This window comes from Streptomyces sp. PR69 (assembly GCF_026420845.1).
Taxonomy (GTDB): Bacteria; Actinomycetota; Actinomycetes; order Streptomycetales; family Streptomycetaceae; genus Streptomyces.
Genome location: NZ_JAOWCB010000040.1, coordinates 1 through 43430 on the forward strand (window position 1 = coordinate 1; position 43430 = coordinate 43430).

A 43430-nucleotide genomic window follows, 5' to 3' on the forward strand; every position below is an offset into this window, starting at 1 on the left:
GACCGACACCGACGGCACCAGCCACCTCCACAAGCGAGACGAACAGACGAACCACGCCCATCTCTCCCGCCGCCAGCCGGAGTTCATGCCCACCCAGCCCGAACCAAACGATCACGTTCGGAAAGCGGATGGCGTCTTAGCCCAGCCGGCCAGACGCCGCCCCACCGTGCGCAGGACCGCGCCCCCTGCCGCATGGCCCAAGGTGTCGTTGACCTGCTTGAAGCCATCCAGGTCAACCACACACACCAGATGCGCACGCGACCGGGCGAGCAGAGCGCAGGCCCGTTCGGCAAAGGCGTCGCGGGTCCACAGACCCGTCAGCGGATCACGGCGCGCCGCCTCGATCCGGCGACGCAGCCGCACACTGTGCACCGACCACCCCGCCACCACCGGCAAAGCAGCCGACACAGCCGTCAGAGTGTGACTCATGCCGCCGCCCCCCTCCGGGAGCGGTGACGGCGCTCCACCGGACGCGGCAGGGGTACGACGTTGAACAACTCCGGCGCCTGCGCCTCAATCACCTCCGCGGCGATCCTGCTGACCTCGTCCGGCAGCCAAGGATGGTCGGCGAGGATGTCACGGGCCGCGTCCAAACGCGCCGCCCGCTCCTGATCGCTCTCGCCCTCCACCCCAAGCCACAACTCCACCGGGGTCCCCAGGGCCAGCTCTACGAAGTCTGTGGCCGTAACGGCCACATGACCAGCAACGATGTGCTTCATGGGTCGTGCTCCCTTCACATCTTCAACGGCCCGGCAAAGCGCCCCCGGAGCGGCTACTCCGGGGGCGCGTGCCGTTCACCAGCAGTCGTCAGAGATCCGGCTGGGCAGTGTGCGCGGCGGCGTTCGCCGACGCGTCCCTGTACGCCGCCTGGTAATGCGGCAGACTCCCCCGCGACGGATGGCCCGCAGCCGACGCGATCTCGTCGCACCGGCGGGCCAGACCATCCGCCCGGTTCTGCTCCTCAGCGGCGAACGCCTCAGCAGGCCCCGACCCGCCGCGGCTCCACCGCCCGGCGCTCACCGCCCACCCCGCGCACGCACATCGTTCGCACTGCGCTTGTTCACCTCAGCGGTCTTCCGGGCCAACTCGGCCCGCTCCGCATCTGACAGACTCACCACCACAGGAACCTCCAACCAGGTACCTGACAGCGCCGTCCGGAGTTCCCGCTCCGGACGGCGCACCCAATGTGGAACCAGCGGATTCCGGCTCCCCGCACCCCGCCCCGAACGACCTGCATCGCTCGGGACGGAGAGGCAACCGACCGCAGCGCTCCGGCTGCGCGGATGACCTGAGCCGCAGAACGCACCGGCTATCCCGGTGCGCTGTGCGGCGACTCAGGCAATGACGCCAGGGGCGTAGCCGCCGCGCCGGTCCAGCACGGCCAGCGCCCAGGTACTTCGCTGACCCATCACGGCTCCTTCCTGTCGCCGGTCGAACGGGGATGTCGCACTGCAAGGGGGACCTGTGTCCCCACCCTCCGGCCGTTGCTCGCGGTCACCGGGCCACCTCGCCAGTACGGGCCGAAGCCCTGTTCTGCCTGGCCTTTAGCGGGATTGCAGCGTCCCCGCCCTGTGCGTGTGAGAAGCCCGAAGAGCCTCCCTGTCGGCCCACTCACTTCCTGGGCCCATGAAGTCGCGCCTTCGACGTGACCTCCGTTAGCCGCGCGTTAGTGCAGGTCAAGCAGCCTTTACTAGCCACTCGCCCACCTTCAGCGCGACAGCTTTGCTAGCTCTGCCTCAGAGTGCACTGTGAGGCAGAGTCCGTCAAGCCCTCTTGAGGAACAAGCAGCCAGTGCTGCTGGTTCTCCCTCTGCCGCTTAGGCACTATGAGGCAGAGGCTGCGAAGAGACTTGGGGTTCAGATGGTTGAGTGGACTGGCAAACCCGCCTACCAGCAGGTGGCGGATGACCTGCGGCGACGGATCGCTGAGGGAGAGTTCAGCGAGACTGGCCGGCTGCCGTCGCTGGCGGAGCTTCAGAAGGAGTACGGCATCACAGTCACCGTGGCCCGTGACGCGATCCGAAAGCTCAGAGCGGACGGACTCGCGGTGAGCCACCAGGGGAAGGGGGCGTTCCTGACTCCCACGTCTGTGGACGCGGCCAAGCAAGCCGACCCCGCAACCGCCATTGCCGAACTCCGCGGCGAGCTGGGGCAGCTCCGAAGCGAAGTCAGCGAGCTGCGCGAGCGCGTGGCGCAGCTGGAAGGAAACTAAGCCTTGGTCCGGGGCGGACCGAGACTGCCGGCCAGCTGTCTCCTCGGGCGTCCCTGCCGTGACCTGACGCATGAGCACCTCCCTCAGTGGGCGAGCTCAATTCCACCGCTGCTGCTGGCAATTCGGTATCACGCGCGTCTACCTGACATAGTCTCAGCGGTTTTACACGTTCGCTTATACGCGCACTATCACGAAGTTCCATCGAGCTAGTCGGACCGCTACACTCGCGGCTCCAAGCAGCTATCCACGGAGGGGCAGATGGCTCGCAAGGAAAGGTCCAACCTGTTGCGCCAGCACAGGGAGGAGTTCGAACTCACCCTGGAAGAAGTCGGGGAGAAACTTCGCGATATCGCGGAGCGGCACAGGTTGAATGTCGCCGCTAACTTCCAAACGATCTGGAGCCACGAGAATGGAACCCACCCCAACCCGCACTACCGGCGCGCCTACTGCATTCTCTATCGGAGAAACGAGGCTGAACTTGGCCTCCGTCCCGCACTGCCTGGAGAGGAGCCCGCGGTGAATGAGGTTGCAACCATGGAGCGGGAGCCTTCTCTGCCGGAGCCCTCACAGGCCATTCTGCGTGCGCTCGGCAGCATCGACGCGGGAACGAATGACGTGAACGCAGAAGCACTGCGGGAGCGGATCGTGAATGCGTGGCGCTTCCGCACATCGGGAGGAAGCGCAGGCGACCCCACAGTGGTACTCGTCGGGGGATTCGCGGGCTCAGGGAAGTCGGAGTTCGCCAAGTTCCTGGGGAACCTGACCGGCTGGACCATCCTCGACAAGGACACGCTCACCCGGCAACTCGTAGACCAACTCCTCATTGCCCTTGGCGGCGAGGCACATGACCGCAGCTCCACACTCTACCGCGAGAAGGTCCGCCCCCTCGAATACCGCTGCCTCATTGAAGTCGCACGGGAGAACATCAACTCCGGCATCTCTGTAATCCTGGACGCTCCCTTCATCTCAGAGTTTTCCCAAGCTGACTGGATGCAGCGACTGAACAACTTCTGCCGCGCAAAGCGGGCTTCGCTTGCGACCATATGGGTCGACTGCGACCCGGAGTCCATGCGGGAGTACATTGAGTTCCGGGGTGCCGCTCGCGACATGTGGAAGATGGAAGCGTGGGACGAGTACCTTTCGACACTCGACCTGAAAATGCGTCCCCAAGGCCCGCATTTCGTGGTGAACAACCGCCTCGGTGCCGCCGTGACTCTCGTAGACGAGGCGCGGGACGTCCTGAGTGGCGGTGGACTGTGAAACCCTCCGGAATCATCCTGTACGGTCCGCCAGGGTCCGGAAAGGATACCGTTACGGCAGAACTGTCCAGCATCCGACCGGAGTTCACTCTCTTCCAGCGACTCAAAGCCGGTCCTGGCCGAACAACCGGCTACCGGCTCACCACGGCTGAGCGCATCGAAGAACTGTCGCATGCAGGTGAGCTCCTCTATCGCAACGCCCGGTACAACGCGCAGTACGCGATCGACCGCCCCGAGGTCTCCGCCCTCGTTGCGGCTGGCCGCATCCCCGTGCTGCACATGGGGCAGGTGGCTGGAGCCAGTGCCGTCAGTACCTTCCCGCTCCATTGGGTGCGAGTCCTTCTCTGGTGTCCATTGGAAGTCACCGAGCAGCGATGCAAGGGCCGCGGAGACAAGGACGTAGAAGCGCGCCTCAAGGTTTGGCACGAGACCCGCCAGGATCTCTTGGACCATGCGTCCGAACCATGGTCGCTCGTAGTTCGGACCGATCAGCTCACGCCAGCGAAGACGGCTCAAGCGATTAACGCGGCAAGGGCCACCGCCACGCCTGCCAAGGTCTACGACATTCGGGGGCTGGTCGGATGACGGTGCTCGGCATTCTGCACCCGGGGAGCATGGGTGCCGCCGTTGCCAGTCAGGCGCGGCACCGAGGTGAGGTTCTCTGGTGCTCCACAGGGCGAAGCACTGCGAGCAAGGAACGAGCCCAGCGATACGGGCTCACTCCAGTGCACGACGTCGGCGAGATGACGGAGCGGGCCGACATCATCATGAGTGTCTGTCCGCCGGCCAACGCCCTGGAGGTCGCAGCGACCGTCGCGGCCCATTCCTTCTCAGGAATCTATGTCGACGCAAACGCTGTGGCGCCAGCGACCATGGCCAGCATCAGCGCCACCATGCTGCCAGCAGGTGCAACCATCGTGGATGGCTCGATCATCGGGTCACCACCTTCAGACGTGAAGACCACGCGTCTCTACCTGTCCGGCCCTCCAGAGGCGCTCACGACAGTGGCCCGGCTCTTCACGGACTCGGCGGTGAAGGTCCACCTGCTGAGCAGCGACATCGGCCGGGCCTCAGCTCTGAAGCTGTCGTACAGCAGCTACCAGAAGGCGAGCCGAGTTCTTGCCGCAGTCGCCTACGCTCTTGCAGCTGACTGGGGTGTAGAGGAGGAGCTCCTCCACATCGCGGAGAGCCGTACGACCAGCTATCTCAGCGAGACCGCGTACGTGCCTAAGGTCGCGGCTCGTGCCTGGAGGTGGGCTCCAGAGATGCGCGAGGCAGCAAGCGCGCTCGCAGAGCTTTCCCTGCCGCCTGACCTCGTGGAGGCGACAGCCAGAGTCGTGGAACAGTGGTCGGAGGCCAAGGATCGACCGATGGAGCTTCACGAAGCCCTCGCGTTGCTCCACTCCCCTCAGGAGTAGACCGAGGGGCTGCGGTTGCCCTGCTCAAGTAGCAAGGCAACCGCCTCCGCAGCGTCCTCCGCTCGCAGGTCTGGTTCAGGCGCGCCTGACGGCCATGGACAACCGGTACCGACCCACGCCGTTCGCAGCCCGGCGGCACGGCCGCCCTCAATGTCACTTGCCGCGTTGTCGCCGACCATCCACCCGCCCTGGGCCAAAGTCGTGCCACACCGCTCGGCCGCGAGCTCGAAGGGCAGTCGCGACGGCTTCCTGACACCAACTTCGTCGGAGATGCACACCCCGTCGACCAAAGACGCGATCCCAGCTCGCTCCAGCTTGGCCATCTGAATGTCCACCGCGCCGTTCGTCACGATCCCAAGCGTCCAGCCAGCCTCTCGCATCTTGCGGAGGCCGCTGTGGATGCCGGGATGGCAGGTGGCCTTGCGCGCCATGCCCGTCACGTACTCGGACCAAAGATCCTTCACCGACGTTTGGAGTCCGAGGGTTGCTCGGAGCACCTCGAAATGCTCAGGGTAGGCGCGCGCCTTCAGCACATCGCAGATCTGACGCTCGGCACGCCGAGGCAAAGCCCACGACAGCCTGAACTCTCGCGCCCACTGCGCAAGGGCCCCATGCCTGTCTATGAGAGTGTTGTCAAGATCGAAGAGCGCGAGTAGCTGCACCGTCGCACCGTATCGTCAGTGGCGAGGGGGTGCGCCGACCACAGCCGCACATCACCACTGCATATGGTTACGACGGCCACGGCTCGGGCCGTCAGCGAGCTACTACCTCGCTCCGTTTCCGCGCCCGAACGAGCAATATCGGCCGCGAGGCTTGGTAATCCGTGTGATCGCCAGCATTGACTACACCATCATGGCCAGTTGGAATCTTTGCGGCCACATCGACCTACACTCCGCTAACAGTAACGGGAGAACCAGCAGAAGTTTGAATCGTACCCCTGATAGAATCGGCCAAAAATTGCAGGTGCCTGGGAGGTAGTTGGTTAGGTTCCTCGTCCAGGACATTCAGGAGGCCTCCCTCTAGAGCCCCCTTGCGCAACACAAGAATTAGATGCCCTTCCAGCGGGGCACCTGGCGCTACGATTCCTTGCACGCAGTCAATTCGCCAAACAATGTCCGCCAGATTCTGCGTCAACTCATAAGAGTTAGAACGCAGTTCTTCCCAATCCAGCCCCAGGCTGCTTAGCGTTCCAGAGTCTGCCAGATCAATTACTGGAAGATTACTGACTCTTACGCACCCGAACGACCAACTAGCGTCTTTCCATTGAGAGACCCTGACATCGGGAGAGCTGCGCATCAATTCAGCCCAGGATGCGATAGGGCACGATGACCCGTACCAACGCCCCTCCTCACCCCTGCGATGATAGCGGCCGTCACGATTCGCATTGGTGGGCGCACTCGCCACTGAGAATTGAGGGTCACAAAAGCGCCAGTAAATACCGCTGTGCAATCGGACATCCACGTTCACATCAATCGTCTCCCCCTGGCGGATTGTGCCTTTAATGGGAACAGACACGGCAATCACCCCAGCTACAGAGGGCTGAGCTAGGTGTAATCTCCCTGCAAGTAAGCCTCCGCAGCCTCCTTCACGGCTTCGACATCCTTATCGTGTCGCAGCACATCCCTGGGAGTTGCTCCATTTAGGCGCACGTTAGGCCCTGTCATCCACTGACGGACACCTTGGTCGTACAGCTTCCGCTGCAGAAGACAGATGATCTCCTTCACCTGCTGCTGCAGGGCATTGTCATCTGGAAGATCGGAGCTATTAAACCCGAAGTGCTCGAGGTTGATGCTTGCAACATGGGGATGGGTAGTCATGCACACTCCCTCTTTACGCAACCACAAAGACCGAGTGCGTCTCAGACCTTGCATTCCGCCGTGTGGCGACCTGCATCAGGTTCCTACCACGAGACTACCAGGCTGACCAGCGCGCACAATCACTCTAAGCGCGTGATCGCGCGCGGATTGTAAACGCGCGGACTTGAGGGCCAATGCCCTGGATCTCGGAGCCTTGCAGTCAGCAGTTCGCTCAGAATTACGCACCCCTGGTCGGGAGCCAAACGGGGAGCCATCCCAGACAACACGGGACGGCTCCCCATGGACGACTACGGACGGAGCTCGCCGGAACGCAGTGGTCAGGCGGGCGTCAGCAGCCGCCATCCTGAGGCCCCTCTTAGCCGCGCCTTAAGGCGATCATAAAGATCGTCATCCTCCCCCGACAGCGGGCGATTTCACGGTTCCGGGCGGCTAGTTTGCTGATCGCCAGGGCCGGGTTCGAGCGCACGGCGCCGTAGTCCACGGGGGGCCGCGCCGCCCGTGCGAACCCCGCCCCGGCCACCCCTCACGCTGTTCGAAGGAGAAGTTCGCCATGACCGCTCGCCGCAAGGCCGCCCCGGCCGCCGTCCTCGGCGTCATACCGCTCGCGCTGGCGGGGCTGTCCGCCGCCCCGGCCGTCGCGCACGGGTCGATGACGGACCCGGTCAGCCGGGTGTCCGCCTGTTACGCCGAAGGGCCGGAGAGCCCGCAGTCGGCGGCCTGCAAGGCGGCGATCGCAGCCAGTGGGACGCAGGCATTCTACGACTGGAACGAGGTCAACATCGGTGACGCCGCGGGCAGGCACCGCCAGCTCATCCCGGACGGCAAGCTGTGCAGCGCGGGCCGCGACAAGTACAAGGGTCTGGATCTGCCGCGCGCCGACTGGCCGGCGTCCAAGCTCACGTCCGGTGAGCACACCTTCCGCTACAAGGCGACGGCCCCGCACCGGGGCGGGTTCGAGCTGTACCTCACCAAGGACGGCTATGACCCGGCGAAGCCGCTGAAGTGGTCGGATCTGGAGGAGAAGCCGTTCGCCACGGTCACCGACCCCACGCTGGCAAACGGCGAGTATGTCTTCGAGGGCGTCGTGCCGAAGAAGTCCGGCCGGCATCTGATCTATTCGATCTGGCAGCGTTCGGACTCCCCCGAGGCCTTCTACACCTGCTCCGACGTCGTCTTCGGCGAGGACAGCGGCGGGGGCGCGCCCGCGCCGGCCCCATCCGCTCCGACCGAGGAGCAGATCGAGGCCGGCACGGACAAGTCGACGGTGTCGCACGGCGGGCACGGCGGAGACGAGCCTGGGGAGCACAGGGAGCACACGCCGCAAGAGCAGAGGCAGGAACAGGAGCAGAAGCAGGAGACGTCGGCTCCGGCGGAGAAACCTGCCGGGAAGCCCGTGGAGGGCAAGAGCGCCGAGGCGCTGTCGGCAGAGCCGCCCAACACCCCCGAGGCGAACGGCTCCGCGGGCAGCGAGAACCTCGCCGCGACCGGCGGCGACGGTGGCACCGCGTACCTCGCGGTCGGCGGGGCCGCGGTGCTGGCCCTCGGTTCGGCGCTGCTGTTCGCCACGGTGCGCCGCAAGGCCGTCGGCCGCTGACCCGGCGGCGTCGGGTCAGCGGCCCAGCGGGCTCAGGGCCGGTCAAAGACCGAGGCGCACGTCGTCCGCGTGGCATGCGCCGGGTCCAGGGCGTTGGTCACCTCGTGGAAGGCGATCCGGTCGAACAGCCCGATCGCCACATGCTCCGAGAAGTCCAGGAGACACAGATCCTGCACCACGACGTTGCGTACGTTCGGCCCGTCGAGGAACGAGGAGCGGTACGGGGTGACCACCTCGTCGTACTTGGTGGCGATGACGGTGTACTGGACTCCGGGCACGGTGTCCCCGCCCTCGTTGAGCTTGGTGAGGAAGGGCGAGCCGGCGATCTGGTCGGCGAGGGCTGGGGTCTTCTCGGAGATCAGGTCCGCGACGCCGGGGAAGTACGACAGCAGCCCGGTCAGTCCGTGCAGCGTGGAGCCGTGGTTGCTGGGGGCGAGGCCGACCAGGGCGTTCACCTTGTCCGCGCCGCCGAGGAACTTGAGGTAGTAGCGCGGCATCAGACCGCCCTGGGAGTGTCCCACCAGGTCTGCCTCTGCCGCTCCGGTCGCGTCGAGCACCTTGTCGACATAGGCGTCCAGCTGCTCGGCCGACTTGTCGATGGGGCCGATGCCGTGGAAGAAGGGCACGTTCGGGAGCTGCCCGTAGTCGAGGGAGAAGACGCAGTAGCCGCGCTTGACGAGATAGGGCGCGAGGCCCAGCCAGTTGTCGACGGAGTTGCCGAAGGTTCCGTGTACAAGGACGACGGGCCGGGGGTGGGCGGCGGACGGCTTGCAGGAGTAGTCGTTCCAGCCACTGCTGGGGGCGGAGCCGGCATGGGCGGCGGCTGCGGGGACGAGGGCGAAGACCATGGCCAGCAGCAGGGCGGCCAGAAGTCCGCTGGCGCGTTTCCAGGGCAGCATCGATCAGTCTCCTTGCGGCTCAAGAGAGAAGAGAGTGATGACGTGGGCATGACATCTACACAGGCGTGGGGGTGCACCTGACGGCTGGAACTGCTGCGCTCAGCTCAAGTTACGCATAAGTAGGAAGTGCTTGGGAAGTTACGCGTCGGTAAAAACTGAATGCGCATCAACTGCGGGGCCGCTGCCCGGAAGCCGCTATGCGGCAAGGGAACCCCGGATGACCGCCTTCGGGCCGAACCTGGCCCTGGCCCGGTCCGCGACCGCCTCGATCCGGCGCGCCCGCTCGTCATCCGGGTCGAACGACAGCTGCCGGGCGGCCCGTTCGGCCGGGGTGAGGTCCTCCGCGCGCAGCGTCAGGCCCCGCACCCTGGCCCGCTGCAGCCCTAGCGAGCCGAGCAGCCGGTATGCGGCGGCGGTGAGCGCGGCCGAGTGGGCGGTCGGCTCGCGCAGGGTACGGGAGCGGGTGGTGGTCGACCGGTCCGCGTACCGTACGACCAGGGTCAGCGACCGGCACACCTGCTCCTCGGCGCGCATCCTGGCGCCCAGCTCCTCCGTGATCGACAACAGTGCGCGCCGGTGCCGCTCCGGGTCCAGTTCATCGAGCGGGAAGGAGCGTTCGGCGGCGAGGGAGCGGGCGGCGGCGTTCGGGACGACCGCGGTGCGGTCGATGCCGTGCGACCGTTCCCACAGCTCGCGTCCGGCGCGCGCCCCGACGATCCGCTGGAGCACGGCGAGCGGTGCGGCGGCGACCCGGTCGACGGAGTCAAGGCCGTAGTCGCACAGCGTACGGGCCGTCGCGGGGCCGACGCCCTCCAGCGCGGCGACCGGTCTGCCGTGCAGGAAGCGGGCCGCGTCCCCCTCCGGCACCGTCAGGGTGGCGCCGGGCGCGGCGGCCCGCGCGGCCATCTTCGCGAGCATCGGGTTGGGGCCCGCGCCGATGATGCAGTCGACGCCGCAGTGCGCGAGCGCCCGCACCCGCAGCAGCGAGGCGAGTTCGGTCGCGTCCCGGCCGAAGTACCGCTGGGCGCCGCGGATGTCGACGAGCGCGGCATCGGGCGGCAGCGCCTGTACCGCCGGGCTGATGTCGCCGATCAGCGCGAGCAGTTCGGGCAGTGCCGCCTCGTACATCGGGGGCAGCCGGAAGCGTATGCAGAGGATCATCCTGCGCTCCCGGGGCTCTGGTGCCACAGTTTTCTGCTCACGGACCGTCCGGTGGCGGCCTTCTCGCCCGGAGGCTGGAGGTCCGCCCAGGGGTTGAGCTCATAGCCGGTCGACAGGGTGATGCGGCGGCCGCTGTCGGCCGGCGGCGACGACGGCTGCGGCTGCTGGGTGTCGCCGTCCCGCGAGGGCTGCTGGGCGTCGCCGTCCCGCGGCGGCTGCTGCCCGGCCAGCCGGGCCGCGACCGCGTCGAGCCCTCCCGTGCGCCGCAGTTCGATCAGCTCCGCCAGATTCCAGGCGGCCGCGCCGACCACGCTGAGGCTGCGCGGTCCGCGCCGCTGCACCGTGCCGCGCACCAGCAGCAGCCAGGAGTGGAAGACGGTGTGCGCGCACGCCTCGTGGCTGTCGTCGAAGAAGGCGAGGTCGACCAGGCCGGTGCCGTCGTCGAGGGTGGTGAACACGACCCGCTTGCCGGACCGGATCGGCGGAGTCTGGGTGGCCGCCTTCGCGCCCGCGACCAGCACGGTCTGACCGTGTGGAGCGGCGCGCAGCCGACGGGCGGACACCACGCCAAGCTCCTCCAGAAATGCCTGGTGATCCCCCATCAGATGGCGGGAGACATCCATGGAGAGCACGCCGAGTTCGGCGCTCAGCCGCTCGGCGTCGCTGAGGTCGGGCAGCCCGATGCGGGCGGTCCGCTGTCCGTCGGAGAGCGGGAGCTGACTGCCGTACGCCCCTCCGGCGCGGTGTCCGCGGTGGAGTTCGGCGAGATGCAGCAGCAGATCGCGCCGGTTCGCGCCGAAGGCGTCCAGCGCGCCGACCTGGGCGAGCCGTTCGGCGACCGGACGGCTGGGACGGGCCCGCTCCCAGAAGTCCCGCAGGGAGGTGTAGGGCTGCCCGGATTCCACGCGGGCGGCCTCGGCTTCGGTGATGCCATGGACGTCGGCGAGCCCGAGCCGCAGCCCCCACGCCCCGGAGACCCCGGCGGTCCCGTTTTCACCGTATTCACTCTTTCCATCAGACACCAGTTCGATACGGTGTGCGACTGCCGAGCGGTTCACATCCAGCGGCAGCACCGGCACCCCGCGCCGCCGGGCGTCCGCCAGCAGCAGCCGCTTGGGATACATGCCGGGGTCATGGGTGAGCAGCCCGGCGTAGAAGGCGGCCGGGTGGTGCGCCTTGAGCCAGGCCGACTGATAGGTGGGCACGGCGAAGGCGACGGCGTGCGCCTTGCAGAAGCCGTACGAGCCGAACGCCTCGACGATCTCCCAGGTGCGGTCCACGACCTCCGGCGCATAGCCCCTGGCCTTCGCCTGCTGGGCGAACCAGGCCCGGATCGCCCCCTGAGACTCGGGGTGGGAGAGTCCGCGCCGCACCCGGTCGGCCTCGTCCCGGCCGCAGCCGGTCATGATGTGCAGCATCTCGATGATCTGCTCATGGAAGACGACGACGCCGTAGGTCTCCTTCAGCGGCCCCTCCAGATCGGGGTGCGGATAGCGGACGGGCGCCCGGCCGTGCCGGGCCGCGATGAACGGCCGCACCATGTCAGCCGCGACGGGGCCCGGCCGGAACAGCGAGATGTCGACGACCAGATCGTGGAAGGCCGACGGCTGAAGCCTGCCGACCAGATCGCGCTGGCCGGGCGACTCGATCTGGAAGCAGCCCAGCGTCTCGGCCGATCTGATCAGCTCATAGGTGGCCGGGTCGCCCGGCCTGACCTGCTCCGGGTCGTCGAGGTCGAGCTCCCGGCCCGTCGTACGGCGCAGTTCGGCGACCGCGTGCGCCATCGCCGACTGCATCCGCACACCGAGGACGTCGAGTTTGAGCAGCCCGAGGTCCTCCACATCGTCCTTGTCGAACTGCGACATGGGCAGGGACTCGCCGCTGGTGGGCACCACCGGGGTACGGGTCAGCAGCGAGGCGTCGGAGAGCAGCACTCCGCACGGGTGCATGGCGACCCCGCGCGGCAGCGCGTCCAGCGCCTCGACCAGCTGCCACAGCCGGCCGTGTTGCTCCCGCCGCGCGGCGAGGGCGCGCAGTTCGGGCAGTTCGTCCAGGGCGGCGCGGGCGTCGCGGGCCCGGATGTGCGGGAAGGACTTGGCGATCTCGTCGATCTCGGCCGGGTCCATGGAGAGCGCGGCCCCCACGTCCCGTACCGCATGGCGCACCCGGTAGGTCTCGGGCATGGCGACGGTCGCGACCCGCTCCTCGCCGAAGCGTTCGATGATGGCGCGGTAGACCTCGATCCGGCGGGCGGACTCCACATCGATGTCGATGTCGGGCAGCACGGAGCGCCGCTTGGACAGAAAGCGCTCCATCAGCAGCCCCTGTTCGACGGGGTCGGCATGGGCGATGCCGAGGAGATGGTTGACCAGCGAGCCCGCGCCGGAGCCGCGTGCGGCGACGCGGATGCCCATCGCCCGGACGTCGTCGACGACCTGGGCGACGGTGAGGAAGTAGGAGGCGTAGTTCCAGTGGGCGATGATGTCCAGTTCGTGGTGCATCCGCTCCCAGTAGGCGCGGCGGCCGTCATAGCCGCGCAGCACCATGCCGGCGGCGGCGCGGGAGGCGAGCACCCGCTGCGGGGTGCGGCGGTCCGCGCCGACCAGATGCGGCTCCGGGAAGTGGACCGTGCCGAGCCCCAGGTCGCCCTCGGGGTCGACGAGGCATTCGGCGGCGCTCTCCTCAGTCATGGCGAGCAGCCGGTGCGCGGTGTCGCGGCGGAATCCGGCGGCCTCAGCGGTCTGCTCGGCGAGGCGGGCCATCGCCGCCGGGTCCTTGAGCCAGCGCTCCCCGCTGTCGAGGCCCTTGGAGGGGTCGATGGGGACCAGGCGGCGGGCGGCGTCCAGGACGTCGGCCACCGGGCCCTGGCCGGGGTCGGCGTACCGTACGGCGTTCGTCAGCACGGCCCGTACGCCCTGCTGGGCGGCGAAGCCGAGGGTGCGGGCCGCCTGGCGCAGCGAGCCGGGGGCGGTGCCGGTGCGGCCGTGGTGCACGACCTCCAGGCGCAGCCGGCCGCCGTACCGCTCCAGCCAGGGGGCGAGCAGCCGGGCCGCGCGGTCGGGGCGGCCTGCGGCCAGGGCGCGGCCGACGTCGGAGGCGGGGCCGAGCAGTACGGTCAGCTCGTCGCCGCTGTTGTCGCCCCAGGGCAGCAGCGGGCTGCCGGCGCCGGCGGCCGCGTGGGCGGCGCTGACCATCCGGCACAGCCGGGCCCAGCCCGCGCGGGAGCGGGCGAGGAAGACGGCGCGGGGCGCGGACTCGTCGACGAAGACGCCGCCGCGCACGGGGGTGCGCCGCCGCTCGGCCGGCCGGTCCTCGGCGGGGGCGCGGTCGCCGATCGCGAGGTCCACGCCGAACAGCGGCCGGATGCCCACGCCCTCCTTCGCACACGCCTTGGCGAAGCGGACCGCTCCGGCGAGGGTGTCGCGGTCGGTCAGCGCGAGGGCGTCCATGCCCCGCTCGGCCGCGCGCTCGGCCAGCCGCTCCGGATGGGAGGCCCCATAGCGCAGGGAGAACCCGGAAACGGTGTGCAGATGCGTAAAGCCGGGCACCCGCACCTCCTGAATCAGTCCGTCTCACCTCCCCCTCCTCCACCACCATAGACCAAGTTTCGAACATCCGTACGATACGCGACGGCACTGCCTCCCCACGCCGGCTCCTCAGCCATTCAGCCCCCTCCCACCTGCGGGAACGCCGGACTGCACGGAGCGTTGAGGCCATGAGGTTCGCCGATGAGCTGAGGAACGCCGTCACTCCCCGGGCCGCCGTGCTCGTCATCGGCGTACTCGCTCTCCAGCTGCTGTTCATCACCTCGTACATCGGCGCGCTGCACCATCCGGACCCCAAGGACGTCAAGGTCGCGGTGGTCGCGCCGCCGCAGGCGGCGGAGCAGGCGCTTGAGCGGCTGCGGGCGCTGCCGGGTGATCCGCTGGACCCCCGTGCGCTCTCCGACGAGCAGGAGGCGCGCGAGCAGATGCTCCAGCGGGACATCGACGCGGCACTGCTGATCGACCCCCGGTCGACCGAGGACACCCTGCTGACCGCCTCCGGTCAGGGCGCCGCCGAGACCCGCGCCCTGACCGGGATCTTCGAACAGCTGGAGCGGGCCCAGCAGCGCACCCTGGCCGTCGAGGACATCGCCCCCGCGTCCGCCGGGGACGCGGGCGGACTCTCCTCCTTCTATCTGGCAGTCGGCTGGTGCGTGGGCGGCTATCTCTGCGCCGCGGTCCTGGCGATCAGCGCGGGCGCCCGGCCCGCCAACAGCTCCCGCGCCCTGCTCCGGCTCACGGTGATGGCCCTGTACGCGGTCGTCTCCGGCCTCCTCGGCGCGGTGATCACGGGTCCGGTGCTGGACGCCCTGCCGGGCAGCGTCGCCGCGCTGTGGGGCCTCGGCGCCCTCGTCGTCTTCGCGGTCGGCGCGGCCACCCTGGCGCTTCAGGCGCTCTTCGGGATCGTCGGCATCGGCCTGGCCATCCTGCTGGTGGTGATCGCCGGCAACCCCAGTGCGGGCGGCGCGATCCCCGGCCCCCTGCTCCCCGACTTCTGGCGCACCATCGGCCCGGCCCTCCCCCCGGGCGCGGGCACCTGGACCGCCCGCTCCATCGCCTACTTCCGGGGCAACGCGGTCCTGGGCCCGCTGCTGGTCCTCTCCGCCTGGGCGGCGGTCGGCACCGCCATCACCCTGATCATGGCCTCCCTGCGCCGCAACGGCGAGGAGGACAGGGGGCCGGTGGGGGCGCGGACTTCCCGCTGAGGACGGCCGGCGCGCGCCCGGCTGACGCCCGCCTCGGGGGCCGCGTGGCCCCGGGGGCGGGCATCAGCCGCTGCCGGCTGGGAGCTCAGCCGATCTCGGCGCCGTACACCGCCAGTGCCTCGGTCACCGGCTGGAAAAACGTCTCGCCGCCGGAGGAGCAGTCGCCGCTGCCGCCTGAGGTCAGGCCGATCGCGGTGTCGCCCGCGAAGAGGGAGCCGCCGCTGTCGCCCGGCTCGGCGCAGACGTTCGTCTGGATGAGGCCGCGGACGATGTCGCCGTTGCCGTAGTTGACCGTGGCGTCAAGGCCGGTGACCTGGCCGCCGCGGACCTGGGTGGTGGAGCCGCTGCGCTGGACGCGCATGCCGACGGTGGCCTCGCCCGCGCCGGTTATCCGCCGGGCGGTTCCGTTGTAGAGGTTGACCTGGCTCGGCTGTGGGGCGTTGGCGTCGTACTTGACGAGCGCGAAGTCATTGCCGGGGAACTGCGAGTCGAGCATCGTGCCGATCGGCCGGCCGCCTCGGGAGTCGGACCAGCGGCTGCCGGACTGCCCGCAGTGGCCGGCGGTGAGGAAGTGCGGCTCGCCGTTCCGGAGGACGTTGAAGCCGAGGGAGCAGCGTCCGCCGCCCGAGAAGACGGCGTCGCCGCCGGAGGCGAACGGCTTGAACTCCCCGGCGGACTTTTTCAGTTCCGCCTTGTCGCCCAGCGTCTCGACGACCCGGCTGAGCCGGTCCCACTGTGCGCCCTCGACCGTGCGGTCCGCGGTGACGACCACCTTGTTGGAGACCGGGTCCACCGCCCATGAGGTGCCGGGGATGGTCGCCTCGTCGGTGAGGGTCTGCCGGGCCGACCTCAGTTCGGCCAGGGAGTTCTCCACGACCCTTGCCTTGCCGCCCGCCTTGCGCACGGTCTGTGCCGCGGACTCGTCGAGGACGTTCACCACGAGGGTCCGCGCCTCGGCGTCGTAGTACTCACCCGCTCCGTCTGCGCCCAGGTCCTGCTGCAGGGTCGAGGCGAGCTTTCCGGCCGCGGTCGCGGAGAGGGTCTTCGCCTTGAACTCCTGGGGCGAGTCCGTGGCATTCGCACTCTGGAAGGTGACGCCCGCCGCGACCACGGCGAGAATCGCCCCTCCGGCCATCGCGGCTTTCCTTCTGGGCATGCGTCGGTGCTTCAACACAACCTCCTGTGGGGGGCCGCGTCCGAGCCAGTGGGGTGGTCGAACGCGGAGGATCGGCCCCCACTATTCCGACGCCGATCGCACGTACACAAGGTCGACTTCAGGACGCCCACACGACAACTGAGCCGCGGTCACCGGTCCTTCACCGCGTCGATCGTCCCAGGTCGATTTCTTTTGCGAACACCACGGGCAATCGCGCCATGAGCTTTGCGTGAGGACTAGTCCTGTCCGGTTTTCAACCATGCGAAGGCCCCCGCCCGGCTGCCGGCTGCCGGACGGGGGCCTTCCTGCTGTGTGCGCGGTTCAGTTCACCGGATCAGATCACCGGATCAGATCACCGGGTCAGCACAGGGTCAGTACACGCTGACTCCGTACCGGCTCAGTGCTTCGGTGACCGGCTGGAAGAACGTGGTGCCGCCCCAGGTGCAGTTGCCGCTGCCGCCCGACGTCAGCCCGACGGCCCGGCTGCCGGAGTACAGCGGACCGCCGCTGTCGCCCGGCTCGGCGCACACATTGGTGCGGATCATGCCGTACACGACATCGCCGCCGCCGTAGTTGACGGTGGCGTTGAGGCCGGTGACCTGGCCGCAGTGGGTGCCTGTCGTCGAGCCGCGGCGACAGACGGACATGCCGACATAGGCGTCGGCGGCACCGGTGATGTCGATGTTTCCGACGGTGCCGGGGCGCGAGACCGAGCCGTTGGAGTACCGGACGATGCCGTAGTCATTGCCCGGGAAGCTGGATCCGGCCGTGGGCCCGATGAGCGTGGAGCGCGAGGAGTTGGTGTACCAGTTCGGATAGCCGTCGGTGCAGTGACCGGCGGTCAGGAAGTAGTACGTGCTGCCCCTGCGGACGTTGAAGCCCGCGGAGCAGCGCCAGCTCGGCGCGTAGATGGCGTCCCCGCCGGAGAGCAGCGTGGAGAAGACGCCGGGGGTGCGTTCGATGCGCAGCGCGCCGGCGTTGGCTCCGGCCTCGCGCTTGATCCTGGCTATCTCGGCCTGGGAGACGGTGCTGTCGGCGGTGACGACGACCGTTCCGGTCGACTTGTCGACATGCCAGGCGGTGCCCGCGACATCCGCGTCGAGGACGGCGTCGCCGGCGGCGGCGAGCTGGTTGGCGCTGAAGGCGCCGGTCTGTGCGGAGTCGGCGCTGGCGGTGGGTACGGCCAGGGCCGCGGCGGCGATCAGACCGGTGGCGACGGCGAGCAGGCGGCTGCGTCTCGCCGTGCGGGTGCGGGGGGTGGTGCGCTTGATCCTCACTTCTCATTCCTCCCGAGGGGAATCGGGGGCCCGTTGTGGGGTTCGGGGCCCGTGAGGCGCAGCCAGGGCGTATACCCGGTCGACGACCAGATGTCTGTCCGGTTTTCGGACGGGCAGTGTCCCTGACAAGCGCTGTCGGGAGTATTTCCGCCGTCAACTTCTCCCGCAAGGGGGCCTTTCGGCCGCGGAAGGCGGACGGACATGGCCGGTGAGAGCTTGCCGCGGCGGGGCCGGAACGGGGAAAGCTGCGGTTGGACTCAGGCGTCCCGGCCGTTCACCCGGATGCCCCCATGCCTCACCCGTCCGGCTCGACGTTCATATTTTTATGTCCTCAGGGCCCCTACACCGCAACAACCTTGACGAATCGCCATATCTTCTGCACCAGTACCGTCACGAATACCCTGCGCGGCGAGTATCCACTTGGCGCGCGATCCGCATCATGGACGACCATAGGGATGCGGATCGGACACAAGACCGCAGCGAAAGGAGGCGTCCATGGGATCGGTGCGCAAGGCGAGCGCCTGGCTGGGACTCGTCGAGGACAGCGACGAGCGGTACTACGACGACGAGTACGCCGAGGATGCTGAGACGAGCGACGCGTGGGTCACCGACCCCCGGGTGCGGGTGGCCTCCGACTCCGCCCAGGAGCAGGGCCGCCGGATCGCCACGGTCTCCCCGGACGGCTTCCGTGACGCGCGGGGCATCGGCGAGCTGTTCCGCGACGGCGTCCCCGTCATCGTCAATCTGACCTCGATGGAGCCCGCGGACGCCAAACGCGTGGTGGACTTCGCCGCGGGCCTGACCTTCGGACTGCGCGGCTCGATCGAGCGCGTCGCCAACCGGGTCTTCCTGCTCACCCCCGCCGATACGCAGATCGTCAGCGGGGAGCCGGCGGGGCGGCCGCAGGACGGATTCTTCAACCAGAGCTGAGGAGCTTCAGCCGAGGGGCAGGGCCTCGTCAGCGGAAGGCGTCGAGGCCGGTGAGCGCCTTGCCCAGCACCAGCTGGTGCATCTCGACGGTGCCCTCGTAAGTGAGCACCGACTCAAGGTTGGTCGCATGGCGCATCACGGGATATTCGAGCGAGATCCCATTGGCGCCGAGGATCGTCCGCGAGGTGCGGCAGATCTCGATCGCCTCCCGCACATTGTTGAGCTTCCCAAAGCTGACCTGCTCGGGACGGAGCGTCCCGGCGTCCATCCGCCTGCCGAGGTGCCAGGCGAGCAGAATCCCCTTGTGCAGCTCCACCGCCATGTCGGCGAGCTTGGCCTGGGTGAGCTGGAAGCCGCCGATCGGCCTGCCGAACTGCTCACGCGTCCCCGCGTACGACAGCGCCGCCTCGAAACAGGAGCGTGCCGCGCCCATCGCACCCCAGACGATGCCGTAGCGCGCATGCGACAGACAGCTCAAGGGCCCCTTGAGCCCCCGGACGCCGGGCAGCACGGCATCGGCCGGCAGCCGTACGTCGTCCATGACGAGTTCGCTGGTGACGCTGGCGCGCAGCGACCACTTGTGCTTGATCTCGGGGGCCGAGAGCCCCGGAGCGCCGGCCGGCACGGCGAAGCCCCGGATGCCCTCGTCCGTCTGCGCCCAGACGACGGCCACGCCCGCCACCGAGCCATTGGTGATCCACATCTTGCGCCCGTTGAGTACCCAGTCGGAGCCGTCCCGCTTGGCGTAGGTGCGCATGCCGGCCGGGTCGGAGCCATGGTCGGGCTCGGTCAGTCCGAAGCAGCCGATGGTCTCCCCCGCCGCCATGCCGGGCAGCCACCGCTGCCGCTGCTCCTCGGAGCCATAGCGGTGGATGGCGTACATGGCGAGGGAGCCCTGTACGGAGACGAGTGAGCGAATGCCGGAGTCCGCCGCCTCCAGCTCCAGACAGGCGAGCCCGTACTGGACGGCGCTCGCCCCGGCGCAGCCGTAGCCTTCGAGGGACATGCCGAGCGCGCCCATCGAGCCAAGTTCCCGCGTCAGTTCACGGATGCCGGGGAGCTCTCCGCGCTCGTACCACTCGGCGACATGCGGCAGGACGCGGTCGGCGGCCCAGGTGCGGACCGTGGTGCGGACGGCGAGGTCCTCGGGGGTGAGCAGCGCGTCGATGCCGAGGGGGTCGCTGGGGTCGAAGGGCGGCAGCTTCGAGGGGGCGGACATGAATGTGACCTCCGACGGCTCTCACGGCACTGGACTCAAGGCGCTGCTCATGACGCTTTCCGCACCTTCCGCACCACGAAAACTAGCAGTGGTAGTTGCAACGCTGCGGGCGACGTTACGGCTCAGCGTGCCACCCGTCCAGACCCGGCGGCCTCCACCGGCTCACGCCCGGACACATCGGCGGCGCGTGGCTCGGGAAGCTGCGGCAGATACTGCGGCATGCCCTTCGCGCCGCCCGCGGGCGCCTGCCGTCCGGGCTCCGCGACCGCGGATTCCGGCCGCACGGTCTCCTCGCCGCACCCCTTCTGCGCCGTGTCGCACACGTCCCTTCCGGCCTCCATCCGCCAGGGCAGCCGCAGGGCCGCCAGCGCGCCGAGCAGCAGCAGCCCCGCACTGACGGCGAGGGTGAGGTGCAGGCCGTGGACGAAGGAGTGGCGCGCCGTGGTGCGCAGCAGTTCGCCCGCCGCGCCGCCGAGCCGGTCCGCCACCTGGTAGGCCTCGCTTAGGGAGTTGGCCGCGGCGGCGCCCGCCGGGGCCGGGACTCCGGACAGCCCGGCGACCGAGGGCGCATAGGCGGCGTTCATCACGCTGCCGAGGAGCGCGATGCCCATGCCGGCGCCCAGTTGATACGAGGTCTCGCCGATCGCGGCCGCCGCGCCCGCCTGGTCGGCGGGGGCTTCGCTGAGCATCGACTCGTATGCCCCGAACAGCGTGGTCTGCAGCCCGAAGCCGAGCAGGACGAAACCGGCGGTGAGCAGCCAGGGCCGGTCGTGCTGCCCCATCAGCGTCAGCAGCAGCACCGCGCCCGCCGTGAGGGAGAAGCCCCAGCTGACCATCCGGCGGGGTCCCAGGCGGTGCAGTGTGTGCGATCCGGTCGCGCCCGCGGCCATCGCGGCGAAGGTCAGCGGGAGCAGCCGCAGCCCCGTCTCAAGCGGGCTGAGGCCGAGGACCAGCTGCAGATACTGGACGGCGATCAGCTCCAGGCCGACCAGGGCGAGCATGGCGAGCACGATGCAGCCGACGGAGGTGGAGAAGGCGGCGCGGGAGAACATCCGCATGTCGATCAGCGGATGCTCACGGCGCTTCTGCCGGCGTACGAACAGCGCGAGGAGGACCGCCCCGAGCAGCAGCGGCACGACCGCGGACGCGTCGTACAGATCCCGGCCCGCGCCGAGCCGTTTCACCCCGAGGGCCACGCCGAGCACTCCGGCCGCGGCCACCAGTGCGCCCAGGACGTCCCACGGGCCGTCGCCCGCGCCGCGGGATTCGGGCAGCAGCCAGCGTCCGACGGGCAGGACCAGCGCCATCAGCGGGATGTTGATCAGGAAGACCGAGCCCCACCAGAAGTGCTCGACGAGGAAGCCGCCGAGCACCGGCCCGGTGGCCGCCCCGACGGCCGCGACGGCCGTCCAGATGCCGATGGCCACCGCCCGCTCCCGGCGGTCGGGGAAGACGGCGCGGAGGATGGACAGCGTCGCCGGCATGATCATCGCGCCGCCGACGCCGAGCAGGGCACGCGCGACGATCAGCAGCTCGGGGGTGTGCGCGAAGGCGGCGACCGCGGAGGCGACGCCGAAGATGCCGTAGCCGAGCAGCAGGATGCGGCGGCGGCCCGCCCGGTCGCCGAGCGTGCCGAAGAGGATCAGCAGCGAGGCGCAGATCAGGGGGTAGGCGTCGACGATCCACAGCAGTTCGACGCCGCTGGGGCGCAGGTCCTCGGTGACGGCGGGGACGGCGACATGGAGCACGGTCGCGTCCAGGGCGACGAGCAGCAGGCTGGCGCAGAGTACGACAAGGACGACCCAGCGGTTCGCACCGCCTCCGGCGGCCCGCAGCCGTGCTCCGGCCGTGGTCGTCCCGGACATGTACGTACCTCCCAGCGAGTCCCCTCCCACTCGGCGGACGCTCGGCGGACAGACGGGGACGGCACGTCAGCGTACGCGAGTTCACGGCCGGGTCGCGTGGTGGATCTCTCACCGGACAGGGCGGGGGCGTGTGGCGTACGCCACGCCGGGGCGGCTCAGCAGCGCCCAGAAAGTGGATCTTGGGTCGTGCTGAACGGCCGGGAAATTCCGAGCGGGGCGGCGGTGAACGGCATTCGGGGGCGCGAAACAAGACCGCGGGAAGATCATCGGGAAAATACCGCTGAAGGCGGCCGGCATTTCCGGGCGGGCCATGGAATTGGCTGGAAGCCGAGACACACTCCACATCACATCGACATCACAAAGAGACCGGATCGGCCGGGTCACACACTCACTCGCTGTAACGTCGATTGGGTGCGTACCGACATCTTTGCCCGTCTGGACCGAGAGCCGGAACCGCCGAAGATAGAGATCCCGCGGATGAGCCGCACCCGTCTCGCCCTCTTCGGCGGGACGTCGGCGTTCTATCTCGCCATCGTCGTCGCCGTGTTGGCGTCGACCTGGCTGGTGGCGCTCGACTGGAAGGTCATGCTGTTCCGGCCCTATCAGCAGTGGCCGCAACTGCATGCCTTCCTTGACTACTTCGTGGTCCTCGGCCAGCGCGGGCCCACGGCCGTCATGGTCGCGGCCTGGCTGGGCTGGCGCTCCTGGCGTCAGCACACCCTGCGCCCGCTGCTCGTGCTGGGCGCGGCGCTGCTGCTGCTCAACTCCACGGTGGGGGCGGTCAAGCTGGGCCTCGGCCGGCTCGGCCCCCACTACGCGACCCAGATCGGATCGGCCGAACTGTTCGCCGGCGGCGATATATTTCCCTCCGGACACACCGCGAACGCCGTGGTGACCTGGGGAATCCTGGCCTATCTGGCCACCACGCCGCGGGCTCGGCGGCATCTGTCGGCGCTGTCGGCCGTGGTCTCCCTGGGAGTGGGCCTGACCACCGTGTATCTGGGCACGCACTGGCTGAGCGATGTGCTGCTCGGCTGGGCGGCAGGACTGCTGATCATGCTCGGGCTGCCCTGGTGCGAGCCGCTGATCGGCCGCACGGAGGCCCGGATCTTCGCGGTGCGCGAGCAGTGGCGGGCGCGCAGCCGGCGCGGCGTGCCGTCGCTGCCGGTCGCGGCGGGCGGCCCCGGGGCCGGTCCGGCCACCGCGCCGGGGATGTTCGCCCAGCCCGGCCCCGTACCGGCCGAGGAGCCGGTGCGCGAGCCGGAGCCGGTGGCTGCGGGCGGGGGGCGGCTTGCCCCCTCGGCCCCGTCGTCGGCCCCGTCGTCAGCAGGCAGGACGTCCACTCATATAGAGCGGCCGCGGCCGCATGCGGCCCGCTCGGAGCGGACGCCGGTCACTCCGTCCGGCAGTCGGCGGCCGCCGCACTCGCGGACCATGGCGGGCGGCTGACCCGCCGAGCCCGCTCCGTACGACGCCGCACGACGCCGCACGAAGGCCCCGGCACCAGGTGCCGGGGCCTTCGGTCAGCCGGGCCAGCAGCGGATCACCCTGCCGCCCTCGACCTCGAAGTTCAGCCGCCCGGCGAGATACTCCAGCGTGATGATCGAGCCGGGCGGCAGCGATCTGACGGTGCTCCAGCCGCGCACCCGGGCCCGTCGCTCGGCTTCGTCGGCGTCGAGGCCGACATACGACGCGGGGGTGTCGTCGGGCTGGGCGGGAGGAGTCGGTGTGGGTGCCATGCGATCCACGGTAGGCGGGTGCGGACGGTGACGGAAGCCGGGACGCAGGACCGCTTCAGTCGTCCCACGTACCTCACTGGTCACACTTTTGTCACAGCTTATCGACGCGCGTTCGCGTTGCGTACCGTCACACGAACGAACGCCTCCGACCCGTTTGTACGGTAATTCGGCAGGAGCTTGCAGAACGGCTCAATTATCCCGCTGAATTGCCCTCGACACAGCCGCCGGGGAAATTGCAGAGCCATCGATAATTCACGATTCCCTTACATCTGCGCCGCCGTTAGCCACATCACCCGGCCGGGCGACCCGTGCGGCGGTTGACCGCGCCGCCGTGGTCCTGTCTGGCACGGCTTGCGGACAGGGGCGGTACGCAAGCCGGCGCGGATATGGCGACGGAGACGTCAGCGGGCGCTGGACATCCGCTCTCTGCTGCTCCGCAGCCTGCGTACGGCGGTGCGGAGAAGCTCGTACCCGCCGTCGTACACGGCCCCCGTGGCCCGGTGCACGGCCTCCCGGACAGCGGCGGCCGGACGCGCTCCCCCGCCCCGTTCGCCCCGCTCGCCGCGTCCGGCCAGCTCGACCAGTTCGGTGAAGAGCGCCTCATGGCGCTCGGCGATCCGCACGGGGTCAAAGCGCGCCGCGGCGGCCAGCGCCGCCTGCCCGGCGCGCCGCCGCAGTGCGTCGTCCCCGATCAGCTCCAGCAGCGCGGCCGCGATGGCGTCCACGTCGCCGACCGGGACCAGCCGCCCGTCGACCCCGTCCTCGACGATCTCCCGCGGTCCGTGCGGGCAGTCGGTGGACACCACGGGGAGGCCGCAGCGCATCGCCTCGACGAGGGTCATGCCGAAGGACTCCCGGCTGGAGGTGACCGCGGCGATCGACCCCTTGACCCACTCCGGGTCCAGCGGGTCGGCCACGCCCATCAGAAAAACATGGTCCGCCAGCCCGCGCTCCTTGATCAGGGCGGCCAGGGCGGTTGTCTCGCTGCTGATGGCGTCCCCTCCGCCGTAGATCCGCAGCCGCCAGTCCGGGCGGGCCGCGACGACCTTGGCGAAGGCCTCGATGAGCAGGTCGTACCGCTTGACGCGGGTCAGCCGGCCGGCCGCCACGACCCACTTGGCCGAACCGTCGGCGGGGGACACGGACGGGGCGGGCACGCTGTTGGGCACGGCCTCGATCCGCACTCCGGGCAGCGCCAGCCGCCGGCGGTAGGCGCGGGCGTCGGCCTCGGTGACGGTGGTGACGGCGTCGAGGGCACGGTAGCGGTAGCCGATCTCCCGGCGCAGCCGGTGGCCGTGGCCGTCCAGGCTGAGGTGTTCCTGGCCGATCCGGATCTGGCCGCGCCGGGCCTGCCGGGCGATGTGGACATTCAGGCCGGGCCGGGTGCCGACCACCACATCGGCTTCCAGGGCGTCCAGATGGGCGGTGATACGGGCGTCGGTGAGACGGCTGTACTGCGGGTGGCGGCCGTCGCCGCGCGGGAAGATCCGCGCGGGACGCCGGTGGTCGGGGTGGTCGCCGTCGTAACCGGGGCTCTGCTTGCGCAGATCCACCAGATGCCTCAGGGTCACGCCCTCGGGCGCGCCCATCGCGGGCCGGTCGCGGGTGCGGAACACGGACACGATCTCGACGTCGTGCCGTTCGGCGAGGACACGGGCGAGGTTGAACGTCGAACGGATCGTTCCGCCTATGCCGTACGCGTTGTGGAGCAGAAACGAAATACGCATGCGAACGCCGTGTCCCCCGTGGTCAGTGTTGTACGGCTGTTCGACTCTACGTGATGGTTGACGGCCCTTCGGCATCAGGGACGGCGTTCAGGGGGCGTATGCAGGGGGCGTACAGGGGCCGGTTCAGGAGCCGGTTCAGGGGCGGTACGGCAGCTGGGGGACGGTGAAGCAGTTCTCGGTCATCTCGCCCTGGGAGACCCAGCCCTCGCCGTCCTGCCAGCGGGCGACCGACAGACAGGTGCGGGATGCCGTGGGAGGCTCCGGCAGCTCCTCGAAGACGACGGGGAGCAGCAGTCCGTTCGCGGTGTACGGCTCGGGGCGGTTGATGAACTCCTCGACGCAGGAGCGGGTCAGCTCCCCGTCGCAGGAGCGGGCCGCGTCGGCGAACCACATGGCGGCCGCCCAGCCTTCGAGCTGCCACTGGGACAGCTTCTCGTCCCTGCCCTGTTCCGCCATCGCGTCCCGGAACTCCTTGACGGCCTCGTGGCCGACGTCCTCGTAGTTGCGGCTGGAGCCGGTCACCCACAGGGTGTTGCGGCAGCCGGGAGCGTCCCGGTAGTCGGCGGGCACGGACGAGTTCCAGTTCTGGACATTGGTGACCTTGGCGGTGACCTCGACGCCGAGGTCCTCCATCGCCTCGCAGAGCCGTGCGTTGCCATGGGTGTCCATGGCGTCGAAGACGATATCGACGCCCTGGTTCCGCATATCGGCGGCGACCGCGCGGAAGTTGGGCAGGGTGAAGTCGACCTGCTCGGGGACGACCCGGTACCCCTCGGCCCGCAGCCCTTCGGCAACCAGCCGTGCGAAGGCGGCGGACGCGGCCTGGTTGTACGAGACGACGGCGGCGGTCCGCGCGCCCTGCTCGCGTTTGAAGTAGCGGTAGACCTCCGTGCCGCCGACCAGGACGCCGTCCCAGCCGGGCCGGCCGCCGTCGCGCGGGGCTGAGCTGCCGTAGATCTCGTACAGATGCGGATAGGTGTCGTAGGCGGGGCCGATGGGCTGACCGCCGATGTCGGGGACGCCCGCGGCGGAGACGCGGGGCGCGCCCGCGTAGTTGAGGACGGTGGTGGCGACGAGGGCGAAGACCTTCTCCTCGTCGATCAGACGGGTCACGCATTCGTTGTTGCCGACGCCGCTGCCGCCGTCGTCGCAGAAGACGGCCTCGACGGGCCGGCCGTCAAGGCCGCCCTCGGCGTTGAGCGCCTCGAAGTAGGCGGCGGCCCCTTCACCCGGACCGGTGAACACCCCGCCGCCGGCCGGGCTGGTGACGCTGGCGATCACGCCGATGCGTATGGGCGCGCCGTCCGCGGTCGCCCCGGGGCGTTCGAAGGCGCGCTCGGGCAGCCGGGTGCCGCAGCCGGCGACGGCCGTCGCCAAGGCCGTCAGCACGGCAGTGAGCAGCAGGACTTCAGCAGCCCGGCAGTGCCGTCGCACCGGCGGTGCTCTGCTCGGCGAGGCCGCAGAGGGTCTTCTTGGACACCTTCCAGGTGTCGTCCTGGAGGACGGCCGTGCCGGTGGAGTCGGGCAGCAGCACCGTGTCCCCTGACTTCAGGTCGTAGGTGACCGTGGCCTCGGCAGCCGAGGTGAAGGTCACGTCGGTGACGTCGGCGGAGGTGTTCCCGGCGTTCGGGTCCGCTGCCAGCACCGTCAGCACGGGGCGGAGGTCCTCGCCGTCCTCCAGTACCGCGACCCGTTCGTCTGTGGGGGTGTCGGGCGCGAAGAACAGCGTCCAGTTCTCCTCGACCTCCGCCCTGGCCGCCTCCGGGTCGGACGGCTGCTCGCCCGTGGGGCTGGCGGTCGGGGTGGCGGCCGTGGCCGTCGGCGTGGCCGTGGCCTCCGGCTCGTCGTCGCCGTTGTCTCCGCACCCGGCGGCGAGGGGTGTGAGCACAAGGACCGCGGCAGCCGCCCATGCCACGGTCCGGGGACGCCTGATGCGAACCATCTGGATCACCCTCCGTTGTCGTCGGCTTCCAGCGTGTGCCCGTTCAGGGCATAGTGCAAGAAATGAACGTACCGCTCCGTCGATTGCCGCCCGATCCGAAAGGCCCTGTCGATGCCGATGTCCCGACTGCTGTGGTGGGGCGGGCTGGCCACGGCCGCTGTGGGGGCGGTGCTGTGCGTCATCGGCTGGTACGGGGCGTCAGGCGAACGGTACGCCGAACAGCAGATCCCCTATTTGGCGTCCTCCACCATCCCCGGTGCGGCGCTGCTCGTGGCGGCCGCGGTGCTGACGGTCGGCGCGGCGCTGCTCGCACGAACCGGCGCCGGCGCCCCGGCCGCCGCCAAGGAGCCGGAGCAGCCCCTGGACGCGTCCGCCGCGAAGCCGTCGTCGGACGAGCCGCCGGTGTGCGTGCCCGGCGGCACACTGGCGCACCGGCCCGACTGCCCGCTGGTGGCGGGAAAACCCCAGGCGCTCCCGGTCGGCGACCGGAAGCTGGATCCCTGCCCGGTGTGCGAGCCGCGGATCTGACGGCCCGTGGCATCCCTGACCTATGACCTCACCCTGGCCGGGCTCGCCGTCGGCAGCGCGGCCGCGCTCACCGGGATCGGGCTGATCGTCACCTACCGGGCGACGGGCGTGCTCAACCTCGCCCACGGCGCGATCGCGATGGTGTGCGCCTATGTGCTGCGCCAGTTCGCGGTGGAGTGGGACTGGCCGCTGCCGCTGGCCGCCGCCGTGACCCTGGGAGTGGTCGCGCCGGGCATCGGGCTGCTGCTGGAGCGACTGGTGTTCCGCCCGCTGTCGGTGCTCGGCGTGGACCCGGCCCGGTCGCTGGTGGCCTCGATCGGGGTGTTCGTCCTGCTGGTGGGCGGCGCGGCGGCGATCTGGGGCGAAGGGGCGCGCGCGGACGCGCCGGAGCTGCTGCCGGACGACCCGTGGACACAGCTCTCGGCCGCGGTGCTGCTGGCCGTGCTGGTGGCGGCGGTGACCCGGTGGACCCGGTTCGGCCGGGAGCTGCGCGCCGTCGTCGACAACCGGCCGCTCGCGGTGCTCGGCGGCATCGACGCGGACCGGGTGGCCGCGGCCGGCTGGGCGTTCGGATCGTTCACGGCGGGGCTGACGGGGGTGCTGCTCGCGCCGTTCGTACGCCTCGACCCGTTCGGGCTGCCCCTGCTGGTCGTCGAGGTCATCGCGGTCGCCGTGATCGCGCGGATGCGGAGTCTGCCGGTCGCGGTGGGCGCGGCCCTGGCGATCGGCGTGGCACAGGCCCAGCTCACCCGGCTGCATCCGAGAGGCTGGGGCGAGCCGCTGCTCCAGGCGGTGGGCGCGAACCTGTTCGCGGTGGCGCTGCTGATCGCCGCGCTGGTGCTGCCCGGGGTGGGCGCGGGCGTCGGCCCTGCCCGTGCGGCGGCCCCCACGGTGCGGGTGCCGCCGGGGGTCTGGCTGGTCGCGGCCATCCTGTTTCTGCTGCCGCTCGGCTTCGCGGGCCGGGACCTGCACACCTCGGTGCAGGTCCCGGCGCTGGCCGTCATCCTCCTCTCGCTGACCGTGGTGACCGGGCGCGGCGGGCAGATCTCGCTCGGGCAGGCGGCGTACGCGGGACTCGGCGCGCTGTTCACGGCGCTGCTGGCGGCCGGGCGCTTCCCGGGGTTTCCCGCGCTGCCGGAGCTGCTCGCGCTGCTGACCGCGGTGCTGCTGACCGCCCCTTTGGGGCTGCTCACCGGCTGGCCGGCGATCGGTCGCCGCGGTCTTGCGCTGGCGCTGGCGACGCTGGCCGTCGGGGTGGCGATGAGCCGCTTTGTGTTCGTACAGCCGTATGCCACGGCGGGGCTGCGGCTGACCAGGCCCGAGGGGTTCGCCGACGACCGCCGCTACTACATGCTGGAACTGGCCGTGCTGGCATGCGCGCTGCTGGCCGTGGGCGCGCTGCGGCGAGGGCGCACCGGCCGGGCGCTCGCCGCCATGCGCGACCACGAGGCGGGGGCGGAGGGGGCCGGGGTGCCGGTGTCCGCGCTGAAGCTGTTCGCCTTTGTCACGGGTGCGGGGCTGGCGGCGCTGGGCGGGGGCCTGCTGGCGATGGGGCTGCGGGCGTTCGATCCGGCGGCGTTCGATCCGGTGCGCAGCCTGCTGTGGTTCGCGGCGGTCATGGTCCTGGGCGCGGACGGGCTGCTGGCGCCGCTGGCCGCGGCGGTGCTGCTGGTGGGGTTGGACGCGGGGCCGCGAGGGGGGCTGGCCGCGGCGGCGGTCGGCTTTCTGGCGGTCCTCATCGGCCGTCTGCCGGAGGGCCTTCCCGGCGCGCTCCGCCGGCTGCGGCCCTGGCCGCCGGGGCGGCCGCCCCCAGCGGCCGGTGCGCCTGCGGCGGTTGTCTCCCCTCCCCCGCCCCTTCCCGAAACTGGGGGCAAGCCCCCAGCCCCCCTCCGGGGGGAGGGGGGTGCGGGGCTGCCGCCCCGCACCCCGGGGGCGGCAGCTTCGCGCCGCCGGACGACGGGCCGACCCCAAACCCCGAACGCAGAAGCCCCACACCCCCGGACGACGAGCCAACCCCAAACCCCGAACGCAGAAGCCCCACACCCCCGGACGACGAGCCAACCCCAAACCCAGACCGGAAGCGAGTCAGCCGGAGACCGTCTGGCGACGGGGCGGTTCCTCGCCGGGAAGGGGGGCGAGCGGGCGGGGCGACGGTGGGGATCGGAGCAGCTGTTGCCGGGGCGCGAGGGCGAACAGGCCGCGGACCGGGCTCTGAGCGGAGGAGGCTCGGGATCGGATCCCGACAACCCGCGTGCGGCGGACTCGCAGGGGCGCGGCCCCCGAAGCTCCGGGGCGCCCTCACGGACGCGGCGCTTCGCTGCCGCCCTGGGCCGATCAGCGCACGCCGTTGCGGCGCGAAGCGGCCGCCTCCCGGGTGCGGGGCGGCAGCACCGCGTACCCCTCCCCCCGAAGGGGGGCCGGGGGCTTGCCCCCGGTTCCGGGAAAGGGAGGGGTGGGGGAAAGGCGCCTGACGAGGCCGCGGGTCCGCCGCCCGGAGCGCGGCGGCTCGTCGCACAGGGCGTACACGTGCGGTACGGGGACTTCACCGCTCTCGACGGCGTCGATCTCAGCGTCGCCTCCGGGCAGGTGACCGCTCTCGTCGGGGCCAACGGGGCCGGAAAGAGCACCCTGTTCCACTGTCTGTGCGGAACGCTGCGGCCCGACGCCGGACGCGTGGAGCTCGACGGCGTCGACGTCACGCGCCGCTCCGCGCACGCCCGTACGCGCCTGGGGATCGCCCGGACCTTCCAGCAGCTCGCCGTCTTCCCCTCCCTCACCGTCGAGGAGAACGTCCGCATCGGGGCCGAGCAGCAGCGCCGCCGACGGCGCGACCCGGCCGCCGTGGAGCCCGTGCTGCGGCTCCTCGGGCTGGACGGGCCCATCCGCGGCCGCGCCGCCGCCGGGCTGTCGACCGGCGCGCTGCGCCGCGTCGAGCTGGGCCGGGCGCTCGCCGGGCGGCCGCACACGCTGCTGCTGGACGAACCGACGGCCGGTCTCGACGCGGCGGAGGCCGAGACGCTCGCCCGCGTCCTCAGCGCGCTCGCCGCGGACGGCATGGCCGTGCTCGTCGTCGAGCACGATCTGGACCTCGTCGCCCGGGTCGCCGACACGGTGCATGTCATGGAGGCGGGGCGGATCGTACGATGACCATCGAGATCGAGCTGCGCCGCGCGCGCGTCGCCTACGGCCCCCTCGAAGCCCTGCACGGGGTGTCGCTGCCCGTCCCCGCCCGTGCCCTGACCGTGCTGCTTGGCCGCAACGGCGCCGGCCGCACGACCGCTCTGCGCGCACTCGCCGGAACGGCGCGGCTGTCCTCCGGGCAGGTGCTGTGGCGCGGCGGGGACGTCACCCGGCTGCACGCCCATCAGCGCGCCCGCCGGGGCCTGTGCTTCGTGCCGGACAGTCAGGCGGTATACGGGACGCTCACGGTCGCCGAGAATCTGCAGCTCGCCTCACCGGACGGCGGCTTCGCCCCGGCCCTGGACGCCTATCCCGCGCTGCGTCCGCTGCTGGCGCGGCGCGCGGGCACGCTCTCCGGGGGCGAGCAGCGGATGCTCGCGCTCTCCCGCGCGCTGCTCACGCCCGCGCGTGTCGTACTCGTCGATGAACCCGCTCAGGGCATGTCGCCGCCTGTCGCGGCCCGTACGTACGAGCTGCTGCGGGCGCTCGACGCGGCCGTGGTCATCGCCGAGCAGCGGCTCCCGCCCGGTCTCGGCACGCCGGGCGGCCGCCCGGTCCTGGTCCATGAACTGCGCCGTGGAGTCATCGCTTTCAGCGGTGAGGCGTCCGAGGCGCCGTCGGAAGGCTGAGCATGCTGAGCGTGCCGCCCGCCTCGACCGTGTGGACCGACCGCCGAGCCCGTAGCACCGGGCGCAGGCTGGCCATGCCTCCCGCCCCTGCGTGCGCAGCACCTGGTGGCGAGGTCGGCGCGCGGTGCATCCACGTGATGCCGGCCTGCCGCCAGCGGCCGGCTGGGCATTGCGCCCGGCCAGGCGGTGGCCGGACCTCTCATCAGCGGCTCCGGCGGCAGCCCTCGGGCCCGGTGACACCACCCCCAGGCCATCCGTTCGACAGGGGGCAACAGCCATGCCGGGCCCGGAGGCCAGCGGCCCCATTGCAGGACCGCGAAGAAGACAACGGGGCGGAACAGCAGTCCGCCGCAGCAGCCGTTGCCGGTGTCGGCGTCCCGAAGGCCGCCGCTCTCGCGGAGGGCCGGGCAATCCCACGGCCATTCGCCGCCCGCGCAGTCCTCGGGGCCCGGCCCGGCCGAGCCGCCGGACTGCCGGGCGCGGGCGGGGGGCGCGGGCGGCGGCAGCCCGCGCCCCCCGCCGCCGCACATCCGTGCCACCGACGCCTCACCCGGTCGGTCTATTGATTCCGTTCCGCTCCACGCGTGACTTGGGCACCAGCAGACCCGTTGAGCTGTTTACGAGCCGGGCCGTGCCCGGCGTTGCCATGACATCCGTCCAGTCCACCAAGTCCGAGGAGCAACCCGTGCCCCGCATGCTCGACGTCAGCGAGGACGTACGCGCCGAGATCGGCGATGAAGAAGCCGACCGGCTGCTCGCCGGCGACAACGCCCCGGGCAGCTATGACTGCACCTCCTGCCGCACGCCGGGCGACTCCGAGCGGGAACGCACCAGCACGGTGCTGTTCGTCGGCGAAGAGACCGCCGTCCTCGCCTTCGCCCACGCCAAGTGCATTCCCTCCCAGGTCGTCAAGGTCGCCGAGGACCAGCTCCAGGGTGCGGTCCGGTCCATCACGGGCAGCGACCCGAACGCAGCGGCGGCGGCTGCGGCCGCCGCCGCGGACGCCGCCCCCGACCAGGCCGTGCTCGGCATCACCAGCGGCCTCGTCCTGATCGGCGGTGAGGTCCACCCGGCCCTCGTCGTGGAGCCGACCGCGCCGATCGCCCGCCCCGGCTCACAGGGGGAGAACGGCGACGAGTTTCTGCCGCTCCTCATCGAGCAGGGCTTCCTCCCGGTCACCGACATGGACAAGATGCCGGACGAGCTGCCCGGCTGGTCGGTGCTGATCGCCATGGGGCAGCTGCACGCGGTGCTGCAGCCCGGCACGGGCGGCGGCAGCCCGGTCGCCTGGTGGCAGGCTCACCAGCCGCTCCAGGTCACCGACAGCTGGCGTACGGCGGTGAACAAGACGCAGAAGGTCCTGGTCTATGCCGCTCCGGTCGGCTCGATCGGCCAGCAGCCGCGCGAGGACCTGCTGCGCGACGCGCTGAACAAAGCCGCGGCGGGTGGCGTGCTGGTGGCCGCCGCGATGCCGCTGGCGGGCACCTCGTCCTGACGGGCCCGGGCGCGCCGGGCCGTGCACGCGCACACGCGGGCCCGGGCGCCGGGCCGTTCGCGATCGGCCGGACGGATTCAGCTCGGCTCAGCCCGCATCCGTCCGAACGGCCTGGTCGTTGCACAGGCGTGCACGCATACGAGTCCTCCCGCCAGCCGTACCCCAGCCCCATCCCGTCGATGCGTCCCGCGCGCGACTTCAGGGCGGGGCACTCCGCCACGCCGATCTACGACGCGCTCTGCTCCGAGTACCGCCGGGCGTTCCGGGCGCTGCCGGGCGACCGGAGCGGCGAGGAGGATCTCGGCTTCAAGGGCTTCGGCCCTCTGGGGATCGCGTCAGGCATCGCGTCGGGGACGGTGTCCGGGCTGGCGGCGGGGGCGGGCTGGCGGCCATACGCCGTCGGCAGCCAGCTGGCGGCCCTTCCGCCGGCCCCCCGCAGAGGCATGTGACGACAGGGCGCTGCCCCGGGCCGGCCGTTCGGCACGGATCCGGGGCAGCGCCCTGTCCCAGGCCCTCGGGGCCTACTTCTTGCGACCGCGCTTCTCGCGCACGCGCACCGAGATATGGATCGGCGTGCCTTCAAAGCCGAACTCCTCGCGCAGCCGCCGCTCCACGAAGCGCCGGTAGCCGTGCTCCAGGAAGCCTGACGCGAACAGCACGAACCGCGGAGGCTTGCTGCCTGCCTGGGTGCCGAAGAGGATACGGGGCTGCTTGCCGCCGCGGATGGGGTGCGGATGGGCGGACACCAGCTCGCCGAGGAAGGCGTTGAGCCGGCCGGTCGGGACGCGGGTCTCCCAGCCCGCGAGCGCCGTCTCGATGGCCGGGACGAGCTTCTCCATATGGCGGCCCGTGCGCGCCGACACATTGACCCGGGGGGCCCAGGAGATCTGGCCGAGCTCCGTCTCGATCTCCCGCTCCAGGTAGTAGCGGCGCTCCTCGTCGAGCGTGTCCCACTTGTTGTAGGCGATGACCATGGCGCGGCCCGCCTCGACCGCCATGGTGATGATCCGCTGGTCCTGGACGCTGATCGACTCGCTGGCGTCGATCAGGACGACGGCGACCTCCGCCTTCTCCACGGCGGCCGCGGTGCGCAGGGAGGCGTAGTAGTCCGCGCCCTCCTGCAGATGGACCCGGCGGCGGATGCCCGCGGTGTCCACGAACTTCCAGGTGACGCCGCCGAGTTCGATCAGCTCGTCGACCGGGTCGCGGGTGGTGCCGGCCAGTTCGTTGACGACGACCCGCTCCTCGCCCGCCACCTTGTTCAGGAGGGACGACTTGCCGACGTTCGGCCGGCCGATCAGCGCGATACGGCGCGGGCCGCCCGGCGCGGCGCCGAAGGTCTGCGCAGGGGCCTCGGGCAGCGCCTTGAGGACCTCGTCGAGGAGGTCGCCGGTGCCGCGGCCGTGCAGGGCGGAGACCGGGAACGGCTCGCCGAGGCCCAGGGACCACAGCATCGCCGCATCGGCCTCGCCGGACGGGCCGTCCACCTTGTTGGCGGCGAGGACGACCGGCTTGCCCGCGCGGCGCAGCAGTTTGACGACGGCCTCGTCGGTGTCGGTCGCGCCGACGGTGGCGTCGACGACGAAGACCACGGCGTCGGCGGCCTCGATGGCGTACTCCGCCTGCGCCGCGACGGAGGCGTCGATGCCGAGGACGTCCTGCTCCCAGCCGCCGGTGTCGACGACCTTGAAGCGGCGGCCCGACCACTCGGCCTCGTAGGTGACCCGGTCGCGGGTGACGCCCGGCTTGTCCTCGACCACGGCCTCACGCCGGCCGATGATCCGGTTGACCAGGGTCGACTTGCCGACATTGGGGCGGCCCACGACGGCCAGGACGGGAAGCGGACCGTGCCCGGCCGCCTCGATCGCGCCCTCGACGTCTTCGAGGTCGAAGCCCTCCTCGGCGGCGAGCTCCATGAACTCCGTGTACTCGGCGTCGCCGAGCGCCCCGTGGTCGTGCTGGTCGCTCTGCTCGTTCATGAAGTCCGTTCCTCGTTCTTACGTCGTCGACAGACCGTCCGGTCCATCGCTCAAGACTCAAGTCTCGCCTAGCGGCCGGTGAGCCGCCTGGCGTTTTTCAGGTGGTCGCTGAGCCGCTTCTGGATGCCCACGGTGGCGTCGTCCAGCGCCGTGCGCGTACGGCGGCCGCTGCCGTCGCCCGCGACGAAGGGGTCGCCGAAGACCACGTCGACACGGCTGCGCAGCGGGGGCAGCGCCCTTATCAGCCGTCCCCGCCGCTCGGTGCTGCCCAGCACCGCGACGGGCACGATCGGCGCACCGCTGCGCAGGGCGAAGTAGGCCAGCCCCGCGCGCAGCGAGGCGAAGTCTCCCTCGCCCCGGGTGCCCTCGGGGAAGATGCCGAGCGCCCCGCCGTTCTCCAGGACGTCAAGCGCGCGGGTGACGGCGGTGCGGTCGGTGCTCGTACGGTCCACCTCCAGCTGGCCGATTCCGCGCAGGAACGGGCCGAGGGGGCCGACGAACGCCTCCTTCTTGATCAGGAAGTGCACGGGCCGCGGCGCGGTGCCCATCAGCATCGGGCCGTCGATGTTGTGCGCGTGGTTGACCGCCAGGATCAACGGTCCGCTCGCCGGGACGCGCCACGCCCCGAGGACGCGGGGCCGCCACAGCCCGTACATCAGCCCGACGCCGATGCGCCGTCCGGCCTCCGCACCCCTGCGGGAGGGCGGGGAAGCAGCTGCGGAAGGGGTCACTTGGCGGCCCGCTTCTCCTCGACGAGGGTGACGACGCACTCGATGACCTGCGGCAGCGTCAGCTCGGTGGTGTCCACCTCGACCGCGTCGGCAGCCTTGGCCAGCGGGGAGGTCTTCCGGTTGGAGTCGGCGGTGTCCCGCTTGATCAGCGCTTCCCGCGTGGTGGCCACGTCGACGCCCTTGAGCTCCCCGCTGCGGCGGGCGGCGCGGGCCTCGGGCGAGGCCGTGAGGAAGATCTTCAGATCGGCGTCGGGGAGAACGGTCGTGCCGATGTCCCGGCCCTCGACGACGATGCCCTTCTCGGCGGAGGCCGCGATGGAGCGCTGCAGCTCGGTGATGACCGTGCGCACCTCGGGCACCGCGGAGACGGCGCTGACCGCGGCGGTGACCTCCTGGGTGCGGATGGGCCCGGAGGCGTCCATGCCGTCGACGGTGATCGTCGGGGCGGCCGGGTCGGTCCCGGAGACGATCACCGGCTTGGCGGCGGCGGTGGCGACGGCGGCGGGGTCGTCGACGTCGATGCCGTTGCTCAGCATCCACCAGGTGATCGCCCGGTACTGGGCGCCGGTGTCCAGGTAGCTGAGTCCCAGGGCGGCGGCGACGGCCTTGGACGTGCTCGACTTGCCCGTGCCGGAGGGGCCATCGATGGCGACGATCACGGCTGCCGGGGCGGTCCGGGCGACGGTTTCCACGGTGTCGGACACCTTCCTGGTTCACAGGGCGGGAGGGAGAGGGTCACTGTGCCGAGTGACCCGTACAGGTTACTGTCTCGCCCGCCGCCCCTGTTACCGCCGACGGCCCCAGCGCCGTACCGGGACTCCGCCCCGGACCCCGCACTCCGGGGGCGGAGCCCCCCGCACGGCCGCTACTGCCGGATGGACCAGCCTCTCTCCCTGAGCGCGGCGGTAAGCGTGGGTGCCGCCGCCGGCTCCACCATGAGCTGGACCAGACCCGCCTGCTGCCCCGTCGCATGCTCGATGCGGACGTCCTCGATGTTGACGCCCGCCCGGCCCGCGTCGGCGAAGATGCGGGCCAGCTCGCCGGGCTGGTCGCTGATGAGGACCGCGACGACCTCGTACGACGCCGGGGCCGCGCCGTGTTTGCCCGGCACCCGGCTGCGCCCCGCGTTGCCGCGGCGCAGCACGTCCTCGATGCCCTCCGCGCCGCCCTGCCGCTTGGACTCGTCCGAGGACTGCAGGGCGCGCAGCGCCTGCACCGTCTCGTCCAGGTCGGCCGCGACGCCCGCCAGCACATCGGCCACGGGGCCCGGGTTCGCGGTCAGGATCTCGACCCACATGCGGGGGTCCGACGCGGCGATGCGGGTGACGTCGCGGATGCCCTGGCCACAGAGCCGTACGGCGGTGTCGTCGGCCTCCTCCAGCCGTGCCGCGACCATGGAGGAGATCAGCTGGGGGGTGTGGGAGACCAGGGCCACGGCCCGGTCGTGCGCGTCGGCGTCCATGACGACGGGGACGGCCCGGCACAGCGCGACGACCTCAAGCGCGAGGTTGAGGACCTCGGTGTCGGTCTCCCGGGTGGGCGTGAGCACCCACGGGCGGCCCTCGAAGAGGTCGGCGGTCGCGGCGAGCGGTCCGGAGCGTTCCTTGCCGGCCATGGGGTGGGTGCCGATGTAGCCGCTCAGATCGAGGCCGAGGGCTGCCAGCTCGCGCCGTGGGCCGCCCTTGACGCTGGCCACGTCGAGGTAGCCGCGGGCGACGCCGCCGCGCATCGCGTCGGCGAGCGCGCCCGCCACATGCGCGGGCGGCACGGCGACGATCGCCAGATCGACGCGGCCCTCCGGCGGGTCGTCGGTGCCCGCGCCGAGCGCGGCGGCGGTGCGGGCGCGCTCCGGGTCGTGGTCGACGAGGTGGACGGCGACGCCACGCCCGGCGAGGGCGAGAGCGGCGGAGGTGCCGATCAGTCCGGTTCCAATGACGAGCGCGGTTCTCACGGGCGATGTCCTTGTGAAGAGCGGAGGCAGCGGAGGCCGGCCTGGGCAAATGCTCCGTTCAGCCTAGTCAAGGCGGCGGGCGCGCGGACCGGGCGACCGGCACCCGAGACGGCGGCCGCCTCGCCCCGGGCCGGGCGGAGCCCGGCAGGGGCCGGACAGGCCGCGGACAGGGGCCAATGTCGCGCGGGGCGCACCGCACCGCCACTCGGGTACCCCCGCATGCCGTGCGCTGCCATGTCGCTTCTCCCCGGCTCCCGTGAGCGCCAAGATGCTTCTGCCGGAAAAGACCCGACATGCCCTGATGTCTGATGTAAGGAGACGGCCATGGACGCACGACGACGCACGGTACTGGCGGCGGGCGCCGCAGGCGCCGCAACGCTGGTGACCGGCTGCGGCGACGGCGGCGACAACGGCGACACGGAGCCGGGCGAGCCGACGCCCCCGCCCGCGACGCGGGAGTCCCCGACCGGGGAGGCGACCGACGCCAAGACGCCGGGCTCTCCGTCGCCCACCGGCGAGGAGCTGACGAAGACGTCCGACATCCCCGTCGAAGGCGGCCGGATCTTCGCCGACGAGAAGGTGGTCGTCACTCAACCCGTGGAGGGCGAGTTCAAGGCGTTCTCGGCCGTCTGCACCCACCAGGGCTGCACGGTGAGCCGGATCGAGGACGGCATCATCAGCTGCCCCTGCCACGGCAGCCAGTACCACATCGCCGATGGCTCCGTGGCCCGCGGGCCCGCGCCGCGGCCGCTGCCCCCGGAGCAGATCACCGTGAGCGGGGACGCCATCCTGCTGACGTGACCGCTGACGCGACCGCTGTCGTGATCGCCGGCTCGCGTAGCCTGGCGCGATGATCCCGTACGACCTGGTGCGCGACCACACGATCTACTCCTGTGTCATGGGGTCCCGCGCGTTCGGCCTGGACACGGAGGACAGCGACACCGACCGCCGTGGCGTGTTCCTCGCGCCCACCCCGCTGTACTGGCGCTTCGACAAGCCCCCGACTCATGTCGAGGGCCCCGCGGACGAGCAGTTCAGCTGGGAGCTGGAGCGCTTCTGCGAGCTGGCGCTGCGCGCCAACCCGAACATCCTGGAGTGCCTGCACTCCCCGCTGGTCGAACATGTCGACGACACCGGCCGTGAACTGCTCGCCCTCAGGGACGCGTTCCTCTCCCGGCAGGCACACAAGAGCTTCGTCGGCTACGCGCTCGGCCAGCGCAAAAGGCTGGAGGCGCACATACGCAACCACGGCGCGCCCCGCTGGAAGCACGCCATGCAGCTGCTCCGCCTGCTCGCCTCCTGCCGTGATCTGCTGCGCACGGGCAGGCTGACGGTCGACGTCGGCGCCGAGCGCGAGCGGCTGCTCGCGGTCAGGCGCGGCGACGTCCCGTGGCGCGAGGTCGAGTCCCGGATGGCCCGCCTCGCCGACGAGGCCGACGCCGCGGCCGCCCGCTCCCCGCTCCCCCACGAGCCGGACCGCGCCCGTGTCGCGGACTTCCTCTTCCGGACGCGCCGGACCTCAGCCCTCCAGCCGCATCCGCACCCGCACCCGCACCGCGAGGTCGACGAGGGCCGCGCGCCCGGCGGGCTCGCCCGGTAGCGCCGTACCGCCCTCAAGCGTCCCAGAGCGCGCCGAACGACATCAGCTCGGAGTGGCGTTCAACACGGTCCGCCCATTCCCCGGGCCAGGCGTCCGCGCCCAGGTGCGCTCCGGCGAAGGCGCCCGCCAGGCAGGCGATCGAGTCGGAGTCGCCCCGGGTGCAGGCGGCGCGGCGCAGCGCGGTCAGCGGCTCTTCGGGGAAGGTGAGGAAGCACAGCAGGGCGGTGGCGAGGGCCTCTTCGGCGATCCAGCCGTCGCCGGCAGCCAGGCAGGGGTCGAGTTCGGGCTCGGGTGTGCGCAGTGCCGCCGTCAGCCGGTCGAGCGCGGCGAGGCAGTCGTCCCAGCCTCGGGTGATGAACGCCTCGGGGGTCGCGTCGTGCGCGTGGGTCCACAGGTCGCCGAGCCAGTCGTGACGGTAGCGGCCGCGGTTCTCGTACGCGTACGAACGCAGCAGGCCGGGCAGGCCCCTGGGGTCGGCGCCGTGTGCGAGCAGCCGGACGGCGTGGGCCGTCAGATCGGCGGCCGCGAGGCCGGTGGGGTGGCCGTGGGTCAGCGCGGCCTGGAGCTGTGCGGCGCCGGCGCGCTGGTCGTCGCCGAGGCCGGGGACGATGCCCAGCGGCGCGACCCGCATATTGGCTCCGCAGCCCTTGGAACCGGTCTGCGAGGACTGCTGCCAGGGCCTGTCGGGGTCGCGGTCGAGGAGCTGACAGGCGGTCAGACAGGTGCGGCCGGGCGCGCGGTTGTTGTCCGGCGAGTGGTACCAGTCGGTGAACTCCCGGCGCAGCGGGCCCGTCAGCCGTTCGGCGGTGAGCGGTCCGCCGTCCATGGCGGTGCGTACGGCCCGCGCCACGGCGAGCGTCATCTGGGTGTCGTCGCTGATGTACGCGGGCTCGGGCAGGGCCATCTCACGCCACGGTCCGCACCTGCCCAGGATCGACGGCACATCGTCGAACTCCGTCGGGAAGCCCAGCGCGTCGCCGAGGGCGAGCCCGATCAGGGTGCCGGTGGCCGCCTGCTTGGCGGCCGTGCGGGTGGGGCTGCTCATGGTGCGGACGTCCTTCCGGTCGCGGCGGCGGTGGAGGGTGGAGCGCGCGCTCAGCGGCCCGCGGTCGAAGGACCGGCCGCGGGCCGCTGTGCGGTGTAAGCCGGCACGTCGGGCCTACAGGCCGACTTCCTTCATCAACATGCCGACCTCGGTGTTCGTCAGCCGGCGCAGCCAGCCCGACTTCTGGTCGCCGAGCGTGATCGGCCCGAAGGAGGTGCGCACCAGCTTGTCGACCGGGAAGCCGGCCTCGGCGAGCATGCGGCGGACGATGTGCTTGCGGCCCTCGTGCAGGGTCACCTCGACGAGGTAGTTCTTGCCGGTCTGCTCGACGACCTTGAAGCTGTCGGCGCGGGCGTAGCCGTCCTCAAGCTGGATGCCGCTCTTGAGCCGCTTGCCCAGGTCGCGCGGGATGGGGCCCTGGATGGCGGCGAGATAGGTCTTCTGCACGCCGTAGCGGGGGTGGGTCAGCCGGTGGGCCAGCTCGCCGTGGTTGGTGAGCAGGATGATGCCCTCGGTCTCGGTGTCCAGCCGTCCGACGTGGAAGAGCCGGGTCTCCCGGTTGGTGACATAGTCGCCGAGGCACTGGCGGCCGTCCGGGTCCTCCATCGTGGAGACCACGCCCGCGGGCTTGTTCAGCGCGAAGAACAGATACGACTGGGTGGCGACGGTCAGTCCGTCGACCTTGATCTCGTCCTTCTCCGGGTCGACGCGGACGCCCTGCTCGATGACGATCTTGCCGTTGACCTCGACGCGCCCGGCGTCGATCAGCTCCTCGCAGGCGCGGCGCGAGCCCATTCCAGCGCGCGCGAGCACCTTCTGCAGCCGCTCGCCCTCCTGCTCGCCGAAGGTCTTCGGGGTCTTGACCTGCGGCTTGTTCGCATACCGCTCGCGGTTGCGCTCCTCGATCCGCGCGTCGTACTCGCGCGGGCGGGCCGGGGCCGTACGGTCGCGGCCGCCGCCGCGCTGCGGGGACTGCCTGGGCGACTGCTTGGGGCCTCCCTTCGCGCCGCCGCGGGCGGCCGCTCCACGGCCCTTCCTGGGGCCTTCCGACCCGCTGCCGGAACCGCCGCCGGAACCGCCGCTGCCGGAACCGCCGACGTCATAGCGGCGCTCCTCGGGACGCGGGCGGCCCGCGCGCTGCTGCTTCTCGTCCCGCTTGTTGCCAGCGCCCCGGTAGTTACCGCGCCCGCTGCTGTTCCTGCCGCTGCTTCGCATCAAAATTCCGTCTTGTCGTCTGCGTCGTCGTCCGTACCCAGCACGACCGGGTCCGGAGCGTCCGGATCAAACGACGGAACGCCTTCCTGCGTCTCGGCCTCGATCGCCTCCGCCTCCGGGAGGAAGGGCGCGAGCTCCGGGAGCTCGTCCAGGCCGCGCAGGCCCATCCGCTCCAGAAAGTAGTTCGTCGTCCTGTACAGGATCGCACCTGTTTCGGGTTCCGCGCCCGCCTCCTCCACCAGCCCCCGCTGGAGGAGGGTGCGCATCACGCCGTCGCAGTTCACGCCGCGGACGGCGGAGACCCGGGAGCGGCTGACCGGCTGGCGGTACGCGACGACCGCGAGGGTCTCCAGGGCGGCCTGGGTCAGCCGGGCGTGCTGGCCGTCCAGCACGAAGCGCTCGACGGCGTCGGCGTACTCGGGCCGGGTGTAGAACCGCCAGCCCCCGGCGACCAGCCGCAGTTCGAAGCCGCGCCGCTGGACGGTGTACTCGTCCGCCAGCTCGCGCAGCGCGTCCGCGACGGCCCTGCGGGGCTGCTCCAGCACCTTGGCGAGGTGCGCCTCGGTGGCGGGCTCGTCGACGACCATGAGGACGGCTTCGAGCGCGGGCTTGAGGTCCTCGGCGCTGAGATCGCCGCTCATGGCTTGCTCTCCTCGGACTTCTCGGGCTTCTCGGACTTCTCGGGCTGCGCCGGCTTCTCGGACTGCTCCGGCCTCTCCGGCTTCTCGGGGGCTCGGTCGAACTCGTCGGTGACGCGGGCCTCGCCGTCGCCGCCCGTCCAGATGACGGTGAGCTCGCCGAGCGCGTCCTGCTGCTCCAGGGCGACGGCCTTCTCCCGGTAGAGCTCCAGCAGGGCCAGGAACCGGGCGACGACGGTGAGGGTTCCCAGGGTGCCGGTGGCTCCGGCGGGGTTCTCGGGGTCCTCGGTCAGCTCGCGGAAGGTCGCCCTGCCGCGCTCCCGCAGCAGGGCGACGACCACCTCGGCCTGCTCCTGCACCGAGACCAGGGGCGCGTGGATGTGCTCCACGTACACCTGCGGTCTGGGCTTGGGCTGCATGGCCTTGACGGCGAGCCTGGCGAAGCCTTCGGGGCCGATGCTGATGACGACGTCGGGCAGCAGCTCCGCGTGGTGCGGCTCCAGGCCGACGGTACGGGGGTGGCGGCGGGCCTCGTCGTCCAGCCGGCCGCTGAAGATCTCGGCGATCTGCTTGTACGCGCGGTACTGCAGCAGCCGGGCGAAGAGCAGGTCCCGCGCCTCCAGCAGCGCGAGGTCCGCCTCGTCCTCGACCTCGGCGGCGGGCAGCAGGCGCGCGGCCTTGAGGTCGAGCAGAGTGGCGGCGACCACGAGGAACTCGGTGGTCTGGTCGAGGTCCCAGTCGGGGCCCATGGCCCGGATATGGGCCATGAACTCGTCGGTCACCTTCGACAGAGCGACCTCGGTGACATCGAGCTTGTGCTTGGAGATCAGCTGGAGGAGGAGATCGAAGGGCCCTTCGAAGTTCGCCAGCCGCACGGTGAAGCGCCCGTCGTCGACGGGCGGCCCGTCGCCCCGCCCTTCCCTGGCCTCCGTGTCCGGGGCCGGGCGCCCGGCCTCCACGGGGACCGGTCCGGGCCCAGCGGTCCCCGGCTCGGCGGAAGCGGGCTCAGCGGGCGCGGGACCGGCAGGCGCGGACTCGACCGGAACGGGTTCGGCGGGCCCGGCAGGCGCGGACTCGGCAGATGACGGCCGCGGAACCGCATCCGCGGGGACCGGCTCCGGCACGGCCCCAGAAGTGGCCTGGGGACCGGCGGCGGGGGTTCCGGGGCCGCGGCCCAGGGGACGGCGGCGGGGGGACGGGGGCATCGGGGTCCAGGGGCGCTGAGCGAGCAGAGGTAGCGGGCAGGCTACCGTCACCGTCCGCGCAGGCGGCGCACGAGGATGCTCGCGTCGCCCCGCTGCTCAAGATCCGCGAGGACCACGGCGACCGCCTCGCGCACGATGCGCCCGCGGTCGACGGCCAGCCCGTGCTCGCCGCGCAGCACCAGCCGTGCGTGCTCCAGGTCCATCAGCTCCTCGGCGGAGACATAGACCGTGATCTTCTCGTCGTGCCGCTCCCGGCCGCTGGGCCGGCGG

The 43430-nt window shown here is 71.0% G+C and carries 38 protein-coding genes and 1 pseudogene; 15 read left to right on the forward strand and 24 right to left on the reverse strand.

The window, feature by feature from the left end:
• Positions 1–111: 111 nt before the first annotated feature.
• A complete protein-coding gene (locus OF819_RS25880; RefSeq protein ID WP_323748967.1) occupies positions 112–429 on the reverse strand; it encodes a diguanylate cyclase domain-containing protein in 318 nt (105 codons plus the stop codon).
• Positions 426–719 (reverse strand): hypothetical protein, encoded by a 294-nt coding sequence (locus OF819_RS25885; protein ID WP_267246055.1) that lies wholly within the window; start codon positions 717–719, stop codon positions 426–428. The genes OF819_RS25880 and OF819_RS25885 overlap by 4 nt, the downstream gene beginning before the upstream one ends.
• 1072 nt (positions 720–1791) lie before the next feature.
• Between OF819_RS25885 and OF819_RS25890 the strand changes: the two genes are divergently transcribed.
• The 4 genes from OF819_RS25890 (at position 1792) to OF819_RS25905 (ending at position 4888) form a co-directional block, all read left to right on the forward strand.
• On the forward strand, positions 1792–2211 hold the full coding sequence (locus OF819_RS25890) for a winged helix-turn-helix domain-containing protein (protein WP_267246056.1): 420 nt from the start codon (positions 1792–1794) through the stop codon (positions 2209–2211).
• Positions 2212–2469: 258 nt separating this feature from the next.
• A complete protein-coding gene (locus OF819_RS25895; RefSeq protein ID WP_267246057.1) occupies positions 2470–3471 on the forward strand; it encodes an AAA family ATPase in 1002 nt (333 codons plus the stop codon).
• Positions 3468–4055, forward strand: a complete 588-nt coding sequence (locus OF819_RS25900) for a guanylate kinase (protein ID WP_267246058.1) — start codon at positions 3468–3470, stop codon at positions 4053–4055. Before OF819_RS25895 ends, OF819_RS25900 begins: the two co-directional genes overlap by 4 nt.
• Positions 4052–4888, forward strand: a complete 837-nt coding sequence (locus OF819_RS25905; protein ID WP_267246059.1) for an NAD(P)-dependent oxidoreductase — start codon at positions 4052–4054, stop codon at positions 4886–4888. The genes OF819_RS25900 and OF819_RS25905 overlap by 4 nt, the downstream gene beginning before the upstream one ends.
• Here the strand turns inward: OF819_RS25905 and OF819_RS25910 are convergent.
• On the reverse strand, positions 4879–5550 hold the full coding sequence (locus OF819_RS25910; RefSeq protein ID WP_267246060.1) for an HAD family hydrolase: 672 nt from the start codon (positions 5548–5550) through the stop codon (positions 4879–4881). The two genes, OF819_RS25905 and OF819_RS25910, sit on opposite strands and share 10 nt — an antisense overlap.
• 882 nt (positions 5551–6432) lie before the next feature.
• A complete protein-coding gene (locus tag OF819_RS25915; protein WP_267246061.1) occupies positions 6433–6705 on the reverse strand; it encodes an antitoxin Xre/MbcA/ParS toxin-binding domain-containing protein in 273 nt (90 codons plus the stop codon).
• 550 nt (positions 6706–7255) lie between these two features.
• Between OF819_RS25915 and OF819_RS25920 the strand changes: the two genes are divergently transcribed.
• Positions 7256–8299 (forward strand): lytic polysaccharide monooxygenase, encoded by a 1044-nt coding sequence (locus tag OF819_RS25920; RefSeq protein WP_267246062.1) that lies wholly within the window; start codon positions 7256–7258, stop codon positions 8297–8299.
• A 32-nt stretch (positions 8300–8331) separates the two neighbouring features.
• On the opposite strand, the gene OF819_RS25925 is transcribed toward OF819_RS25920, so the two are convergent.
• From OF819_RS25925 to OF819_RS25935, 3 genes are all read right to left on the reverse strand, one after another.
• Entirely contained in the window at positions 8332–9198 is an 867-nt protein-coding gene (locus tag OF819_RS25925) for an esterase/lipase family protein (RefSeq protein ID WP_267246063.1), read from the reverse strand.
• A gap of 195 nt (positions 9199–9393) precedes the next feature.
• The gene (locus OF819_RS25930) at positions 9394–10359 is read right to left on the reverse strand and encodes a DNA polymerase Y family protein (RefSeq protein ID WP_267246064.1); all 966 of its coding nucleotides are present in this window, start codon (positions 10357–10359) and stop codon (positions 9394–9396) included.
• Positions 10356–13907, reverse strand: a complete 3552-nt coding sequence (locus OF819_RS25935) for a DNA polymerase III subunit alpha (RefSeq protein WP_267246065.1) — start codon at positions 13905–13907, stop codon at positions 10356–10358. The genes OF819_RS25930 and OF819_RS25935 overlap by 4 nt, the downstream gene beginning before the upstream one ends.
• 167 nt (positions 13908–14074) lie before the next feature.
• Here OF819_RS25935 and OF819_RS25940 point away from each other — a divergent pair, with 167 nt between their 5' ends.
• Positions 14075–15109, forward strand: coding sequence for an ABC transporter permease (locus tag OF819_RS25940; RefSeq protein WP_267246066.1), 1035 nt, complete (start codon positions 14075–14077; stop codon positions 15107–15109).
• An 85-nt stretch (positions 15110–15194) separates the two neighbouring features.
• On the opposite strand, the gene OF819_RS25945 is transcribed toward OF819_RS25940, so the two are convergent.
• Together OF819_RS25945 and OF819_RS25950 are read right to left on the reverse strand one after the other, a co-directional pair.
• Positions 15195–16280 (reverse strand): S1 family peptidase, encoded by a 1086-nt coding sequence (locus OF819_RS25945; protein WP_267246067.1) that lies wholly within the window; start codon positions 16278–16280, stop codon positions 15195–15197.
• Positions 16281–16636: 356 nt separating this feature from the next.
• Positions 16637–17542 (reverse strand): S1 family peptidase, encoded by a 906-nt coding sequence (locus tag OF819_RS25950; RefSeq protein WP_267246068.1) that lies wholly within the window; start codon positions 17540–17542, stop codon positions 16637–16639.
• A gap of 495 nt (positions 17543–18037) precedes the next feature.
• On the opposite strand from OF819_RS25950, the gene OF819_RS25955 reads away from it, so the two are divergent.
• The gene (locus OF819_RS25955) at positions 18038–18472 is read left to right on the forward strand and encodes a cell division protein SepF (protein WP_267246069.1); all 435 of its coding nucleotides are present in this window, start codon (positions 18038–18040) and stop codon (positions 18470–18472) included.
• A 28-nt stretch (positions 18473–18500) separates the two neighbouring features.
• Here the strand turns inward: OF819_RS25955 and OF819_RS25960 are convergent, their stop codons facing one another.
• Together OF819_RS25960 and OF819_RS25965 are read right to left on the reverse strand one after the other, a co-directional pair.
• Positions 18501–19691 carry an acyl-CoA dehydrogenase family protein gene (locus OF819_RS25960; protein ID WP_267246070.1) on the reverse strand — a complete coding sequence of 397 codons (1191 nt, stop codon included), beginning with the start codon at positions 19689–19691 and terminating at the stop codon, positions 18501–18503.
• A 122-nt stretch (positions 19692–19813) separates the two neighbouring features.
• A complete protein-coding gene (locus OF819_RS25965) occupies positions 19814–21556 on the reverse strand; it encodes an MFS transporter (RefSeq protein ID WP_267246071.1) in 1743 nt (580 codons plus the stop codon).
• A 411-nt stretch (positions 21557–21967) separates the two neighbouring features.
• Here OF819_RS25965 and OF819_RS25970 point away from each other — a divergent pair, with 411 nt between their 5' ends.
• Positions 21968–23005 (forward strand): phosphatase PAP2 family protein, encoded by a 1038-nt coding sequence (locus OF819_RS25970; RefSeq protein WP_267246072.1) that lies wholly within the window; start codon positions 21968–21970, stop codon positions 23003–23005.
• Positions 23006–23079: 74 nt separating this feature from the next.
• Here the strand turns inward: OF819_RS25970 and OF819_RS25975 are convergent, their stop codons facing one another.
• The 4 genes from OF819_RS25975 to OF819_RS25990 form a co-directional block, all read right to left on the reverse strand.
• On the reverse strand, positions 23080–23295 hold the full coding sequence (locus OF819_RS25975) for an I78 family peptidase inhibitor (RefSeq protein ID WP_267246073.1): 216 nt from the start codon (positions 23293–23295) through the stop codon (positions 23080–23082).
• 401 nt (positions 23296–23696) lie between these two features.
• Positions 23697–25022 (reverse strand): glycosyltransferase family 4 protein, encoded by a 1326-nt coding sequence (locus tag OF819_RS25980; protein WP_267246074.1) that lies wholly within the window; start codon positions 25020–25022, stop codon positions 23697–23699.
• A 135-nt stretch (positions 25023–25157) separates the two neighbouring features.
• Positions 25158–26456, reverse strand: coding sequence for an ABC transporter substrate-binding protein (locus tag OF819_RS25985; RefSeq protein WP_416370626.1), 1299 nt, complete (start codon positions 26454–26456; stop codon positions 25158–25160).
• Entirely contained in the window at positions 26431–26964 is a 534-nt protein-coding gene (locus OF819_RS25990) for a hypothetical protein (protein ID WP_267246075.1), read from the reverse strand. The genes OF819_RS25985 and OF819_RS25990 overlap by 26 nt, the downstream gene beginning before the upstream one ends.
• 111 nt (positions 26965–27075) lie before the next feature.
• Here OF819_RS25990 and OF819_RS25995 point away from each other — a divergent pair, with 111 nt between their 5' ends.
• The 5 genes from OF819_RS25995 to OF819_RS26015 all read left to right on the forward strand — a co-directional run bounded on the left by OF819_RS25995 (position 27076) and on the right by OF819_RS26015 (position 33245).
• Positions 27076–27492 (forward strand): hypothetical protein, encoded by a 417-nt coding sequence (locus tag OF819_RS25995; protein ID WP_267246076.1) that lies wholly within the window; start codon positions 27076–27078, stop codon positions 27490–27492.
• Between the two features lie 6 nt (positions 27493–27498).
• Positions 27499–30639: an ABC transporter permease subunit gene (locus OF819_RS26000; RefSeq protein WP_267246077.1), complete on the forward strand. Its 3141-nt coding sequence runs from the start codon at positions 27499–27501 to the stop codon at positions 30637–30639.
• On the forward strand, positions 30636–31301 hold the full coding sequence (locus OF819_RS26005) for an ATP-binding cassette domain-containing protein (RefSeq protein ID WP_267246078.1): 666 nt from the start codon (positions 30636–30638) through the stop codon (positions 31299–31301). Before OF819_RS26000 ends, OF819_RS26005 begins: the two co-directional genes overlap by 4 nt.
• A gap of 685 nt (positions 31302–31986) precedes the next feature.
• The gene (locus OF819_RS26010; protein WP_267246079.1) at positions 31987–32796 is read left to right on the forward strand and encodes a hypothetical protein; all 810 of its coding nucleotides are present in this window, start codon (positions 31987–31989) and stop codon (positions 32794–32796) included.
• Between the two features lie 128 nt (positions 32797–32924).
• Entirely contained in the window at positions 32925–33245 is a 321-nt protein-coding gene (locus tag OF819_RS26015) for a hypothetical protein (protein ID WP_267246080.1), read from the forward strand.
• A 72-nt stretch (positions 33246–33317) separates the two neighbouring features.
• Here the strand turns inward: OF819_RS26015 and der are convergent, their stop codons facing one another.
• From der to OF819_RS26035, 4 genes are all read right to left on the reverse strand, one after another.
• Positions 33318–34775 (reverse strand): ribosome biogenesis GTPase Der, encoded by a 1458-nt coding sequence (der, locus tag OF819_RS26020; RefSeq protein ID WP_267246081.1) that lies wholly within the window; start codon positions 34773–34775, stop codon positions 33318–33320.
• Between the two features lie 68 nt (positions 34776–34843).
• Positions 34844–35545, reverse strand: coding sequence for a lysophospholipid acyltransferase family protein (locus OF819_RS26025; RefSeq protein ID WP_267246082.1), 702 nt, complete (start codon positions 35543–35545; stop codon positions 34844–34846).
• Positions 35503–36210, reverse strand: a complete 708-nt coding sequence (cmk, locus tag OF819_RS26030; RefSeq protein ID WP_267246083.1) for a (d)CMP kinase — start codon at positions 36208–36210, stop codon at positions 35503–35505. The genes OF819_RS26025 and cmk overlap by 43 nt, the downstream gene beginning before the upstream one ends.
• Before the next feature lie 161 nt (positions 36211–36371).
• Entirely contained in the window at positions 36372–37457 is a 1086-nt protein-coding gene (locus OF819_RS26035) for a prephenate dehydrogenase (RefSeq protein ID WP_267246084.1), read from the reverse strand.
• A gap of 324 nt (positions 37458–37781) precedes the next feature.
• Between OF819_RS26035 and OF819_RS26040 the strand changes: the two genes are divergently transcribed.
• Together OF819_RS26040 and OF819_RS26045 are read left to right on the forward strand one after the other, a co-directional pair.
• A complete protein-coding gene (locus tag OF819_RS26040) occupies positions 37782–38258 on the forward strand; it encodes a Rieske (2Fe-2S) protein (RefSeq protein WP_267246085.1) in 477 nt (158 codons plus the stop codon).
• A 49-nt stretch (positions 38259–38307) separates the two neighbouring features.
• On the forward strand, positions 38308–39057 hold the full coding sequence (locus OF819_RS26045) for a DNA polymerase beta superfamily protein (RefSeq protein WP_267246086.1): 750 nt from the start codon (positions 38308–38310) through the stop codon (positions 39055–39057).
• A 13-nt stretch (positions 39058–39070) separates the two neighbouring features.
• Here OF819_RS26045 and OF819_RS26050 read toward each other — a convergent pair whose 3' ends face one another.
• The 5 genes and pseudogenes from OF819_RS26050 to OF819_RS26070 form a co-directional block, all read right to left on the reverse strand.
• On the reverse strand, positions 39071–40102 hold the full coding sequence (locus OF819_RS26050) for an ADP-ribosylglycohydrolase family protein (protein ID WP_267246087.1): 1032 nt from the start codon (positions 40100–40102) through the stop codon (positions 39071–39073).
• Positions 40103–40216: 114 nt separating this feature from the next.
• A complete protein-coding gene (locus OF819_RS26055) occupies positions 40217–41317 on the reverse strand; it encodes a pseudouridine synthase (RefSeq protein ID WP_267246088.1) in 1101 nt (366 codons plus the stop codon).
• Positions 41317–41958, reverse strand: coding sequence for an SMC-Scp complex subunit ScpB (scpB, locus tag OF819_RS26060; protein WP_267246089.1), 642 nt, complete (start codon positions 41956–41958; stop codon positions 41317–41319). The genes OF819_RS26055 and scpB overlap by 1 nt, the downstream gene beginning before the upstream one ends.
• Complete coding sequence (locus tag OF819_RS26065; RefSeq protein WP_267246090.1) at positions 41955–43160, reverse strand: segregation and condensation protein A; 1206 nt, start codon at positions 43158–43160, stop codon at positions 41955–41957. Before OF819_RS26065 ends, scpB begins: the two co-directional genes overlap by 4 nt.
• Positions 43161–43207: 47 nt before the next feature.
• Positions 43208–43430, reverse strand: a pseudogene (locus OF819_RS26070) (hypothetical protein); the annotation flags it as partial.

Excerpts from the sequence above, each read along its gene's own strand:
- OF819_RS26055 (WP_267246088.1), bottom strand. The coding sequence starts at position 41,317 with ATGCGAAGCAGCGGCAGGAACAGCAGCGGGCGCGGTAACTACCGGGGC.
- OF819_RS25975 (WP_267246073.1), bottom strand. The coding sequence starts at position 23,295 with ATGGCACCCACACCGACTCCTCCCGCCCAGCCCGACGACACCCCCGCG.
- OF819_RS26050 (WP_267246087.1), bottom strand. The coding sequence starts at position 40,102 with ATGAGCAGCCCCACCCGCACGGCCGCCAAGCAGGCGGCCACCGGCACC.
- OF819_RS26040 (WP_267246085.1), top strand. The coding sequence starts at position 37,782 with ATGGACGCACGACGACGCACGGTACTGGCGGCGGGCGCCGCAGGCGCC.
- OF819_RS26045 (WP_267246086.1), top strand. The coding sequence starts at position 38,308 with ATGATCCCGTACGACCTGGTGCGCGACCACACGATCTACTCCTGTGTC.
- scpB (WP_267246089.1), bottom strand. The coding sequence starts at position 41,958 with ATGAGCGGCGATCTCAGCGCCGAGGACCTCAAGCCCGCGCTCGAAGCC.
- OF819_RS26065 (WP_267246090.1), bottom strand. The coding sequence starts at position 43,160 with ATGCCCCCGTCCCCCCGCCGCCGTCCCCTGGGCCGCGGCCCCGGAACC.
- OF819_RS25880 (WP_323748967.1), bottom strand. The coding sequence starts at position 429 with ATGAGTCACACTCTGACGGCTGTGTCGGCTGCTTTGCCGGTGGTGGCG.
- OF819_RS25995 (WP_267246076.1), top strand. The coding sequence starts at position 27,076 with ATGCCGATGTCCCGACTGCTGTGGTGGGGCGGGCTGGCCACGGCCGCT.
- OF819_RS25895 (WP_267246057.1), top strand. The coding sequence starts at position 2,470 with ATGGCTCGCAAGGAAAGGTCCAACCTGTTGCGCCAGCACAGGGAGGAG.
- OF819_RS25915 (WP_267246061.1), bottom strand. The coding sequence starts at position 6,705 with ATGACTACCCATCCCCATGTTGCAAGCATCAACCTCGAGCACTTCGGG.
- OF819_RS25955 (WP_267246069.1), top strand. The coding sequence starts at position 18,038 with ATGGGATCGGTGCGCAAGGCGAGCGCCTGGCTGGGACTCGTCGAGGAC.
- OF819_RS25920 (WP_267246062.1), top strand. The coding sequence starts at position 7,256 with ATGACCGCTCGCCGCAAGGCCGCCCCGGCCGCCGTCCTCGGCGTCATA.
- OF819_RS25960 (WP_267246070.1), bottom strand. The coding sequence starts at position 19,691 with ATGTCCGCCCCCTCGAAGCTGCCGCCCTTCGACCCCAGCGACCCCCTC.
- OF819_RS25930 (WP_267246064.1), bottom strand. The coding sequence starts at position 10,359 with ATGATCCTCTGCATACGCTTCCGGCTGCCCCCGATGTACGAGGCGGCA.
- OF819_RS26005 (WP_267246078.1), top strand. The coding sequence starts at position 30,636 with ATGACCATCGAGATCGAGCTGCGCCGCGCGCGCGTCGCCTACGGCCCC.
- OF819_RS25905 (WP_267246059.1), top strand. The coding sequence starts at position 4,052 with ATGACGGTGCTCGGCATTCTGCACCCGGGGAGCATGGGTGCCGCCGTT.
- OF819_RS25940 (WP_267246066.1), top strand. The coding sequence starts at position 14,075 with ATGAGGTTCGCCGATGAGCTGAGGAACGCCGTCACTCCCCGGGCCGCC.
- OF819_RS25965 (WP_267246071.1), bottom strand. The coding sequence starts at position 21,556 with ATGTCCGGGACGACCACGGCCGGAGCACGGCTGCGGGCCGCCGGAGGC.
- der (WP_267246081.1), bottom strand. The coding sequence starts at position 34,775 with ATGAACGAGCAGAGCGACCAGCACGACCACGGGGCGCTCGGCGACGCC.
- OF819_RS25980 (WP_267246074.1), bottom strand. The coding sequence starts at position 25,022 with ATGCGTATTTCGTTTCTGCTCCACAACGCGTACGGCATAGGCGGAACG.
- OF819_RS25990 (WP_267246075.1), bottom strand. The coding sequence starts at position 26,964 with ATGGTTCGCATCAGGCGTCCCCGGACCGTGGCATGGGCGGCTGCCGCG.
- OF819_RS25885 (WP_267246055.1), bottom strand. The coding sequence starts at position 719 with ATGAAGCACATCGTTGCTGGTCATGTGGCCGTTACGGCCACAGACTTC.
- OF819_RS25925 (WP_267246063.1), bottom strand. The coding sequence starts at position 9,198 with ATGCTGCCCTGGAAACGCGCCAGCGGACTTCTGGCCGCCCTGCTGCTG.